Below are 57671 nucleotides of genomic sequence, written 5' to 3'. Positions count from 1 at the left end.
TAAGTAGAGAAAGAAATACAAGTACAGATGCAGCAGAAAATGCTCCTACTGAGTTGTACTCATTATATAACATTTCTATTTGTAGAGGGAGTGTGTTCGTCTTTCCTCGGATATGTCCGGACAATACTGAAACTGCTCCGAATTCTCCCATAGCTCTCGCGTTACAAAGTATAAGTCCGTATAAAAGTCCCCATTTAATATTAGGGATGATAATTTTGATAAATGTTTGGTAGAGAGAGGCTCCGAGTAAAATTCCAGCTTCCTCTTCTTCTTTCCCCTGGCTTTGCATGAGTGGAATTAATTCCCTCGCAACAAATGGAAGTGTGATAAATACAGTTGCGATCACAAGTCCAGGAGTATTGAATACGATCTTAATATTCCATTCTTCTAATATATTTCCCATCCAGCCTTGTTTCCCGAAAAGTAATAGAAAGATCAAACCGGAGATTACTGGAGAAACTGCAAATGGAGAATCTATGATCGTAAGTAGAATATTTTTTCCGGGAAATTCAAATCTGGTCAAAAGAAATGCGGCTGTTAATCCGAATGCTGTGTTCAAAGGAACTGCGATTCCCGCTACCTTCAATGTCATTAACATCGCAGCAATTGTATCACTGTCCTTTAAGCCTTGTAGATAAGGTTCCCAACCTTGGGCGAATGCTTCTAAAAAAACTACTGTGATCGGCAGGATTAGAATGATAAATGCAAGAACTAAGACAGAAGAGATCAAAGCCAAGCGGATCCAAACGGATTCTGTTTCTTTCATCCAAGTCTCCTAGAGGCTCTGTTTTGCAGATAATTTATCCCGAACATGATCGTGAATGAAAGAACCAACATCAATACTGCAATTCCTGTTGCCTTCGCATATTCATACTGTTCTAATTTGGTAACTATGAGTAATGGAAGAATTTCAGTTTTACCAGGAAGGTTTCCTGAGATAAAAACAACAGATCCGTATTCTCCAATCCCTCTCGCAAATGCCATACTGGTTCCTGCAAGTAGAGAAGGGATTAATTCAGGTAAGATCACCTTAGTAAATGTTTGGAACCTAGTCGCTCCTAAACAATAAGCACTTTCTTCCAATTCTTTTGGAAGATCTTCCAAGATAGGTTGGACCGTTCTGACTACGAAAGGAAATCCGATGAATACTAAAGCGATTACAATCCCGATCGGAGTGTATGCGATCTTGATCCCATAAGGTGTAAGATATTTTCCGATAAAACCGTTTGGAGCATAGATTGTAGTAAGAGCGATCCCCGCAACTGCTGTAGGAAGAGTGAATGGAAGATCCACGAGTGAATCTAAGATCTTTTTACCTGGGAAATTGTATCTTACCAAAACCCAGGCGAATAAAAATCCTACGAATAGATTGATGATAGCTGCGACTCCACCTGCGCCAAAGCTTAAATACAAAGCCTGCTTAATTCTCTCCTCTGAAAAAACTTCCCAGAGTCCTGAAACGCCTAAAGTCGCAGATTTAAAGAATAATGCGGATAATGGAATGATAACAAGAAGGCTAAGGTAGAAGACTGTAAGTCCTAAGGACAGACCAAAGCTTGTTTTAGAATAAGGACGAAAAATTAGCTTCAAACAGGAAACCCTTTGAGTCGATTCTTGAGAAACGCCCTATTTCGTCAAACCAAGAGCCGCGCCTTGAGCGGCTCCCTTTTTGTAAGTGGATGTAGAGATTCTACTTACTTCTTCGCTTCGCTGTAGATGGAGTCGAAAAGACCACCGTCAGCAAAATGTTTTTTATGAGCTGCCGCCCAGGAACCTTCAATAGTTCTTACATCGAATAATTGAAGTTTAGGGAATTTTGCAATATTTGCTTTCAGGATAGCTGCATCATTCGGACGGAAGAAATGTTTCGCGATGATTTCCTGGCCTTCTTTAGTGTATAAGAAATCCAAGTATGCTTTTGCTATATCAGTGGTTCCTTTTTTAGCAGCCACTTTTTCAACGATTGCTACAGGAGTTTCAGCAAGGATACTTGTGCTTGGATAAACCACTTCGAATTGAGCGACTCCACCGTTTGCTTTTCTGGACTCAGATAGAGCAAGTTCTGCTTCATTTTCCCAAGCAAGAAGAACATCACCGATTCCTCTTTGAACGAAAGTAGTAGTGGATCCTCTGGCACCTGTGTCCAGAACGGAAGTGTTCTTGTAGAGATTTCTAACGAACTCGATCGCTTTTTCTTCAGTTTTGTATTGTTTCTTAGCGAATCCCCAAGCTGCTAAATAATTCCAACGAGCTCCACCAGAAGTTTTAGGGTTTGGTGTGATTACTCCTATTCCTGGTTTTACAACATCATCCCAATCTTTGATTGCTTTAGGATTTCCTTTTCTAACTAAGAAAACGATAGTAGAGTAGTATGGAGTAGAATGGTTGGGGAATGCTTTCTCCCAATCTTTAGAAACAGATCCACCGTTAGTAACGATGCTATCGATATCATAAGCAAGTGCAAGAGTTACTACATCCGCTTCTAAACCGTCGATTACGGCTCTAGCTTGTTTTCCGGATCCACCATGGGATTGTTGGATGGTTAAGTCTTTGCCGGACTTCTTCTTCCAAGATTCTACGAACTTCTTGTTAATTTCTTCGTAAAGTTCCCGAGTTGGATCGAAGGAAACGTTTAACAGAGTATCATCCGCATATGCAGACAAGGAGAAGATAGCGGTTAAAGCCAGAGCGCCTATCCCTTTGGCAATTGACCGTAGTACAGAATTATTAGATTTTGCTTTCATAAGGTTCACTTTTACGTCCCTTCCGACGATAACTCGGAATTTTTATCCAATAAATTGGATATTTATCTGTTATAGTCGGAAGGCCTTTCTTTTTGTCAAGAAGGGTTTTATATTTTAGAACATTTTTTTCCTATTTTGAACGCTTTTTTGATTCGATCCCTCAGACTTCGGTTTAAAGCGGATTTTCTAAAGAAATGAAAAAGGCCTTCACACTCTTAACTCTGGTATTTCTCCCATTCTTCTTTTATGGCTGTTCTGACTCCTCGAAAAAAGTAGAACATCCCGTAATTGTTCAGGGAACACTCGAGTTAAAGAATTATGATCTGGAAGAACAAGGTCCCATTCTACTTTCCGGGCTTTGGAAATTCAGATGGTTGTATTGGAAAAGTTCCGGATTAGAGAGTCAGAACTCCTACGAGGTAGTTAGTGTACCTTCTTCCTGGAACGGAAAGAATGGATCTAGATTGGGGGAAGGTTACGGGACCTATGAACTCAATCTTAAACTAAATCGAAATTATGGAGAACTCGCATTTATCTTACAAGAGCAAAGCTCTTCTTACTTTTTATATGTGAATGGCAAACTTTTAGCTTCTTGTGGAGAAGTTGAATTTCCTTCTTATTCAGATATCACAGTCTTCGAGGTGAAACCTGCATGGTGTAATAAGTTAGTAAAGTTCACTCCGGACGGAGAGGAGCTGAAGATAGACATGCAAATCGCAAACAGGGACCATAGACTCGGAGGTTTTTGGGCACCCATTCGATTTGGAACTGCATCCCTCATGGAAAAAACCTGGAACGCCGAAAGATTTTTGGATCTATTCTTAGCGGGAGGACTTTTCTGCATCGGATTACTTCATCTTATCTATGCAGTTGTAAGAAGGGGAGAAGCCGCCTCCATGTATTTTGGCACCTATTGTGTGATCATGGCAGCAAGGGGTTTATTCTCAGGCACAAGGATTATTTCAGAATATCTTGATTTTCTAAAATACCATCATTATGTTAGGATAGAATATGTTACATTCTACCTTGCAATCCCTGTTTTTTTAAGTTATATACTTTCTGTTTTTCCAAGAGAATTAAAACGAATTCTTGTGGATCTGGTTTGGTGGATCGCTATTGGGGCATGTATAGTCGTTTTAGTATTCCCCGTCAGGATATTTACATTCACGATTACTATCTATTATCTGGTAGCGTTTCTTGCAGGAACACTCGGACTATTTTCACTCACTAAAGCTTCTTTAAGAAGAAGAAAAGGTGCACTTATTATCCTAGCCGGATTCGTATTTGTATATGCTGCAATGATCCACGATATCTTATACGCGACCTTCTATTTAGATACCGGATATTTTACAAATATTGGTGCATTCGTATTTATAGTAGCTCAGTCTGTATTCTTATCTATCAGAAGTTCTGAAAGTTTGGATAGACTTTTAGATCTTTCCAGAAATTTAGAAAGAAGGGTAGAAGAAAGGACCAAACAACTTAGAAATGCACTCCGTCTTATCCAAAATGATCTGAATGTTGCAAGAGAGATCCAAAAAGGACTCTTAAATTTGGAAGACGCCGTTGAAAAGAAGATAGGACAAATCAAATTTGGGATCCTTCATAAACCTTTAGCAGAAGTAGGCGGAGATCTTTACGATATAGCTGAACTTCCAAGCGGCAAGATCCGTATCTTCTTAGCAGATGCAACTGGTCATGGTATACAAGCGGCCCTCATCACAATCCTGATCCGAAGTGTTTATGAAGATCTAAGATTAAAGGAAGAAAGTCCCGGAAAATTACTCTCGGAGATTGGTTCCCAATTCCATGGCAAGTATGGAAATGTTTCCACATTCTTCTCCGCATCCATTTTAGAAATTTCTCCTGATGGAAAAAATCTCACTCTTTCTTTGGCAGGATCTCCTCCAGTTTTGGTCCAGACAAAAGACGAAGAACATATAATTGAATGTGAAAACCCGTTAGTAGGTCTTTTAGAAAATTTCAATTTTGAAGATAAGGAGATCCTACTCACTCCTGGTTTTAGGATACTTTGTTTTACGGACGGTCTTACTGAATCTTCCAGGTTACCTGGAGATTTTTATGGAATAGAAAGAGTATTGGCCTCTTTAAGAACTGGAGACACTCAAAGTTTAGAAGAATTATTAAGCGGCATCCAAGAGGATCTATTCAAGTTTTTAGGAAGTTCAGAACCCAAAGACGATATACTAGTCTTGGGGATAGAGGACCAACATTCCTAAACGAATAAAACATTTACTCTTTCGTGAATATTGGATCGTTTTCTAGTTTTATTGTATTGGACCCCGAAAATCATGGTTAGAGAGAAGGTGAACGGGTCCTTACTTTTAAGAATGGATCCCGAAATCGTTACCTTGTAGAGGACCGTATGGCATTCAAGCTTGACGGGGCAAAATTCCCCACCTTGGAAGAGTTAATTACAGCTCTGTATCCATTGTATGCGGACAAAATGAGCGAAGCTGAATTTAGAAAGTACGTTCAGGAAAATGTGAAAGAGGAATAGTCTTCCTCTTTTTGCCCCGAGCTCTCGGGGCGAATCCTTCCCACTTAAAATCCTCTTTTGCTTGTCAATTCCGGGGGTTTTCCTTACCCTCTCGGCATGCCTTTTTTTCAGAAAAAATGGAGACTTGCTCCGGCTTGGCGAAGGCCCTTACTACTTCTCGCCTCATTCTTAGTTCTTATAATCAAATTCAGATTCTTATTTAGCGAGGATACTCTTTCGGGTTGGAGCCTTCATGCCCAAACTCATTTAGCAGAGATCTACGATTCATTTTTGAATAACGGCCAATCTTTAGGTTATGATAGCCGTTGGTTTTCTGGGATGCCGGTCTTCTACTTTCAGCCTCCATTCTTTTATTTTATGGTGGCTGTACTTCATAAAACAGTCTTCTTCTGGTCTTCACTTTCTCTTTCTTTTAATATAGGAGTTCTTCTTTCTATATTACTTTTTACGTATGCATTTATCAAGTTCAGCCTTTTACTATTAAGTGAAACGAATCATAGAGCAAACACTGTGATGCTCGCAATGTCAGGGCTTTTATTCTTCTTCTTATGTGCTGGAGAAGAGCCGTTCGGACTTTCCTTAGTGGGATTGTTTAGTGGTTCTGTTACCGGATTTTTCGGACTCGGTTGGAGTTTATTAGGTTTTTATTATTTAGAAAAATATAGGACCACTGGGAAATTATCTTCTCTTTCCAAATATTTGGTAGTAAGCGCCTGCGTTTATTATTCTGACCTTCCTTCTTCTTTATTTTATTTGGTCTCTCTTTTGATCTATTTCCTATTCTTGGGAGAAGAGCTTGGAAAAAGAGCGTTCTCCATCGCATTCTTCATTCCGTTGATTGTGGCTACACCGGTTTGGTGGAATTTTTTGAAATATTCTTCTTATCGTGCGGAAACTTTCCCTATGGATACAACTCCAGGGCTAATCTCCATTTTAGGTTCAGGAGCATTAAAGCCGATTTGGGAAGGAAGTGGAGTAATCGCATTTTTATGGAATTTTATCATAGGACTTCATTGGATACAGGTAGTATTTCCGGCTCTATTTCTATTAGGAATTCGTTCTATTCTAAAACGTAAAATTTTTCCTCCTGCATCCAGATTTGTATTTTTCGCAAGTTTGATCTTTTATTGGATCGGAGTAGATACTTCTCTTTCTAAATTTTTCCCAGGTTTAGGATTTCCTTGGTATAGGGCATTAGATCTTTCTTTATTATTTTTAACTTTTTCTGGTTTAGAAACTGCAGTTCATTTGCTTAAGAATAAAACTTCTTCTTTGGTCGCGCAATATTCAGTCTCCGCACTTTTGTTTTTTGCATTAGTAAGATTTTTCTTATGGCATCCAGAGTTAGAATGGAAAGAGAATACTACATTCTTAAAAGATAGTTTCTCCGCAATGGAAATGAAAGATGTAGAAGTTGCACTTTCGGAACTTCCAAAAGATTCTAAAATTTTTCCAGAAATCGACTCCCATAGAAAATGGGGAGACAGTCCTTTTACTTTGGGACTATTGATCAGAAGGGCAGGGCATAGAAATTTGCTCGGAATGGAAGCTGATGCTTCTTTGACTTCTCTTGCACTTCAGCCATATTTGAGTCGTTATCTACCTTGGACTGCTTGGAAAAAAAATCCAGGCTATGAAGAGGAACTTTCACTGGAAGACGCGGGTATAGGATTGCACCGCTTTTTACAGGCAAACGGAACTTCTTATATTATAGGTTCTACAGAAAAACTTTATAAAATCCTAAAATTGAATCCGACTCGTTTTGAATTATTAAAAGGTTGGGTGAATAGAGAAGGACTACGCACAAATGATTCTCCTTCTGAAACGTACGAAAAAGAATTAGAGAATAAATCTTTTTTATTCCTATTTAAGTTGAAAAATCCAGGAGCAGATATTGCAATTCTGACTGAAAAACCTTGGGGAGTCGCTGATTATAAAGAACTCAGCGGAGGGAAATCACTTCGTCCTAAAAGATTTTTATATAATACGAATGAAGCGATCTTGCATGAAGGATTAGATGCTGGGATCGTATTTGCTCGTATTGGCAAAAAAGAGATCGAGGCAGCCGGTCCAAACTATAGTAAATGGTTCCAAGGTTTACTTGTATTAAATGTTCCAAAAGAAGATAATACTTGGAAAGATGAATTCAAATCTAAATACGGAGATCTTTCTTTCTCCGATAGAAATGAATTTTTAGGCAGATTTTTTCCTGTAAAAGAAAAACCTAAAGAACCTGTATTACTTCCTGAACTTCCGATCTTGCCTCGTATTTTTTCGGATGAAGAAGTTTTTGCAGGTCCTGAAACTTCTTCTCTGGAAAAACCGGAACAATCTGCATTAGAAAATCATAATTGTAAGCTTGTCCGAAGATCCTTTTTTCCTAGTTGGGAAGATGCCGAAGGTGGAATATTATTCCAAACGCAAAGAAATGAAATTTTGGTTTGTTCGGGAAAACAGGATTCTGATCTGAAATTTGTTAAAGGGAATTCGGTCTTCTTGACCATCATTCTTTTCCTTCTGCCGATTTTCTTTATATTCTCTTCCTTCGTGAAAGGAAGGTGGTTTTTCCGTTGATCTTGCCGTACGGTAATAAGCCGTACTCTAAACTCCAATTCGTTTCGAATTCACTTTTAGTGTTGTTCGGAAGTATTCTCCTTTTGGGGCTCTGGCAAAAATGGAGCCTTTATATTTGGGGAAATATTTTCATTCATGGCTTAGAAGGTGGACTTGTCGGAGCGATTTGTGATTGGTTTGCAGTATGGAAAACTTACAAAGCGGTTGAATCTGAAAGTGAAACAATCGCGGAAGAAATAGGCAGCTGGGTATCCTCCGATCTCATTAGCGAACATAAATTAAAATCTTATTTAGACGGGATCTTGGATGAACCTGAAAACATCAAAGCGATCAGAGAACTTTTAGACGAACATCTAAAAGGAGAAAAAGAAGTCAGAGAATTCCTGAATCTGATCTGGGATAAAATAGAAGAAGATATAGTATTATATGTTTCTAATTTTAAATTTTCAGGGGCTGATAAACAAATCTTACATGAATTGAATAGTCGCAAGGAGATACTCTCTACTGTTCGATTCTTGGTAGGAGAAACCTTGATGAAGGTTTCAGATCATCAGGATTTTGGGGAAAGGGTCCAAAGGATTACAAAAGGACTTTCATTTCTTGCAAAACCTTTGATTTGGCTTATCGATCCTCAAAAAAGGATAAAAGAATTCGGAGAAGGCCTGAAAGAAGGAAAGGATTTCGAAACGGAAGAGGAAGAAGTTCTATTCGAATTATATTCTATATTCTCTGAATGTGTGGAATTATACATAGGATCCTGGAACGAGTTCCCAGTTGAAAGAAGAGAGGAAGCGGTCCGTGCCTTAGCGGATTTCGGTAGAGAACAATTGAATCGATTGATCAGCGAAGTTGTTCTGACCCATAAGGAAGAAATTTCTAAATTAGAAAATCTGAGAGAATACGGACCAATCCGTTCTTTCCTGGAATTTTTAAGTTCTAAAACGAATGAATCCGTTTCGGAATATGTGGGCGAACAGATCTCTAAAGGGCTGAAATTATTGGAACCCAAACAATTCAGGGAAAATTTAGAACTAAAAACAAGAAGAGTCCTAGAGAAGATCAGGATCAATGGAAGTTTATTAGGTTTTTTAGTTGGATCTGCAATAGGATGTATCGTCCTATTATTCGAAGGAAAATTAGGATTATAATCTCTTGCATAATTTGCAGGTTATTGTTTAGTATTCAAGATCATGGAACTCAAGCGAATTTATATTCTGTTACTCTGTGTAGTATTTAGCGGATGTTATTCGAAAACTATCTTCTATTTTCAAAACATTCGAATGAGACCTCTTCCTCCTCAAGTAGAGCAAAGTTTATACAAACAAAATGAGAAGGGATGTAATGAGAATATTCGTAATATTATAAAAAGAATTCCTGAAAAAAATCCTAGTGCCACTCATATCAGAGATCTGGAGATCTTCCAGTATGACCAAGGAATGTTCGATACATGTTATCGACTCTATTATGGTTTGGAGATCTCTCAATGAAAGTTTTACAATTTTGGATCTTCTTCCTTTTCCTATTTTTATTCACTTACTGCAGCGGCGCCGAAACAATGATCTATCGCGTAGAAAGAGTCGTGCCTGCAAAAGAAAGACCAGTCTTCTCTCCTAAAAGAGTAGAAGGAGAAGATTGTGTGGTTCAAATTTTTCCTTTTATGTTTGCGAGATACGTTCCTGATCTGCAAAGCGCTTATAACCATGCAATGGATAAGTCTCCTCCAGGAACTCAATCAATTGCAAACGGAGAAGTTTATACAAAAGGTTTGTATCTTCCTCCAATCTTTTTATTCCGCTGTATCGTAGTATCCGGGACTCCAAGCTTCGATTAAGGTTCGAAAAGAATTTGTAACCATGATGGTTTTAAATTTAACCAAAATACTTTATATTTGAACTATCTAAGATAGGGTCTGTCTAAATGGTATTCGCCCCGAAAAGGGGAAAGGAGATAAAAATGGAAGCGGTAGTTCATAAGGCAGGCACGAGAGGGAAAGTGGATTTCGGTTGGTTGAAATCGAATCATACATTTTCTTTCGGGAGCTATATGAATCCGGAAAGGATCAGATTTGGTTCTTTGCGAGTATTGAACGACGATATCGTTGCCCCGGGCAGAGGTTTCGATCCGCATCCACACCAAGATATGGAAATCATCTCTATACCGATCAAAGGCGCATTGGAGCATAAGGATAGTATCGGAACTAAAGGAGTGATCACATCCGGAGAAGTTCAGGTAATGTCAGCAGGAACAGGGATCGTTCACTCGGAGTACAATCATTCCGAAACGGATCCTGTGAACTTTTTACAGATCTGGGTGATACCTGATAAAAGGGGAGCTCAGCCACGATATGATCAGAAAAAATTTCTTCCGGAAGATAGGAAGAATCGATTCCAACTTGTTGTTGCTCCTAAAGAATCTCCGGAAGGTCTTTGGATCAACCAAAATGCATGGTTCTCTTTAGGGAATGCAGAAGCAGGAAAAGAACTGCAGTATGAGTCCAAGAATAAGAACGGTGGAGTTTACGCTTTTCTAATATCAGGAAAAGTGAGTATTAACGGAACCGAACTTTCTTCTAGAGACGGCGCAGGTTTTCCTAGAACGGACCTTCTGAAAGTAAACGCTTTGGAAGATTCTGAACTTCTTCTAATGGATGTTCCTGAGATCCAGTAAGGAGTCACTGAGGGAAGGGTAGACACAGAGTTTTTCTCACACAGAGTCACAGAGACACGGAGTTTAAATTTTTTGATTACAAACCCTCTGCGTCTTAGTGCCTCTGTGTGTATTTATCTCTATGTCTCTCTCAACTTTACTTCTCTATTTTAGTTCCCCTGGTTCGATGAAAAAACTTCTGATCGACCCATCTCTCAATAATCGAATTCCCAATTTTTTACCTATAGAAGTCTCATCTAAGATCTTATGAAGATCGTCTACTGTATGGATCTCTTTATCATCCAAGTTTATGATCAGATCCCCATTTCGTATCCCTGCGCGATCTGCAGGAGAGCCTGGTTCCAGAGATAAAACGAGGATCCCGGATTCTGAGCCTAACTTGTTAAAGTTTTTGGTAAGTGTCGGGATCTTTTGGTTTTGGCCTGCGATTCCTAAATATCCTCTTTTGACTGAACCGTTTGTGATTAAACGAGTGATCACATATTCTGCAGTGTTGGACGCTACTGCAAAACAGATCCCTTGAGCAGGAAGAATGATCGCAGTATTGATACCTACAACTCTTCCTTGGAAGTCTACGAGTGGGCCTCCGGAATTTCCTGGATTTAAGGCAGCATCTGTTTGGATCACATTATCAATCAAACGTCCATTACGAGATCTTAATGTTCTTCCAAGTGCGCTAACTACCCCTGCAGTGACCGTGGATTCGAAGCCATAAGGGTTTCCGATTGCGACCACTAACTGTCCAACTTTCAGTTTTTTGGAGTCTGTAAAACTAGAATGAGAGAATAATCCCCCATGCACTTTTAGAACGGCAACATCTGTATGAGGATCATTTCCTACCAGATCCGCTTCTTTGCTGGAACCATCTGAAAGGTTAGCCTTAATTTTAACTGCACCATCTACCACATGACTATTGGTTGCTATGAACCCGTCTGGTGTGAGAAAAAATCCGGAACCGCTTCCTCCTTCTCCTTTTTTGTTCGTGACTTGTAGATGGACCACACTTGGACCAACAGAGTCCACTGCATTTATCACAGATTTGGAATAGGCGTCTAAAATTTCCGCCTCACTTGGCTCTTGATTAGAATTTGTGTCGTTCTTCTTTTCGTAAGAAGAGAGAAAGTCTGCACTCGTATTCGCAAATAATACCATAACCTTTTTGACTCCGGCTTCTATTAGAAAGTCCCTAAAAGAGAAATGTTGATTATTTCAAAATCAGAAAATACTAATTGTTATACGCTATGTCCAAATTTAACCTTATATCTTAATTACTTTTTCCAATCTTCAGGCTTGGGTGATACCGGTTTATAATAAACAGTGGTAGTTCCTTGGGAAAACATTTCAGGCACTGTTCTTCTCCAATTCACAAAATGAGGGGTGTCGAGGTGAGACTTACGTTTAGATTCGCTTTCATACGCTTCTATAATTACAAATCTGCCTTCGTCTCCATCGTTTTGAAGCAGGTCGAATCTAAGAACACCGTTCTCTTTAAGGGACTCTTTGGAAAGTTCACTGCTGATTTCCAGAAATTCTTGGATCCTTTCCGGAAGTATTTTGTAAGAAGAGACTGTAACGATCATAGTCCCCAGTTTCAATATCTGATTTTCTTCTGCCAGAAAAAAAAGATAGATGGAATCGGATCAGAATGAAAGCTTTCCTCTTATGAAAATAAAAACTCCCGTAACGGAGATGCTTGGAATCAATCTGCCCATCATCGGGGCTCCCATGTTTCTCGTTTCATATCCTGATCTAGTTGTAGCAGTTTCCGAAGCCGGAGGCCTTGGAACATTCCCCTCTCAAAACTACCGAACTATAGAAGAATTAAGAAGAGGTTTGGAAGATATCCGATCTAGGACCAAAAAACCGATCGGCGTTAACTTAATTTTACATAAAGCTCATAACCCTAACTGGGCAAAACACTTAGAAATACTTTTAGAATTCAAAGTAGAATTGATCATTACCAGTTTAGGAAGCCCTCGTTCTATTATCAATGAGGCAAAATCAGTAGGCACAAAAGTTTTCTGCGATGTAACTACATTAAGACATGCGAATTTAGTTGCTAAGTCGGGAGCGGACGCTCTGGTTGCGGTTGCTCAAGGCGCCGGTGGACATGCAGGAAATATCTCTCCTTTCAGTTTATTCCCTTATCTGAAAAAAGAGATTGGTCTTCCTGTTCTTGCAGCTGGTGCGATCAGTGGTGGTGCGCAAATGGCAGCTGCAATGTCCTTAGGAGCAGATGCAGTTTATATAGGAACAAGATTAATCGCTACCAAAGAAGCTGCCGCTTCTCAAGAATATAAAGAGATGATCGTTGAGTCTGCACCGGAAGAGATCGTTTATACCGAAAAAATTTCAGGGATTCCTGCAAACTGGTTAAAACGTTCCGTAGAAAAAGCGGGAGATAATTTCCATAACGAAGGTAGTACGGATATAGATCAGGAATTCAAACGTTGGAGAGATATTTGGTCTGCAGGTCACGGAGTGGCTCAGATCGATTCCATTATTCCTGCTGGAGATGTTATAAAAGGAATGGCTGCAGAATACGCCGATATCGTAAATAAGCTGCCTAAACTAGTTTAATATTTTAGAATATTCTAAACCCCCGGAATCGGGGGTTTTTTGTAACTTACTTTTTATCTGAAAAACTTACAGGGATTAGGTGGAATACCCCGAATACAAAAACTTGGGCTGCGTCTGCGATCTTAAATCCGCCTCTGTCTCCAGCGCGAAAGGAATAGATCCCAACTTCTAAAATATGGATCCCTAAAATCACCCAACCTAGGGTGAGAACGATACCATCCAGACTTGGATGTAAATTTACGAGTTGTACGATTCCGCTCAATACTCCCAGCCATAAAAGCCAAAATGCGGCAGTGGAAGCCTTGGATATATTATTTACTAAATTCATTCTTTTCCTCTCGAAAAATCGATTCCGAGTATAGCAATCGATACAGAGGATTTGGTCAAGTATAAGTTAGAATAGAAACTTTTAGGAACAATGTTCGGTATCGCCGGGGCGCCTTTTATCTTAAGAGCCGGATTCTACTTCTATCTTTTCGTCTTGTTCAGCTTCGTTTAAGACTGGACTTGCAATCTTATCCAAAAGAGACTTTAGGATATCGTAATATGGAAGCACCTTAGGACCGACAGATTTTCCGTATTTGTTCTCGTAACTTGTCCTAAGTGTTGCTTCTTCATCTCCTCCCATAAAGTAAGAAGAAGAAGCGGTGCCTTCCCAAAGAACGTCCTTTGAATCACATTTTTGGATTTGTGCTTGGATAGAAATTTTGATCCCGTCTAAAGACGGTCCGAATGTCGCAGGGCTTAACCAAACAAAGAAAGATGGCGTGGTTCCATTCAAGGTCTCATCCAATTTAAGTGTAAGAACACCTTGGGATTTTCCGACCGGAGATTTACAGTTCTGGTTTTTGCTAGAAGGATCCGGATAAACAATAAATTCCTTATGGTGGGCCAATTCCTGCTCAGCCATAGATTTTACTAAACTAGCTTCTACCTTGTTTACTTTGGAACTGGAATCGATTGCCACAGTTAGTCTTTTGAATTTGTCTAAAGAAGATTCAAAATTAGGAGCGATCCTAATTTGTTTTACCGCACAATTTACAAACGAGATCGAAATTAAAAATAAAAGTAAAAGTTTAGATCTCATTTTTTCTTTCCAGTTTTCTTTTTAGGAGCCGCCTTTTTTTTAACGGCTTTTTTGGCTTTCGGTTTTGGAGAAGTTTCCTCTATTACAAATTTAGAAACTGTTTCAGAATCTTCTTCATCTTCAGGGCCTAAGCCTAATGGAACTGCCTCGTCTTCTTCTTGTTTGCGACTTCTGTATGCTAATTCTAAAATTGCAGGAAGCAGGGTAAGTGCGATCAGTAAACAAGCTGCAATACCGATCGTTGCCACTTTTCCAATGGAATGTAATCCTCTTTGGTTTGCAAGAAGTAGAGCACTCCATCCTACTAAAGTAGTCAATGTGGATGCGATTACCGCAGGCCCAACCATCGCCATTGCTTTTACAATATCATGGTCTTCTCTGAATCTATAATAGATATAGATACCATTCTGTATTCCATATCCTATGATGACCGGGAAAACCAGAACATTCATAAAATTTAATTTAAGATCTATGATCGACATGAGCCCTACAGTTACCACTAATCCCAATAGAAGTGGGATCAATGAGAGTAGTGCAGGCAAGAATGCTCTATAGAATAGTATCAAAACTATGATCACAAGCACCAAGGTAATAAAGAATGCGGCAACTCCTTCTCTTTTTACGATCATGATGAGCTGTGCAAACAACATCAAACTTCCCGCTGTATCCGTTTGGAATGTGTAAGATCTAACTTGGGCTATATCCTTATAAGGTCTATGCTCTAAGATCGTATCTGCGGTTCCAGGTAGGATATTTATGGAGAGAAGTTTTTCCTTAGAATAAGTATTAAGTGCATTTAATAAAATTCTATTTTCTGCAGGTGAATAGTTCTCTTTGACTGGATCTATTTCGGATTCTTTTTGGGTTCCTGTGGAATATAGGATCGCATTTAAGGTCCTTCTGGAAACTTTAGGGACTTCTAATCTACCGATTGCAGCAAAAAATTCCAATAATTTTCCGCCATGCCATAAGGCTACCTTAGGATATAGGAATAATAGATGTCCTTTTTCTTTGGAACTTGCAACTTCCTTGAACTGAGAGGAAAAATAATCCGGAACTGCAGTGTAATTGTAGGGTTTAATAGATAAGAATAATTTTGCCTTAGGTAGATACTTTCTTTGCTCAGGTTTTAAGAAAGAAGCTTTTACAGGCTTCATATCTTTTGCGAGCTGATCCAAAACTTTACGATTTTCTAATTGTTGAGAATATGGCGGAACAAAATTCCAAAGGGAAACCACTTGGTCCACTGAACCTGCGATCGATTCCGGAACTGGGTTTAAATAATCAAATACTGCTTCTGATTCTTCTAAAGTTTTTACTACGATTGCTTGCGGATCGGAAGAAATATCAAAACGATCTGCGATCTCATCGTATAAGTTTACGGATTCTAAATTTTCAACTAAAAGGTTTCTTCCGTTCACGTCGAATTGGACTTTTGGAGCAAAAATCCCAAAGAATAAAACAAGAACTAAAACGCTTATTGATAGAATTCCAGGTCGAGAATAAAATTTTCTTAATAAACCGGAAGGTGTTTGTTGTTCTTCATTTAATAAGAAAGCCTTAGAAAGGGAAGGGAACCATTTTAAAAGTAAAGCGATCTGCAGTGCTGTAACACCATACATTGCGACCGCGATCAGGACGATCCCATAAGTTGCTATAATTCCGAACTCGCTGAATCCTCTGAATTCTGAGAAGGAAAGAACTACGAATGCAGAAGTAGTAGTTAATGCAGAACTGAAAGACGCAATCCCTGTATGATAAATTGTATCCTTGATCGCTCTTACGATATCTTGCTTTTTAGTGAACTCTTCTCTGAATCTGTATAAAAATTGGATCCCATAGTCTATCCCAAGGCCCATTAGAATGGAACCGATGATGCTTGTGATACTATTCAATTGACCAATTAGAAGTCCAGTTAACCCGAAGGTCATGAGTAATCCGCTGAGTAAAGAGAATAGAAGGATTATTATAAAAAGTGGATTACGGAAAAATAATAAAAGTAGAAGTCCTATTCCTAAAAAAGAAGCTATTCCGATAGGTTTTAACGCTTTAACCAAGGTTTCATAATCGTCTTGGTTGAGTTTATAAGCTCCAGTGTAACCTGCGTAAATTCCGTCTTCTTGTATTCCCAAAGTTTTTACTAAACCTTGGACTTTCGTATCTATTTTTTCTAAAAATTCAATATCCACGAAAGAGCCGGTAGGTTTGATCAATACGATCAGCATTCCTTTTTCGGGAGAAATATTATATTCGTCGAATATATCTCTTTTGGCTAATTTTTGGTATTTGGAAATAATATCTGTGAAATCCGGATTATATTCTTCGTTAGTAAGTTTGATGAAGAATGGATTTGCTTTTTCTATTTCATCGTCTATCTTACGTTTTACTCTTTTACGGATCTCTTTTAGATCTTCTGTTTTTAAGAATAAAGGAAGTCTATCTTGTAAAAAAGAAACATTATATCTATAAGAAACATAACGTACTAATTCTTTATCTTTTAAAACTTCCGCAGCAAGTTTGTCCGATGCTTTTTTAAGTGCGATCTCTTTGGCTTTGTAATAGGCAATGTTCTTACGTTTTGCCTCGTCAGCCAGTTCCAATTCTTTCTTTTGGGTTTCATGATCACCATTACGTTTGGCTTGGAATGCCTTGGTAAGATGTTCTGTCATTCCCTTGTCGTCTTTGAATTTGAGGGCGACAGTATAAAATCCACTTCCGCCGATCATTTCGATCACACGTTTTGTTTGTACAACAGAGGGGTTATCGGAAGGAAGAAGTTGTAGGTTATCGCTGTTAATAGAAAGTCTGGTTGCTAAAAAACCAGAGATGACCAGGAAAATAAATAGGATTGCGGAAGAAGCGGCCGGTTTGGTTAACACCAACTCGGTCGCCTTAGAAAGAAGTTTTCTCATCAGTTCTTAGCTGCTTTTTGTATTAGGGAAATAGTCCCCTTGATTCCGTTTTTCTTAATAGACGGCTCTATGTTTTTAGTGCGGTTGATCTCTGTGGCAAGTTTACCCTCTGTTTCGAAATCGCTGATGTACCAAGCTCCTTCGGATTCGGAAAGTATCCAAGCAAACTTGATCTGGTCAGAACCTTTATAAAGGATAGAAGATCCGATTCTTGCTTGTTTACCATTCACTGCAGGTTTATCGTAAGTGATATCAATCTTATCAAAATATTTTAATGCGATTGGAAATGCTTTGTTTACAATATACTCGGAGATCGCTTCTTCGAATTCTTTTCTTTCCGCTGCAGAAATTTTATGATCTCCAATTAGTTTTTCGGAGAATTTTCCTACATGGATCAGAGCTATAGCCTTGTCGTTTTTCTTATAACGAATAAAACCGATCAATTTTTTAACGGCGGATAACGTCTGCTCTTCTGCCGAAACTTCCGGAGAAGTGGTTTGGGTTTCGTTAGTAGTTTGGGAATCCTGGGCGAAAAGAAAACCCGAGGAAAGTAAACAAAACAATAAAATTTGATATAGTTTCACAGATATTACCTAAGGAAGGATCGATCCAAAAATTTTACAATCAGGTAAAAATAGACTGCATACTGTCTGGATAAATTTACAGTAATGTACGGGGAAGGCTTAAGTCAACGGAAATTAGACTTAATTCGGGCGGAGAAAATCATATGCCTGGCTTCCACAAGAAAATGATAAAACTTTCGGTGTTAGGCAACTCAATAGTAGAGGATGTTTCGCTTTATACTGTTCCACCAAAATTTGAGTAGTATGTTCTTTCGCAAGGTCTGCGGCCCAATCATGATAACTAATGGGTATCCCAGGAAGAACAGTTTTGAGACTTCTGTGACTATCAGAGGCGTCTTTATTCAGGCATGCATGGGTTGCAAATGTGTAATTGCCATGTAGACCTTCTTCCGCATCAAAACAATCTCCTGCTTCTTCTGTATGTTCTATGATTGGAAGTAGATTAAAATAACCTGTTTGGATCTCTTTCATACTTAAAAAAATCCAAGGATGTTCAATCGGGGCGAGAATGCTCACCATAGGATAATTTTCGGCCCAATTGGAATGAGAATAAAAATCCTGAGTGATATGTAGTGCCATTCCCAATTTTATCAGTCCAGTGATATGATTGGATTCTCTATAAGAATCATCCTTTAATGTCCTGAAACGATCTGCACATCCCAGAATATTATCATTATCGCAATGATATGCATCATTATTCATGAATGCAGAATCCGCTCTCAAATTTCCTTGGACAATTAACTCCATACAGTCCGCTCTCAGATCCCAGCCGGTCTTATCTGCAAATTCAAAAAATGCCTCTTGGGTAATACTCGTATGAGTATGTGGGCCCTTCTTCCCGAAAGCTCTTAAAGGAATAAGAGAAGATAGAAAATAAATGGAAAATCCAAACACCAAAAATTTTAGAAAAATAAAGTTAGTTTTACTGCTCATTTATGTAATCAATCAATTACATAAATGAGACCTGAGATCCTCTGCAAGTAGGCAAATAATTACATAATGAAGAAAAAATATGAATTCTTTCTCTGGACATGGGTCGAGACCGAAGTTTATAGACTATATTCTATTTTTTTAATGTTTAGGATATGTGAAGTTTCGTGTGATATATGGATCAGGAACCGTTCTTTTTCCAATCCCAGATACCATTTGATTCAAAATAATCCAAATCTTGGACATCATCTAGATCGGTTAATACAGGAAGAAGTCCTACTTGTTTCCTGGCCCATTGCAGTTTTTCCAGACTTCTGGCAAAAACAGTTTCAGTACTCCATTCTATTCCATGAAAAAGTTCAGGAGTATCAGACTTGAGTCCTACCAGATAATAACCACCGTCTTTGGCAGGACCTAGAACAACATCTTTATGATCTAAAATATGAAATGCTTCTTTGAGATGTAGGAGGTCCAACTCTGGACAATCACTTCCTATTAGTATCGCAGGACCTGAACCATTCTGAAAACAATACAAGAATGCATTTCTCATCTTCTCCCCTAGATCTTTTCCTTCTTGTTTGCGGATAAGTAAAGGAGAATGTCCCCAACTTCCCAAGTCAGATGGATTCGGGAGATAAGAATCAAACCAAAGAACTTTAGGAACATCTAAGTCTTTGCAAGCAGATCTGGTTTTTTCGACCAGTGCCTGATATACTTCCAGTGCGGCTTCTTCTCCTATGTCCTTAGCTAAACGTGTCTTAACTTTTCCCGGGACTGGGTTTTTCAGAAATATATTCAAGATTGGACCTTTCATTTTGTCTCCGAAATGTTATGATCTTAGGGCATCTATTCCTTGGGGGACGTTTTTTCCAAGGATTAAGCGAAATAAAGCTTTTCTTTGGTATATTGGTTTGTTAATTAGAACAAGCTCTTTAAATCTAAATCAATCTGAAAAAAATTAAATCTCAGATGTTCATTATTCTATAAGGAGATACTTATGATCTTAAATCTAAAAAGAGGGATTCTACTTATTAGCTTAGGGATCATCCTGACTGGGTTAGTCGGGACTGCCTGCGCGCCGGGAGGAAAAGACCCATTCATCCCTCTATTCAATCTCGGATACCAATTGGAAAAAAGCAAAACTGGATTTTTTATTATCGTTCCAAGAGGAATTGCACAGTGAAGTTACAAAATCGTCGCTCTATACTTCCTAAAATCGTTCTGGCTTTATTAGTCTTTTTCGGGATCACTGCTGGTTTTAAATTTAATCCAGGATTTAAGAAGGCAGAAAATCATATTCCGTTTTCATTAAATGTTTCTTTACTTAGACCATTGCACGCGACTGCGGACCAATGGGGTTTTGTAAGAGGATCAGCTTCTTGGGCTCGTGGAAATTCACTCTTTATGGATGATGTCATTGGTTCTATCCAGTCAAATCCAGGAATTGTTTTTCTTGCAAGCCAGCCTGGAGGACTTGTGCAGAATAATTTCTCCACTACCTCCGGAACCGACTTTACGATCTCTATTAAGTTAGGAGGAACCTTTACGGCTTCTTCTACCGCTTATACAGGAACTAAGGATTTTTCCAATTATTTGGAATTGAGAAACGAAGGTACTACAGGAACCGCAGACATTGCATTACAATTTTATTGGGATGATAATCCTAGGGATACAACCCAGGACGGCGCGCTTGTTAGATATCGTTTAAAAATGTTAAATCCTTCTCAGGACAGTGGATCTCTAGCAGATATCGAAAGTTATGTGTATTCTCCTGATCTTGCTGATGCAAAATACGTTCCTGCAACTCATAATAATGTAGTGCAAGGTTTGGTCCAAGTATATTCTTGGGATAATAAGTTAGCAGAAGATACTGAGATTGGAAATAATGCAACGAAGGGAAGAGTGATCCTGGAAGAAATGGACAATCGTACCGTTTTTTGTTTCAAGACAGTGGTTCGAATTTTGGGGGGTGCAAACTTAATGCCTACCCTTTATCCGAATGAAGGATTCTGTAATAACGCTGCTGCTAATGATGAATATTATAAATTAGCTTATAGCCAAAAGCTTACCGGTGATCTAGAAGTTACTGCAAAATCTGGTTGGGAAGAACCATCCGGAGCAACTTTATCTACTGGGGACGGAAGTCTTTGTGGCACACCTGTTTCCTTGAATTATGGATTGTTTAATATGAATGGATTTGTGAAGGATTTTGTAGATGCTTCTGATATCCCTGCTAATTACGTCCAAGCAACCCGTGTAGATGGTCTTTATGCAAGGATTGGAACTTCTGGTAAATCTGGAGATTCAGGAGACGACAAAAGCGTTCTTTGGGATGATTTAAGAAAATCTACCATTGATGCATTGGATATTGTATTCGAGGCTTCTCCAACTTTATAAGAATCTCTTAAATTTCTTTCTCACTAAAAACCCCCGCTCTTCGGGGGTTTTTTATTACCCAGAGGTTCTAAATTTCAATCTTCCGATTGTTCGAAAATTTCAGGATTTTCCAGTTTAGATAGAATAGACTCTTCCGGAAATTGGCGGAACATTTTTGAATTCGATCTTTTATCTGGAAAATTCGTATAAAGAATATCTAATGAATGTCTTTCTTCTCCATAAATTCCCCTATGGATCAAATGAGCGGAGAATACTAAAAGATCTCCGGGATTCTGAGGGACCAAAACACTACTGGGTAAGTTTTCGTAATTTTTACGGCCGTTTTTCTCCATGCGTATTTCGTATTCTTCTTCATTGTCCCATCTTGTATGGGAACCTGGAATAAATTCTAAACCTGGATCTGGAAAGAATGGGATCCTAAAATGGAATACCTTTGTGCGCTTTAAGATATTCTTTTGTTCTTCTTCTGAAACTCCTAAATATTGCAGATCCCTATGCCAATAATTCTTTTTGTTTGGAGAAATTGGATTAAAAAATAGCTGAGTGTTTAGGAAGTATGTCTTCTCTTGTATTATACTTTTTGCAAGTTTAACGATCTTGTTTGAGGAAATAAAACGAAATAGCGAAAGTCTATCCGATTCTGCCGCGCAAAAATCGGAACTGGTCAAATAGGCACTGTTGACTGAATTTTCATCCGGAAATCTGGTCTTCCATTTGGAATTTGCATCTAAGAATATTTTCTGGACCTTCTTTAGCTCTTCTGAGCTAAAAAAATTTGAATAAAGAAAATAGCCGTTTTTTAGGAGAGACTCGTTTCCGTCGGAAACGGTTTTGTTTGGATTCATTTAGTAGAACTTCTCCGCATGCAATGCTAAACATTCAAGCGGAGAAGTGCGCGATTACTAATTAAGCGGCTTTGCTACGGATTTCTTTTACTGGATCAATATCCTTCCATTCTGTAAATGAATTTCTCTGAGAGAAAAACCATGCAAGTGAAAGTGCACCAAATCCAGCTACGATAAACGCTGTTCCAGTAGAAACTCCTAAAAGGAAAGCAGCTCCTACCAAAAGTGCGATTCGGACCGGCTCTAAATATAGAGTCCAACGTTTCAGATCTAAAATTCCTCCAACAGTTGTTAAGGAGAATATACTGAAGAAGAAGATCGTATATAGTAATCCTACAGGAATAGAATTTACTTTTACGAGCATAGAGAATGTTCCTACCAATGTAAGAACAAACCAAGTAACTGCGTAAGCGGTCAAACTTTTGGAAAGGGAAACATCATATTTTTTGAATGTTTTCTCATCCACTTCAGGAATAGGGTATTGTCCGCCTAAATCCTGAGGTCTCCATCCTGGCATTGCTAAAAATGCTTTGATCTTATCCGACCAACGAGGGCTTTGTTTTGCTTGTTCCCACATTTCTACCCAGTAATGAACATTTGCCCATAATGGATTAAAGCTGCGGAGAGGTTTAACTGTTCCGTAAACAGGAGTTTCTTCTTCTACTTGGAAGGTTCCGAACCATCTATCAAAAACGATCAATGTTCCGCCATGGTTTTTATCAATATATTTAGGATTGATACCGTGGTGAACTCTATGGTGAGAAGGTGTATTAAAAATAGCCTCGAACCATTTAGGGAATTTATCGATCGCTTTTGTATGGATCCAGAATTGATAGATCAAATTTAATTGTCCGTTCAGAACCATCACGATAGGAGAAAATCCAAGGACAGCTATAGGAATATAGAAGATCCAAGTGAATAGTCCGTGAAAACTTGCCTGACGTAATGCAACAGTAAGATTATATTCTTCACTTTGGTGGTGAACCACATGTCCCGCCCAAAGAAAATTCACTTCGTGACTTAATCTATGAAGCCAATAATAAGCTAGATCATAAAGTACGAAGCAGGTGACCCAAACTGCTATAACAATTGTCCAAGCCCAGGTAGAAGCAGAAAGTCCTAATACTTCAGAAGAAGGCATCCAAGAAACTGGCTCACTTGGCCAAGAAGGAAGATTGAATATTCTCCAATTCTCATATACCCAAAGATATGCGAAAAATGTGATCGTCTTAAAAATGATCCCGAAAATCTGACTAGCGATCCCAGCACTGAGATCGTTGATAGAATCGTTCAGACGATAAAGTTTTCTTTTATGATACCAGGAGAATGCGAGCTCCAACCCGATCAGCAAAAAGAAGAATGGAATTGCGATTGTGATAAGATTTATTTTTTCCATAATACAAGCCGGTTAACCTCTATCATTCCTCGCTGAGTAACTGGGTCAATCCAAAACTAAAACAGACTCCAAATCGGAAATTCTTTACCTATCATTTGTGTGAAAAAAACTAACTCGTTCGTGGTATGCAGGTTGACTAAATTAAAAACGATGTCGTAGTTCCTACCTTATGGCAGTTTCAAAGTGGATGATTTATGGAGCGAACGGTTATACAGGAGAGCTCATCGCAAGAAGAGCAGTGTCTCGCGGTTTAAAACCTGTACTCGCAGGAAGAAGCAGAGGCAAAATAGAAGAGCTCGCAAACGAACTGCGTTTAGAATATAAAATTTTCGATTTAAATAATTCGAACGAGGTCGGTTTACATATACAAGGATTCCAACTCGTACTACATTGTGCGGGGCCTTTCATCCAAACTTCTGTCCCAATGGCAAAGGCATGTATTTCTAAAAAAGTACATTATCTGGATATCACTGGAGAAATTCCAGTATATGAATCTCTCCAAGCTTTAGGAGAAGACGCAGAAAAAGCAGGAGTTCTACTTTTACCTGGAGTAGGATTTGATATTGTTCCGACAGATTGCCTTGCTTCTTCTTTGAAAGAATCACTTTCTAAACCTAAGTTTTTGGAACTTGCGTTTGTGGGTTTAAGTGAGGTTTCTCCAGGCACGATGAAAAGTGCACTTGCTCAATTGCCTTACGGTTCTAAGATCAGAAGGGATGGACAGATGGTTGGAGTTCCTCATCTGAGTAGATCTAGAAAAGTTGCTGCTAATGGGAAAACCTACAAGGTGTATGGAATTCCTTGGGGAGATGTTTTCACAGCTTATATTTCTACAGGTATCCCAAATATAGATGTGTATACGGATATTCCTTCCGGACAAGTAAACGCGTTACGCTATTTTAAACCGATCATCTCTTTATTAAAAATTCCCTTTGTATTAAAAGGAGTCCAGGCATTGGTAGGAAAAACGATCAAGGGTCCTGGAGAAAGAACTAGAACCTTAGTCAAAACGACTGTATGGGGAGAAGTTCGATCCGAAGAAGGAAAAAAATTCGCCAAAGTTTTAGAATGTAAAGAAGGTTACGAATTCACAGTGGAATCATCACTTGCCGCAGTTTCCAAGGTGCTTTCCGGGAAAGGAGGAAAAGGATTTAAGACCCCAAGTCTTGCATTTGGTTCCGAATTCGTTTTAGAAATTCCTGGATCTAAATGGAAAGATATTTCAAATTGAATAGAAGTCATATTCTTTCGGTTTAGAATTTATTCTTTACATTCTTCTCCATACTATTAGATTACAAGGCTGTAAATCATGTCTTATTCTCTTTCGTTTGTATTATCGTTTTTTCTAATATTTCTTTCTGCTTGCACCTCCATTAAGGTGCATGTTCCTAAAACTCTTTCAGGTGCTCATGAAGTCCAAGAACATTGGATGGAGGTAAGATCCGGTGCTCCTGATTACGATTCCAAGGATCCTGATTTCGAGGTCGAATTCCCAGACGAAGTTCCTGAGCAATTTGTATATTTCGAAGATGGATTTACTTCTTGGACAGGATGGGGAAAAAATTATACCAATTTATACGGACCGATTTCTAAACTGATCCGAAAAGAATTGATCGATCATAAGGAAGAATATCCAGGAAAACATAAGATCATAATCCAAAAGTTTAAATTGGAATCCATAGATCATTGTAGTTACAACCAAGTAAATGTGGAGATGGAAGCGGATATTATTTCTTCCGGAAAAACCTGGCATTACCAATTCAAGGACGGGATCGAATCCAGAGTTACCGATTGTATGGCGACTCTTGCAACACTTCCGGTCTTACTCGGATGGATTATACATCTGCCTTATATGGGGCATAGAGGAAACAGAGAAGATCAAGTAAATCAGATGGGCAGGGTGGCTCTTTTGGATTTTATGGATGAGATAAAAAAACATTCCGCAACAACTAAACAAGCTCCGAATAAAAGGAAATAAGTAAGATGAAACAGAAAATCATAATATTCTTACTTACCTGTGCTGTTTTTCAGTCCTGTTATTATTCTACAGACAAAAGATATACCGTAGCACAACCATACCAGCCAAACGACGAAATGTATTTTGATGAGGAAAATCCTCAGTTCGAAGAAGGAAAACCTTATTCAGTTATAGACTTTATAGGAAGTTGGATCTGGATCGAAAGTTTACTCGCAAAAATTATGATCTGGGATAGAAGGATCCAAAACCACGAACTATCATTCGAAACAAAAAAATATCTGATGGATTATATCCGAGATAATAACCTAAAAGATGTTAAGGTGCGTTTTAACCAATATGCTCCTGGAAATGATTTCAAAAGACTTTGGCATTCTAAAACAGTAAATCCACTTCTAAAATGGACCATAGGTTTGTTCGCATATGTTGTGAATGATGTACTTTTAGTAGGTCGTATTTTTGGCGGGGACCATTATAATCCGTATTCTAATACGATCCATGTGTATTCAGATATTCCTGCTGTAGTGATCCATGAAGGCGGTCACTCCAAGGATTTTGCTCAAAGAGAATATCGTTCTTTGTATGCGTTAGGATATGCAGTTCCGATCCTTGGGGCCTTCTATCCGGAAGCAAGAGCCTCAGATGATGCGATCCGATACTTCAGATACCGTTGCGACAAAACAGAAGAGATGACTGCATATCGCACATTATATCCAGCTTACGGTTCTTATGTGGGAGGTGGGATCTCCGACTTACTTCCAGCTTCCCCTTATGCACTTTTGTATTCTTATTCTATTCTCGCGGTAGCTGCTAGCACTGGTCATGTGGTTGGTTATGTTCGCCAAAAACAAATGGAGAAGGAGTGGATCCCGAAAGAGTGTATGATTGCGGCGGAGTTGGAGAAGAAGAAGTAATCCCTCGCGATTGCATGGGATGGTTCGTAGATTACAGTGTGATTTCGAAAACTACTAATACGTAAGATTAAGTAATTTTACACTTTCTAATTTAAAATTTCCGAGAAGGTCTCGCCCAGTTTCCTCTAATTCAAAATATAAAACTCCATTATCACCTATTAACTTAAATTGAAGTGAGTGGGAATTATAAATTAAACTGAATAACTCTCTATCTCCTTTTAATGACATTCGTTCCGTAATTCTACCGTATCTTCCATTGCTATGATATTCTGTATTTCTATCCAAAACTAGTAATTCCTTTTCGACTCCATCTATAAGCATAATTAGTCTTTTACCAATTATTAATTTTTGACCTTCATAGCGAAAATTCAATTTAAACACATGGTCCTGGTCTTTTTTAAGAATCGCTAAATTTAATTCTCCTCCATCTGTTAAATTTATATCAACATCCAATTTCTGCGATTGAGGGAAATATTCAATTTTGTTGATATATTTGTTCTGGAGGGTTAGGCAGTTTGCTAATGGAAAGATTAGAAGGATTAGGATTTTTATTTTAGTGAGTTTCATGGTGGAATAAATTTTTAGTGTATGTCGGATAATGACAAAAAGAGATATAACACACAGACTTGAGAGGAAGATAGTTAGCCAATGTCGCGCGTTACTTAATGAGAGTATCAAAAGCTTTAAGCCAATCTAGAAATTCATCTTTTCCTTCCTCAAGACTAGAAACAATTTGTAACTGCTGAAATGACATTTTCCGCCACAATAACTCTAAAACGTCATTTGGGTTTTTACGAATTAGCTTACCAATTATTTTCTTGGCATCATCTATTTCAGTATAGGTTAACTCAATATCAAATTCTTTCTTTAGAATTTCTGGGTGTATATAATTTTCAGGCTCTCTCTTTTTAGTTAAAAATCCAGGATGTCCTTCTTTAACTATTTCTTGCATTTTCGAGATGTTTTGTTCATTTTGGAACTGATCTCCAAGATCTGAATCAAATAATGCCCCCCATTTTAGACCCATTTTTTCAATGATTCTTTTATTGACCCAGTGTTTTAGATTGCCGCAACCACCCACAGGCAATATATGTATGCCAGATTCAGATAACGTTTTTTCAATCAATCCATGTTGTTTATATTGTTCGCTAATGTGATTTAAAAATGTAATATCGCTATGCCCTTCAACCAAAACCACAGCTTTTGCATTTGCTAAGGTTGGATCAGATAGAACTCCAAGGGACTTCGAAACTATTTCGAGAACATCATCATCACCTTTAAGGATCTTTACTTTGTCTTTCTCGACTCTTTCCATATATCTAATTGAAGATACTGGAAGTAACGATACTAAACCTGGCACGTGAGATGTTATTAAGATTTGTGTATTTGGAATATAGGATAGGTTAATTAATGCCTTGATTAAAAGTGCCTGATAATCAGGATGTTGTGATGTTTCTGGTTCTTCAATTGCAAAGAATACGTTCGGAGAGTTTCTTTCCTGCTTGAGGCGTTCAGCTTCTGCACGAAAAAAATTTAGTAATATCAGACGTCGGACACCACTACCTCTTTTGTTAATAGGTACTCCGTTATCACCATTTAGCGCAAAATTGAATGTCCATTTCGGCGTCTCTTTAAGAAGAGGATCTAGGGAATTTGCTAATTCCGGATCCATTTCTTGGATTTTTTCTAATGTGTTTTCTGCTACTTTAATTACAGAATCTATAATTTTCTGCTCTAAGATTCTGATTTCTGCCTCATAAATTTTTTGAGCAGTTTTTACTGCAACTTGAATTGGATTTTTTGCCTCTGGATCGGAATCGTTACTTTCTCTATCCGATTTAAATAAGGCAAACAATGGTAAACTTAATGTTATTTTTTCATATATCTCTTTAGTTTCAGGAGAGAGCTTTGAAATATCTATTTCTTGCCTTTCAATTCCGGTCTTTGCGCTCCAGATTGCTTTTCTCCACTGAGAGGCGACTCGCTTATCTTGAACATCTGAATCAATTCTAAGTTTCTCTCCTATCTTTTTTAGATCTGCTATTTTAGCTAAATGCAAAGGTTTTTCAGAATCTACTATTGGATGATTGGCAATAATCTTTATAGATGGGTTTTGGACTCTTGCACCTATCTTATACTCTTTTAAAATTTCAAGATTTCCATGTTCATTCAATAGAAATTCGTCTCTGAAGGTAGTAGAGACAGTTTCATCAATTATTATTGATTCCGGTAAATCATAAAACTCACAAGAAATTCTAATTACATCATCAGTGGAAAATACGCATCTATCAGCGGGCTCTATTTTAACTGTTTCGTTATTAAAGAAGATTTCTAAAGCATCCGTAATAGTAGACTTACCTACATCATTCCTACCTATGAGACCTGTTAAATCAGGGTTAAAATCAATAGTATGCTTTTCTTTATAACCACGAAAATTTTCGATAGTAAGTGATTTTATTTTCACAAATCTTCCTTGTTTGAGTACTTGCGTTTAACGATTAAATTTTGGCGACGTTCGCAATGGACGGACTTGCGCAATTTAGTAGCGCTGCGAAAGTAATGCAACGTTTATAGCTTTTCTAACAATTTTCTCTCTTCTTCTAATGATTCTTTCAATTTAATTTCTACCGTCGATTTTAAAGTTCTCAAATTATTAATTTCAGTTTCTAATAGAGAAGCAAATTTTGGCGCCGTTTGCTGAATTGCATCTTCTAAATAAGGCAAGCTCTTTTTGTTGAGGAGATAAACGTATTTCATTCTTAATCCTATACCATTCAATTTTGCCTTAGATCTTATCATTTTCATAAATGGTTTATGATGGATTAATTGGCCTAAAAAGTAGTTTTCAATTTTGCGAAATTCCTTGATTGACCGTAGCGGATTTTCAGCAATGTTTAATGAATATTGAGTGCTACTTTCGTCTTCAAAATAAATTTTCGAAAAGAAACATGCAATTGTTGAAGCTATGGGAAATTTCTCGTCATACTGACTAAAAAATTCAGAAAGAAGTCTAACTAGAAAGAATTTATTGAAGTAATATTCATCAATTTCAGAAACAAATTCAATAAAATTGCCGATCTCAAACCCTGCCGACTTTTTAGCTATAGAATAAATTTTGTCATATATGAGCTTTTTATTATCTGAATTTATTCTTTTTACTTTTTGTGCTGCCAAATAATCTTGTAAACTACGATGGATAAATTGATAGACCCCCGCATCCTCTAATAAGATTCCATAAGATACAGTAAAATCTTCCTTTAACTTTTCTATTTGTGTGACAACTTTTAGATTTGCGAGAACAGATTCGAAGTCTGAATTTAAGCTAACAATATCAAATGCATATTTAGTATGAAAGGTATTTCTAAATGAAAATTCATATAATATATGTTTAAGCACGTCGATGCTTAGATCTGAATGTGCTTTTCTGACATACCCATTTTTATGCCAACTATCATGTTCAGAAAAAAGTGCATTAATAACTCGTTCATAGAATTCGCTGTTTTTCTCAGGCACGGTTGAATTATTTTTGTATGTCAAGACATATGTTGACAAAAGAAGAGGATTGGATAGAAAATTCTGAGCTTCGTTCCATTTTCTGTCTTTAATTTCCCTTTGCAAATTTTCTAACAGCTCGTCATTAAGGTCTTGTTTTTCTAAAAAAAGTAAAGCCTCCTCTAACGTAAAATTTTCGATCCTTACATTCGAAAAACCTTGAATTAATTCAGCAACTGGGCTAGGTCGACTCGTTAAATGAATTATATTATTCGGATACTTTTCTATTAATTCGTTTAATTTTATTATGAATTTTTCGCGTAAGCCGAAAGGCAATTCATCGAATCCGTCTAATAAAATGATAAATTTTTGTTCTTCAAGTAATCGTTTGATTAAACGATCGCTTTCAATATTAAAATCATTTTGAATAATTTTATAGATAATTTCGACTATCGATTGATTATTGAAATCAATACGCCGAAGCTCAATATATAAAGGAATTCTTTCCATTGAGCAGAGACTACTCATAAATAAGTGTCTAAGTAGAGTAGTCTTTCCAGATCCAGGCCCCCCAATGATAGTAACGTAAGGCCCATACTTACTAAGCGTTTTATAATCATTCACTGCAATTCGCTCTGCATTACATGTAATCGCTTGAGGTTGATAAATATCGTAAAAGAATCTAGGGGCCTGCCTATGCAATATTGTTTTAATATGCGAAAACGAATTATATTTTGTCGATATGTAAGAATGAATACCCTGGCAAAAAGAAAATTTAATTTCTTCTTTAATTTCCTTTGTCGCAGTTAGGAGAAGATGAATTGCCTTCGGGATCTCCTTTAAGCTTGTTTTTAATATTTCTTCTCTTATCATCTTAATCGTTAGGTTATTTTAGTTTCGCCTAACGTATATTGTGAACCCAATCTCGTCAAGCCACACTTAACGTGCCACATAACCGCAATCACGCATAACCGCCCCCAGCTCCGTGCATGGCCGCAATCGCGCCCATCCGCCTTCCCACACCGCAACCTCCCGCCCAATCTACCACTCCACATCTGCTACGGCCGATTCATCTCAGTTCTCCGCCAAAATCAGATTCCTTTTCCAACACTTAGATTAATATTTTATTAAAATGTTTAATATTTGAACATTGATAAATAATCGGTATAAAAAATAAGCGTTAAATTTAATTTCTGCTTGTTTCTTGGGGGCAAAATTAGTCTCCTTCAGATAGATGGGGGGAGAATTCTATGCTCCTGACAAATTACCAAACGGATTCCTTTTACGACGAAATGTTCTCTGAAGAGGGGGGGATTCGCCAGAGTTATCATACCTTAAAATCCAGGATCGAAGGCATGGATGATAAGGAACTTTTGAAGCGGAAGGCTTCTGCTGAGAAGGCGCTTCTTTCCTTGGGCATCACCTTTAATGTGTATGGAGATGAGGAAGAGGAAGAAAGGATCATGCCTTTCGATATCATTCCTCGGATCGTAACTTCTTTCGAATGGAAAAAAATGGAAGAAGGTCTTAAACAAAGGATACGCGCCCTAAATCTTTTCATCCAAGACATTTATGGTGATGAGAATATCATCAAAGATGGTGTGATCCCTGCTGAGATCGTTTATAGCAGTTCCGGTTATTTAAAAGAATGTAAAGGGATCAAACCTCCTAAGGGAATTTGGATCCATATTACTGGAACGGATCTTGTGCGTGACGGTGACGGACGGATGTTGGTCCTCGAGGATAATTTACGTTGTCCTTCCGGTGTTTCTTATGTATTAGAAAATCGTGAAGTAATGAAAAAGACCTTCCCGGAACTTTTTGCGAGTCTTTCTGTAAGGCCGATCTATGATTATCCGATCAGACTTCGTGGAATGCTCGAACATCTTTCTGATAAACCGAATCCGAATATTGGAGTTTTAACCCCAGGTATCTATAACTCTGCTTATTACGAGCATAGTTTTCTTGCATCTCGTATGGGAGTTCCTTTGGTAGAAGGCACAGATCTTACTGTAAGAGATGACAAACTTTATATGAGAACCACCAAAGGTTTGAAACAGGTGGATGTTCTATATAGAAGGATCGATGATACATTCATGGATCCAAAAGCTTTCCGTAAGGATTCTCTTTTGGGTGTTCCTGGTATATTCGAAGTATTCAAAAAAGGTAATGTTGCACTTGCGAATGCTCCTGGCACAGGAGTTGCAGATGATAAAGTGATCTATTCTTATGTTCCTGATTTTATTAAGTATTATCTGGGAGAAGAGCCGATCATTCCTAATGTTCCTACGTATCTATGTTCCAGGGAGAAGGACCTGAAATATGTATGTGAGAATATTGGAAATCTAGTCGTAAAAGCGGCTAACGGAGCAGGTGGTTATGGAATGATCATTGGACCTGTTGCGAGCGAAAAAGAAAAAGAGGAATTTGTAGGAAAAGTTAAAGCAGACCCTCGTAATTATATCGCTCAGCCTGTTTTAAGTTTATCCAGGATCCCAACATTGATAGAGGATAAGTTAGAAGGAAGACATGTGGATCTAAGACCTTTTATCTTATACGGAGAAGAGATCTATGTAATGCCCGGTGGTTTAACTCGAGTTGCCTTAAGAAGAGGTTCCTTGGTTGTGAATTCTTCCCAAGGTGGTGGATCCAAAGATACTTGGGTGATGGGTTAATATCAAAAAAAAGAGCAAGAACTGGCAATCAGGGGAATATCCCAAGCGGAACCGAAAAACATCATAAAACTAGAGAGGTTTCCTAATGCTAAGCCGAGTCGCTGAATCCGTATACTGGATGAATCGTTATATGGAAAGGGCCGAAAATTATTCACGTTTTTTGGATGTGAATTTTCAACTTTCCTTAGATCTGAACGAGGACTCCAACAGACAATGGATGCCTTTGGTGTATACCACCGGAGACAATGAATTATTTTCCAAAAAGTATAATATTCCAAGCAAAGAGAATGTGATCCATTTTATGAGTTTGGATATTGAAAATCCGAACTCTATCATGAATTGTTTGATTCGCGCCAGAGAGAATGCGAGGACCATCCGAGAAAATATTTCCACTCCTATGTGGGAAGTGATCAACGAATTCTATCTTACTATCAAATCCAAAAGAAAATTTGAAGAATCTGATATGCCAGGAATTGCTGAATTTTTCAAAGCAATCCGAAACCAATGTTTATTATTCTACGGTTGCCAAGAAGCCACGATCTCTCACGACGAGGTTTGGCATTTTGCATTACTCGGAAGGTTATTGGAAAGAGCAGATAAGACCACTCGTATCTTGGATATGAAATATTTTATACTTCTTCCTGCCAGAGAAGAAACTGGGTCCACTTTGGATCTGATCCAATGGCTTTCTCTTTTAAAATCAGCAAGTGCTCATGAGATGTTTAACCGTTTTTATACAAGGATCACTCCTAAAAATATAGCTGAGTTTTTGATCTTGGATAAAATTTTTCCAAGAGCGATACGTTCCTGTTTGTCCAAAGCATTTGATAGTCTTAAAATTTTAAGTGGATCTGAAAAAGACAGCTATGGGGACGAAACGGAGAAGAGGGTGGGTGTCCTTCTTTCCGAAATGAATTACGCCTCGATAGACGAAATTTTTTCTTCAGGTATGCATGAATATTTGGATCAACTACAAGTGAGATTGAACGGGATCGCCGCTCAATTGGACGAAACCTATTTTAGGAATTAATCATGTCCTTACTCGTCTCTCTCACTCACGAAACTTCTTACGAATACGATAGGCCTGTTGCATTATCTCCTCATATCATTCGATTGAGGCCGGCTCCTCATTCTAGGACCAGGATTGTTTCTTATTCACTTTTAGTAGAACCTTCTGAGCAATTTTTAAATTGGCAGCAAGATCCTTTTGGGAATTACCAAGCAAGATTAGTATTTCCTAAGAAGACCGAAAAATTAAAAATACTCGTGGATCTTGTAGCAGAGATACAAGTCATCAATCCATTTGATTTTTTCTTAGAGCCAGACGCAGAAGAGACTCCTTTTGTTTATTCGGATGCTTTAAGAAAGGAACTTCTTCCTTATTTGAGCGCGACTGACGGAAGTAACGCACTTGCTAATTATATTTCAGGTTTAAGAAAAGACGGAATTTTAAAATCGAAACGTACTGTGGATTTTTTGGTAGGACTCAATCAAAGAGTTTACCAGGATATTTCTTATGTGATCCGAATGGAGCCCGGTGTCCAAACTTGTACTGAAACCTTGGAAAGAAAATCAGGCTCATGCAGAGATTCCGCATTTTTACTTGTTCAGATCTTAAGACATATTGGCCTCGCATCCAGATTTGTTTCAGGTTACCTGATCCAGCTGAAACCTGATGAGGTTTCTATTCACGGTCCTTCTGGTGCTAAAGAAGATTTTACCGACCTTCATGCTTGGGCGGAGGTGTTCCTACCAGGTGCAGGTTGGGTGGGCCTTGATCCAACATCCGGTTTATTTGCAGGAGAAGGTCATATTCCTTTAGCTGCAGTCCCAGAACCTGGGAGCGCTTCTCCTGTATTCGGATATTCTGATCCTGCCGAGTCCAAGTTTGGATTCAGGATGGAAGTTAAACGTTTCCAAGAATCTCCTCGAGTCACTAAACCTTATACAGATCCTACCTGGGATAGAGTTCTTAAATTAGGAAAAGATCTGGATGCTAAATGCAAAAAAAATGATATTCGTGTTTCCATTGGTGGAGAGCCAACTTTTATTTCAGATACTTCCAGGCAGGATCCTCAATGGAATACTCTTGCACTCGGAAAAGAAAAGTTAGAGTTAGGAGAAACATTACTTACAAATCTTCGTAAAAAATTTTCACCTGGTTCTTTGGTCCAAGTTACTCAAGGAAAATGGTATCCTGGAGAACCTTTACCTCGTTGGTCTTTAAATGTTTTCTGGCGAAAGGATGGAGATTCTTTATGGAAGAACGAAGGATTATTCTCTTCTTCCTCTGAAAAGGAAAAACAGGATTTAGATAAGGAATTAATATCATCCGATAAATTTGGGGAAGAAGTTTGTAAAACTTTAGGAATTTCTCCCAAACATATGGTTCCTCTGTATGAGGACGGTTTTTATTATTTATGGAAAGAAGGTCAACTTCCTGAATGGAAAGACCCTAAGAGTGAGGATTTTAACTCAGAAGATTTTTCTTTCGAAGCTTTAGAAAGGAAGAAGGTTCTCTCACTTGTGGACAGAGACTTCAAACTTAAAAAAGCGATCGCTATTCCATTACAATTTAATTATGCAAAGTCTGAATGGGAAAGTTCAGAATGGAAATACAAAAGAGAAAGATTATATTTAATCCCAGGAGATAGCCCTGCCGGTTTTAGATTACCTTTCTCTTCTATTTCCGAAAATTTTAGACCAAATGCTGTTCTTACGGATCTATCTAAGAGTAAAAAATTAAGTTCCAGAAAAGATCTGGATTCACGTTTAGTTAAAAGATCCTCTAAAGAATCTAAGTTTTTTTCAGCCGGGAAAGAACTTCCTATCCGTACTACTTTAGTTATAGAACCAAGATTTGGCTCTATTCATGTATTTTTACCTCCTGTAGAAGGTGCGGAACCTTGGTTGGATCTAATCTCTTCTTTGGAATTTGCGGCCGAAAAATCTGGAGTCCAAATCGTATTAGAAGGTTATGAACCTCCGACTGATGCAAGACTCGGCCTATTTCGGATAACGCCAGATCCAGGTGTTTTAGAAGTAAATTTACATCCTTCTTCTAATTTTAAAGAGCTGGAAGAAAAGACTCGTATCTTATATGAAGAAGCAAAGGAACTAGGTTTAAGTGCGGAAAAATTCCTTATAGATGGAAGGCATACTGGAACAGGGGGAGGGAATCATATCACTATAGGTGCAATGTCCCCGGAAGATAGTCCATTTCTCCGAAGACCGGACCTTCTGCGAAGCATAGTAAGTTATTGGCAGCATCATCCTTCTCTTTCTTATCTTTTTTCTGGTCTGTTTATTGGTCCTACTTCTCAGGCTCCTCGTTTGGATGAGGGTAGGGATGAAATATTATATGAATATGAATTAGCTTCTTCTCAATTAGATAAAATTAAAGAACCAAATCCTTGGTTAGTCGATCGTCTATTTCGAAATCTACTTGTGGATCTAACTGGGAATACCCATAGAGCTGAAATTTCTATAGATAAACTATATCCTCCTTCAGGTTCTCGTTTGGGGCTTGTAGAGTTAAGAGGATTTGAAATGCCTCCTCATTATAAAATGAGTGTTGTACAACAACTTTTGGTTTTATCTTTGGTTTGTCGATTCTGGGAAAAACCTTATGTACAATCTCCTATCCATTGGGGAACTGAATTGCACGATCGTTTTCTTCTCCCTCATTTTGTTTGGAGTGATTTTAAAGATGTTCTGAGAGATCTAAAAGAACATGGATTTGCATTTGGGGAAGAAGAGTTCCTTCCATTTTTTGAATTTCGTTTTCCTGTATATGGCAAAACCCAAAGAGAGGAAGTATTCTTAGAACTTAGAATGGCCTTGGAACCTTGGAATGTTTTAGGAGAAGAGTCTTCTTCTTTCGGAACTTCTAGATCTGTTGACTCTGCATTAGAAAGATTGCAAGTAAAGGTAGAAGGTTGGAGTGATCGTTATCTTCTCAGCTGCAATGGATACGAAGTTCCTCTTCGTGGCACAGGTAAAAAGGGAGAAGCAGTTTCAGGAATTAGATTCAAGGCTTGGAATCCTGTATTCACTTTGCATCCGAATCTTCCGGTTCATACTCCTTTGGTGTTTGATGTTTGGGATACCTGGTCTTCTCGTCCTTTAGGTGGTTGTCGTTATTATGTTTCCCATCCAGGTGGAAGAGCTTACGATACATTCCCTGTAAATTCTTATGAAGCTGAGTCTAGAAGGATCTCCAGATTTTTAGCGGATGGTCATTCTGCTTTAGATGGTTCAGAACCTAAACGATTGAAGCATACGAATGATCATACAATGGACCTTCGCTGGATTGAATAATTAGTATTTATCAAACTCAGTTTGTGAGAACAGATCTCAAAAACAGTTGCAACCAGTTCTAGAAAAATAATTCTGATTCTCAAGATAAAGAGCCCAGTTTCGAGGGAACTATGCGACAAAACAATTCTGTCAGAAGCGGACGATTCGGCAGGTTTTTCCGGATTAAAAAGCTGATCCTTACCGTTTGGATCATTCTAACTATCTTCTCACTTTCTATTCTGATTTCTTGCTCTCATAAAAACTCCGCATCAGGTGCGGCGAATACGAATGGATATCTTTATCAGATGTTCAATTCATTCGATCCCAGATCTCTTTTGCAGAATCTAGGAAATAATGTAATCCCACCTCTGTTTGTGAATTTAGAAACAAGTAGAGTAAATCTTGTAAATGCAACGAACGATCTTTGTGTTTCTGATTCTTTGGCTACTGCGCAAGCAGCATGGATTGCTCATAAATCTGATCTCAAAAAAGTAGAACCTTTTCGTTTTGGATCTACTCTTGCTTACTTTACTCGGATGGATCCGTTCTTAATCAATTATCTAACAGAGTCTTCACCTAATACAACTGAGTTGGATGATTTGGATACATTTACTGTCGGAGATCTTTCGGATGCACAACAAGCCATTGGCCAAATGAAAAATAAGGCTAAGGGTATTAGTGCAATAGAATATATTCTTTTTAGTAGAGCTGGAGTGAATCGAGGAACTGCACCGAGTTGTTCTGATTTTCCTTCTGCTCCTGATGGAAGAGCTGCACTCTTAAGAGCATTAGTTTTAGAATACAGTGGACACGCTTCTAATGTGACTACTGCCTGGGATGCGGGTGGAACAAATCCTTTGGGAACACAACTTGCGACTGCGGGCAACGGGACTTCCGCTACGTTCCCAAGTTCTGGAGCTGCGTTAGATGCTGTTTTATCAGGAGCCATCCAACTTGTAAGCATTATGAAAGATGGAAAACTGGAAATTCCGGAAGGACTTTCGGCAGGAGGGAATGGCTCTTCTCCAAAGTCGGATCGTGCAGAGTCCAGATTTTCAGGAGAATCTTTCCAGAATTTAATAGATAATTTCAGTACTTTTAAAGCGATCTATACTGGAAATGGTACGGGTGCAGGACTTTCAGATTATGTAAAGTTCTATAGTCCTGACCTGGATGAAGAGATCAAAGGAGAGATCGCAGAATTAGATGAACATTTAGGAGATATTACTCCTTCAACATCTAATCCTCCTGCAGCATGGGGAAGTTCTAATACTGCAAATTTTGCCGCAATTAAAGCAAGTATCGCAGACCTAAGTGAATTATTAAAAATTATGAATACTGAACTCGCCGCTCTTACCGGGGCGAATCCTGTTTCAGGTGGACCAGGAGGGGACGGAGATTGATGTTCCAGAAACGATTCCGTTCTTCTCTTATTTTAAGTATTTTAATTTTTTCTAATTCTTTCCTCTTCTCCCAGCCAAACGGAAATGCTGGGACAAACGGCACTAACCAGTCAGAAGCAGAACAAGAAGATCCTGTTAAAAAGGAAGCTGCTAAACAAGAAGAGACTATTGCGGAAAAGAGAAGAAGATTTTTAGAAAGCGGACAGATCAATGTGATCGGAGCCAAGGATGATGATATTAAAAAAATCCCTGGTTCTGCGAGTGTGATCGGTAAAAAAATCTTAAAAGAAACAAATCCAATCGATTCTATGGAAGCTCTGCGCAGGGTTCCAGGCGCTACAATCCGTTACCAAGACGCTGTTGGTCTTACTCCGAATATTGCATTCAGAGGTGTGAGTAACGAAGAATCTAGGAAAACTTTGATCTTAGAAGATGGTGTTTTCACTTCTTTGAGTCCTTATGGACAACCTGAAAGTTATTTTGTGCCTCATATAGATAGAATGGAAAGAGTGGAAGTTGTGAAAGGTTCAGGCTCCATTCTTTTTGGGCCAACCACTTTAGGTGGTATAGTGAACTATGTGACTCGTAAACCTCCTGAAAAGCCTACGTTTAGTGCAAAGGTGATCGGAGGAACAAATGGTTACGCTTCCAGTCTTCTACAATATGGTGGGACTAACCAAACTACAAATACTGGTTATGATATTTCTTATATGCGTAACCAAGGAAATGGTTTTCGAGACTACCAAGGATTTAGAGTAAACGATCTAAATCTAAAGTTAATCCAGAAATTAGGTGAGAAGGATTCAGTTTTTCTAAAATACCAATCCTACCAACAAGAGGCCCAATCCACTTATTTGGGACTCACCCAAGGTCTGTATTGGAGAAATCCAAGGATCAATCCTGCTAGATATGACCAAAAGTCGATTGATAGACAGGCTGCAGTGATTGGTCATGATCATACTTTTAATGAAAATTGGAAGATGATCACAAGAGCTTATTGGACAAATGTAGGCTTCTTATTTCGCCAAGAATCTTATTCTCATAATAATCTGACTGAATTTGGTTTTCCTGCAAGACCTCCTGAAAATGCTTTTGGTGTTTATGCTCCAGATGTGATTGGAAATCAGCCTGGAGATGTGATTTACATGTTAAATTCCACTCCAAACAGACACTCTTTCTTTAAAACTGGAGGTCTGGAGACTAAGGTAGAAGGTAAATTTAATACATTCGGTTTTGATCATGAGATCGCGTTTGGTGCAAGAATGCATTATGAATCTGTAAATGCTGCGAATAATGTATTTCCTTATCCAACTCTTACAAAAGGTATTACTACCCAACAACAGAATCGTAATGCAAGAGCTTATGCTTTATATGTGCAAGATTCTATCAAAGTGACTGATAAGTTCAAGGTGATCCCTGGAGTTCGTTACGAACATATCTTCCAAGGTGTTTATACCCACAGAAGGCTTGCTACTTCGGATGATGTTACTAAAGGATACGCAAATACTGTTGGACAATCCATCTTAGTAAATGATGCAAATGAAACTTATACAAAGGTAGTTCTGCCTGGAATTGGACTTACGTTTGATATTACCGAAAAGTTTATTTGGTTTGCAGGTGCACACACCGCGTTCTCTCCTCCTACATTTTCCACCGTTCAAAACCCTGCATTAGGTTTAGGTTATAAGCTCAGCGCAGAAAGATCCAATAATTATGAAACAGGTTTTAGAGGAAATATTACCCGCTACTTCTACACTCAAGTTAGTACCTACGCATTATATTTTTCGAATCAAATCGTAAATACAAATGAAGCCGGATCAGGACTAGGTGCCGTTCCTATCAATGCGGGAAGATCGGTGAATAGAGGGGTGGAGAGTAATTTTGTTTTCGACTTTGGAAAATTTGCCGAGTCCAAATGGGAAATTCCTCTGGAGTTTACATATTCTTATACAAAAGCAATCTCTACTACTTACGTTCCTGTAGGCACAGTACAGAATGCAGATGGTACCGTGAGTATCACAAACCAACCTTTGTTTGCAGTTAACTCCGCTGGAAATTTGATCAAAGTAAACACAAATGGAAATTATCTGCCCTATGTTCCTATGAATGTTTTTATAGGTGCAATCGGAGTCAAAAGTCCCCAGGGATTTTATGCCAGAGTAGAATATCAGTATTTTGATAAACAATATTCTGATTTGCAGAATACCAAAAATCAAAGCACGGATGGAAGCCAAGGTATCGTTCCGGCATATGGAATTTGGAATGCTGATTTTGGGTATGAGGCTCCAGGCGGAAGATGGTCGATTTTCGTGAACGGAAAAAATTTAGAAGATAGAGTCTATATTTCCGGAAGACTTCCTGTGGGGATCCAACAAGGACCATACAGACAAATCAATATCGGGGCTACTTTAAAGCTGGATTAAATTCGGACGGGAGATGAAAATGTCTCTCGGAAGATGAATCAGAGAACTTCCCAAGCCGCAAATCTTCTCTCCGGATATAAGCCTGCTCCAGGAGTCTATGACGAGCTATGCCTCCCTGACGGAAAGTCTAGGGACAAATACGAATTTTTACTTCGTTCTTTAAATAATCTAGGTGGCGCAGAATTAAGAAGGCGCAAAGAGGATAGCCTCCGCATCTTAAAAGAAAGCGGAGTAACGTATAATGTTTACGGAGACGAAAGAGAAAGAGCCTGGGGACTGGATCTTTTTCCTCTTCTCATGGACAGTAAAGAATGGGATGGGATCGAAAGAGGTCTTGCCCAAAGATCCGAACTACTTAACGAAATCTTAAAAGACGTTTACGGTCCTAAAAGGGCTTTATACGAAAAAAAGATCCCTCACGAGATCCTATTCCAATCCGGTGGATTTTTAAGAGCATGTGCTCCAGTTTATGATTTTACAAATTTCCGTTTGGCATTTCTTGCCACAGATATCAGCCGTGATAGCCAAGGTAATTTTTATGTAATTGGAGATCGAGTCCAGGCTCCTTCCGGTTCGGGATACGCTTTAGAAAATCGTATTGTTCTTTCTCGTATTTTTCCTTCTCTTTATAGAGACTCTCAAGTTCATAGGGTTGCATTATATTTCAGGGCATTAAGAAGAACTTTAAATTCATTTTCTTCTAATAAAGATAGAGAACCACTAACTATTCTTCTTACTCCAGGCCCTGGAAACGAAACTTATTTTGAGCATGCGTATCTCGCAGGATATCTGGGATATACTTTAGCCCAGGCAGAAGATCTAACTGTTAGAGATAATAAGGTATTTCTGAAAACGATAGAAGGTTTACAACAAGTGGATGTGATCTTCCGTCGTGTGGACGATTGGTATATGGATCCTCTTGAGTTAAAGGGAGATTCTCTATTGGGAGTTCCTGGTATTTTAGGAGCAGTGAGAGCAGGGACTATCACTGTTGCAAATCCAATCGGTTCCGGATTTTTAGAGAATCGCGCAATTCATGCATATCTTCCTAGTCTATGTAAATTTTATTTGGGAGAGGATCTTATCCTTCCAAATGTTCCAACTCTTTGGATGGGAGATGAAAATTCTCGCAAAGAAGTATTCTCCAATCCACATAAATATACGATTAAGCCGGCAATTCGTTCTCCTTTGGATCCTTCTGTCTTTCTTTCTACTTTGAAAGAAAGTGAAATGCTGGACCTAAGAACCAAGGTAGAAGCAAGACCAGAACGTTACGTGGCACAAGAAATTCTCACAGGCTCTACATCTCCAATTTTTTCAGGCGATTCAGAAGAATTACTGATCGGTAAATCAGTCTTAAGAACTTTTACCTGTCTTTCCGAGAATGGATATACAAGCATGCCTGGTGGACTCGTGAGGGTTTCTACTAAGGCGGATGAACTTATTATCACAAACCAAAGAGGAGCCATTTCCAAGGATCTTTGGATCTTAGCTTCGGAAGAGAAGAAGGAGTTCAGTCTTCTCCCTGGCCAGATAGGAAGAATGCCTATCAAAAGAAAAGGTTCCGGTATTCCGAGTAGAGTTGCAGACAATATGTTCTGGATGGGACGTTATGCGGAACGTGCAGAGAATATGTCTAGGCTTCTTAGAGAGACAGTTCATAAGATCTTGGAAGCAGAAGAGTCTTACGAGAAAGAACAATTCTCTATTTTACTTGGTATCTTGGACCAACTTTCAGGATTTAGTCTCGGGTTTTTCGAAACAAATGGATTGGATTCTTTGGATTCTATCCGAGAGAAAATTTTCCAATTAGCGACTTCTCCTTATTCTTCCGGAAGCATCCGCCATGACTTGAATTTTTTTGTAGGAAGTACGAAAGCGGTTCGAGACAGGATTTCCGACGATACACGTTATTTGATCTCCAGATTAGAATCAGAAACTCCTAGAAATTCAAGTTACGACGAAGTGTTGGAATACCTACAAAAGCTTGTGAATCTATTTGCCTCTCTCTCCGGACTTGCGAATGAAAGTATGAGCCGCGAGACTGGATACTTCTTCCTGGATATGGGAAAAAGATTAGAAAGAGCGCAGTTCATAGCAAGGCTCTTACTTTCCACAATCGAAAGATCTTCTGTATATAATAAAAGTATATTCGAAAGTCTTTTGAATGTGAACGATATTCGGATCACTTACAGAAGACGTTATAAATATAGGGTAGAAGCAGAATCAGTAGTGGATATTCTGATCTTCGACGAAAGTAATCCTCGCTCACTCGCATTTCAGTTGGAAAGATTAAGAGAGAATACATTATTCTCTTCTTCCGGAAAAGACGAAGAAATTTCAGAAGAGATCCAAAGACTCACAGATGTTTTAGTTCGTTTCAGCGAAGAAGATGCAAAACGACTTTTCGAATATGCGGATCCAGCCGGAGGACTTCGCAGATGGCTCGAAGATATTCTTTCCCAATTGAAATCAGTCTCTGACGCAGTTGCTACGAAATACTTCCGCTATGTGGAAAACCAAGTTAGATTGGGAGGACCTTATGGCTGAGTATTCAGTTCGTCACCTGACACATTATACTTACGAGAAGGAAGTTTCTCATTGTTTGAATCTGGCTCATCTTTGTCCTACATCTAATGAGAGACAGATTTGCAGAGAGTTTAGAATAGAAATTCTTCCTAAACCTAAATATACTGAATTCAGAACCGACTATTTTGGAAATACTGTATATTCATTTGCAGTGGAAACACCTCATAATATTCTGTCAGTCACTGCAGAAGCAAAAGTTTTTACTTCTGAACCTGAGAATAAAAAAGACCAAGCTATAATCTCTGCCTCTGAAATATTACAAAAACTGAAAACAGTTACTGAAAAAGAAGATATAGAAGCAATGGAATTTGTAGGAGACTCTCCTTTCGTAAGTCGTTCCGTTTCTTATAAGAACTTTTTAGAAAAATATCTGCCAATGGATCGTCCGTATCAAGAAGCTGTTTTGGAATATGTAAAAAGATTTCGAGAAGACTTTAAGTTTAAGGCAGGAAGTACTAATATTTATACACCCTTGGACGAGGTACTTGAAAAAAAAGAGGGAGTCTGTCAGGACTTTACTCATCTTTCTGTGGCTGCTTTTCGTTCTATGGGTTTGCCTTGCAAATATGTTTCAGGTTATATAGAAACGTATCCGCCTCCTGGAAAACCTAAATTAAGAGGAAGTGATGCAACTCATGCTTGGATTTCTGTTTATTGTCCCGGTCAAGGTTGGTTCGACTTCGATCCTACAAATGGAAAAGCGATCACCGATGAGTATATTCATACTTCTTTAGGCAGAGATTTTTCGGATGTTTCTCCGTTGAAAGGGATCTTATTCGGAGGAGGGAAACATAAATTGAAAGTAGAAGTGGATGTTTCTCAGTTAGGAGACCCTAACGCTATCGGAAACCATATTTGAATGAAAAAAGCCCTCCCGAAGGAGGGCAATGGATCAGGTACTGGGAATAATATCAGACCGGCGCAAGATCTCCAGAAACGAATCTTTTCCAAGTGTTCAATGCCACTTTATAATCAGACTCAGCTTCTTTAACGGCCTTTTTGCCCGCTTCTTCTTTCGCAGATTTTAAAGTAATCATTCTGGCTTGGCTTTCCTGAACGGAATTACGCAAAGCCTCTAATCTTTCTTCAAATCCTTGATTTAAGGTTTGAGATTTAGCTTCTAATTTTTCACGTAGAGCCTTCTCTTCCATTATCATTTTTTTGCGCAAGATCTGTTCTTCAGAGATAGTCTTTCTATCACTTGCTAAACCAAAGAATGCGAAAGTATTGATCAACCATTTGGTCGGATCATAATCAAACCAACGGATACCGTTTCTGTAATCGGCTTGGAACTCATGGTGGAAATTATGATATCCTTCTCCAAAAGTAAACAATGCGATGAGCCAATTGTCTTTAGCAGTATGTTTATCAGAGAAAGGTTGATCTCCTTTATAATGAGCCAAAGAGTTAATGAAGAATGTCATGTGGTGGTTCACAGCAATTCTTAAAGAACCTGCTAGTAACAATCCACCCAATGCATCTCCCCAAAGGGCGCAAAGAAGAGTAGGGAACAAAAATCCCATGAAGATAGCGATCGGATAATAATGATCGTCTTGGAATTTCACCCATTTGTCTTCGTAAAGATCGTTCACATTAACTGGGGTTCTATGATCTCTATTCTCGAATAACCAAAGAATATGAGCATACCAGAATCCTTTTGTGATCGCATAAGGATCTTCTTCCTTATCTACAAATCTGTGGTGAATTCTATGATCAGAACTCCATTCGATCACTGATTGTTGGAACGCAGCCGCTCCAAAAAGAATATAAAACAGTTTTACTGGCAAAGAAGCTTTATAAGCTCTATGCGAAAATAGACGGTGGTATCCCCCGGTGATCGCAAGCCCGGTTGCTGCGGTCATAAATAGATACACAAGCCATGTGTTTAATGGAATACCTCTAGTAAATAATAAGGCACCCGTCCCAATGACCCCGATGATCGGAGTCGCTATTAAGAAGATTGTGGTCTTCAACGCTAATTTCTTTTTCGTTTGTTCCATGTCGGCTTTCCCGTCTTGGTTTTTCTGATAAGAGCAGAATCGAGGGTCTAGGTTGCGAAAAAATTCAGAAATTTAGAATTTTTCCCCGTGGCTCCGATCCGGCTCAAAAATCTGTTTTTTCCTGAGGAGTTCCTACTATCATGGAATTCCGGGCGATGCCCGAGGGAGATCCGCTTTGAGGGAAGAATTATTTCAACTCATTCAAACCCACGCCTATCGTTTCCGAGAGGAACCGTTCACCCTGGCCAGTGGTAGAAAATCCAGGCATTATTTTAATTGTAAGGAAATCACTCTCCATCCTCAAAGATTAGAATTACTTTGTAAGTATATTGTGGAAAAACATCTCCCAGAATCCGGTCTGGACTCAGAAGAGGCGTTCGGTGGTCTCACAATGGGAGCAGATCCTATCTGTTTCGGGATCTCTTTAGAATATCGTAAACAATCCAAGAACGTATTCCCTTTGATCGTCAGAAAACAAGCCAAGGACCATGGCACCAAAAATTTGGTAGAAGGTGGAGTAAACGCGGTCAAATCCTGTGTGGTGGTGGATGACGTGATCACTACTGGAGGTTCTACCTTGCAAGCGATCAAAAGTTTGAGAGACGCCGGATTAGAAGTAACTGCATGTATCTGCATTTTGGACAGAGAAGAAGGCGGCAAAAAGGCAATCGAAGACGAAGGGATCAAAGTTTTCCCTTTGTTCAAAAAATCTGAATTCGGAAGTTTAGACTAATGTCCGTATTTAATTACGATTCTCCCGTTTTTAAGAAAAAACTACTGATCCGCACTGGACTTGTTGTTTCAGTTTTTGTAATATTCATTGGAGTGAGTTTTGTTCAGGTAGAATTGGACAAAAGATCCGCATTTCTTTCCATGTATCTTCTCTTGAGCGGAGTGCTTATACTTCTTCTTTTAAAAAATTACAGAAGGCAGTTAAAAGTATTAGAAGGTGCCAAGGTAGAATTGGACTCTTCTTCTTTAAAACAATGGAACGCGAAAGGCCAATGTATGGAGTTCGAATTCCGAGACCTTGAAAGTATCGAAAAAGATAGATTTAGGGGTTACGAAAGAATTATACTCATCTCTAAACAAGGAACTTATATCCCGATTCTAAATTTGGAAAATATGGATCAGTTTTTAAGTGAATTAGAGAAGAAGTCCGGCAAAAAGGCAAAAATTTTTGAAGAAGATACAAAAGTACTAAGTTGGAAAACTTTAATCGCATTCTTACCTTCACTTGGTGCTGCAATCGCTTTCGGAAGCGGATATTGGAAAGAAAAACAAGACGCACTCTTTATCGTATTCGTAGCGAATGCACTTTTGTTTTTAATCTATTTTCCTAAAGATAGAATGGACACTGGATATTCGGCAAGAAGGCGTTATATCTTTATCTTAGTAGTATTATTGATCGTTTTAGTTGCTCGATATTTCGAGTGGGTTAATTTTGGATAGAACCTGAATTGGTAATACCTTTCAGGATATTCATTTTTTTCTGAGCAAGTCTTCTTAGTTCAGTCATCTCTTCCGTAAAATTTTGTAAGATAGGATCCAGATGTATATGGTTCTCCATAGTCTGGACACTATCTCTCACATATTTTAGATCATCAAAACTTACTAATTTTCCGCCTAAGATAAGTTTTCTCACAGTATCAAATTCATATTTTCTCAAATGAATACGGACTAAAAACTCCACTGAAAATTTAGAAGTAAGCCTGGACCAAGGACTTTTAGGGTTAAATGCTACATCGTTAGATGCAACTGCATCAGCTGCTCTTTTAAAACCTAAAGGAGAACCTCCACCTCCGCCTAAAGAAGTGATCTCGTAATCTGGAATGTCTCTTGCAACTGCAACAGGAGTCCCACTTCTTTCCAATAATTCTGATAATAAATTTCTGCGTCTATTATCATCATAATCATTCGGGGCAGAAGTGAGAACCCTTTGGTATTCTTCCAACATCACTGCGATATTGATAAACCTTCCCAAAGGAGTATTATTATGTTCTTTGATCTTAGGGAATAATTCGCGCGTGATCTGGAAGGGAGATTTTCTTTTATAATAAGTGGCCTCATAGGCCTTCTCCAATTTTTTCTCCGCAAAACCTTTCAGTTCATTTACGATCTTTAGGTCAGCGTAGATATACGCATCCACTCCCTGATCTTGGTCCCTGGCACTTTTGGATTGTTCCGGAAGAACGATCTTTATAATAAAAATATACTTAGCTTCCCGGAGCATTTCCAGGGTTTGTCGGATCTCATGCACATCCCTGGAAAAGAATGCGATCATATCTTTCAAAAAAGAATCGGAAGAAGGGATACGATTGTCTTCTTGCAGGTTGATCTTTTTGATCTCTTCCGCAAGTTCCAGGGCGATTTCCAGCTGAGTAGCCATTGAAGGAATAACTTACTTCCGGGCTAGTTTTGAATCAAGATAGTTTTCCTCATTCCGGACTGAGCTGGAAGCTCATTTTTCTCAATAAACGCAGAGGGTAAACCGCTGAAATCCAACCCAGGATAGGTGCAAAAATTAGGATGAGGATCGGGGTTTCTGGCAAAAAGGAGAAGGTGAGTGTCCAACCGAACGCATTCTTATTCACCACATAAAGAATGATAGGAGACATGATTAGAGAAGAAATGATCCCGAAGAATGCACCGAATCCAGTCAGATAAACCGACTCAGTTTTCAGGATAATCCCAAGTTGATCCTGAGAGGCTCCCAAATATTTGAGAAGGCCCAAAATCCTACGTTTATCATATAAGGTATGGACCAGAGAAGAAAGTAGGGAAATGACAGAGATCAGAATTGCAGTCGCTTTAAGTGAATCCAAAACTCTGAACACTTTATTGATCTCGTATAGATAAATTTCCCTAAGTTGTGTAGAATCGAGTAAGATCAGATCTTTGTATTCTGGATCAGACTTCATAAAATCCATAATTTTCTTTTTGGAATATTCTACACCGGACGTATCAGAATATTCTTTCTTTAAGAAAAGTTTAATAGAGTTTAAGGTCTTAAATTCGAAATTTTTTTCATAGGAACGGACGTCCATCATCACTGTTCCTTTTTCAGAAAAGAAATGTTCTTTGATCCCTTTGATATGAAAATTTTTCTTACCGAAAGGAGTTTGGGCGACTAAAACATCTCCCACTTTTAGTTTTTTCAAATGAGCCATATTGGAAGAAATTAAAACATCGGTTTCTTCTTTTACTTCATTTTCAATTCTTTCTGCTTTGTCTTGGTAGACTGAAAAATCATAAGCGTGAATGATAAAATTTCCCTTATCTGTATCGAATGAAGTATTTACCAAAAATCCATCCAGATAAGAACTTACTCCTAAATCTCTGATTTTTTCTGGAAGATCTTTTGGAACTCCACCGTGGATACCTGAATGGAAAAAGCGATCATTGATGATCGTAAAATCGGAAGGATATTCTGAATCTACCCAATCATTCAGGGATTTTTTATAACTGTCCGTAAGAATGGTTAAGCATAAAACCAAAGAAACTGCAAGCATCACAGTTGCCGCAGTCAAAGTGTTTCTTCCTGGATTTTCTTTTAATTCTTCCAGGCCTATTCTGAAAAAAGGAAAACTTTTATCACTTCTATCTAGAATTTTAGAAACACCCGAACTGAATAAGGATAGTAAATAAGGAAAAGAGAATGTGATTCCAATTGTCACACCTCCCACGCCAAGTAAACCTGGGAGAGGAAGTTTCCAGGGAGAAGGAATGTTGGAAATTCCTAAAGAAGCAAAAAACAGGATCCCACCATAAATTGCTAATCTTGAATTCGGGATCTGTCTTTTTTCTTTTTGGGAATCTCGTAAGATGGAAAGGGGAGGAACCTTTCCTGCTCGTATCGCAGGATAAACCGAAGAAATAACTGAACCTAAGATCCCGAGTCCCGCAGCGAGACCTAAATCAAAAAGAGAAATAGAACTATAAGTTGCTAATAAATTTTTATCTACAAGCCCAGACTCGGGACGAAAAAAATCTAAACCAGAGAAGAATATTCCAAATATAATCCCTAAAATTGTACCGATACTTCCGAGCAAAACTGACTGGCTTAAAAAAAGAAAAATAGAAGATTTTACATCCAATCCCAATGTTCTTAAGATCCCCAATTCTCTTTCTCTACTCAAATACAAGCCGGTCATAGTATTGGAAACCATGAAGAATGCGATCAAAAGTGAGATAAAAGAAATGATTAGAAGATTTAATTGGAAAGAACGAAGTGCATTCGCTGATTTTTCTTGGATCTCTTCAGAGGTTTCTATTTTGATATTTGCACCTAAGATCTTTTGTAAGTTTTCTTTCGTTTGAAAAAGATTTGGATCAGACGATCTTAAAAGAAGATAATCCGGTCCATTTAACTCGATGAGTTTTTCTTGGATCAAAGAAATATCTTCGATGATCAAAAATCCGCCTTCCATATCTACCGAGATATAATCTTTAAATTCCCAGTTTTTTCCATTTAATAGAAGAGAAAAAGGGCGCCCCTTATATTTATCTGCTAAGGATCTAGACACATACGTTTTTTCTAATGGACCAGAAGATTCGGATCCTGTGCCATCTTTTAAGGGAATGCCTAAATGTTCTTTGGTTAAGTCCATTCCCATATACAGAACTCTTAGATTATCTGAAGAAATTCCTTCTTGTTGTATTCTGGGTCTGACTGCGGAAATATTTCTAAGATCTGGATGAGAATGTATTTCGGAAAGGATTTGCCAATCAAGGCTTTGGCCGGGTCTACTTGGAGAAATTTTTAGATTAAAATCTCCTTTCAAATACCCCATGGAAAAATCGACGAGGGACTTTTCTGCTTTGTTTGCATTACTTGTTGTGGATAAGAATAGGCCTACACCTAGTGAAATTCCTAAAAGTGCGAATATAAATCTGGGAAGATGAGTTTTAAAATATTCGTATAAGAATAAGAAATACAGATTCATACAAGATCCAAGGCCGGATTTTGTTCATGTAGGATGAGCCCGTCTTTCATCTTAAGTCGGATCTTTCCTTTTTCTCCGATCTCTCTATCATGAGTTACTATGAATAAGGAAAACTTCTCCTTCTCTTGTAACTCCAGCAGAAGTTCTAAAATTTTATGAGCGTGGTACGTATCTAAATTTCCGGTAGGTTCGTCTGCCAAAACAATGCTTGGTCGTTTTGCGAGCGCTCTTGCAATTGCTACTCTTTGTTGTTCTCCACCGGAAAGTTCATCCGGTTTATGTTTGAATCTATGGGTAAGATCAACCTTCTCCAATGCTTCTTTAGCAATTTCTCTTGCCTTTGATTTTCCTAAACCTGAAATATAAAGAGGTAAGGCCACATTTTCCAAAGCGCTTAAATAAGGAAGAAGGTGAAAAAATTGGAAGATGATCCCTGTTTCGTTCCTACGATATTCTGTAAGTTCTTGTTCTGTAAAATTGCTTAGGTTTTTGCCACCGATCCAAACTTCTCCTGAATCTGCTTGGTCAATCCCAGAAAGAATATTCAAAAATGTAGATTTGCCCGAACCTGATGGACCCATCAAAGTTAAAAAAGTATCTGCAACGTCTAGATTGATCCCTTTCAGGACCGGAACGTTTTGTTTTCCATTTATATAGGACTTGGTTAGATTTCGGATTAAGATCTTGTTTGTCGGATTCGACATGATCCTATTTTGCATTCTCTAGGAGAGGACGCAAGGAAAAGAAGGGTAGAAGAGGCGCAGAGTTGAATGGGAACCCGAGAAATTCTCACGCAGAAAGGCAAAGTTGTAGAGAGGAAAGTCAGGGATTGTTAGAGAATATAATAGTTATATAGATTTAAAATAAGTTTGGGGACAAAGCAGTCTCCGGAGAACAACTCTCTGTTCTCCGTGTTCTCTGTGTGAAAAAATTACCTAGTGATCCTAGCGAATTCAATTCCTTGGTAATAATGACGAATGATCTCGGCGTAGGTAAAATTTTGTTTCGCCATACCGAAACTTCCCCATTGGCTTAAGCCTACACCGTGACCCGCGCCCATACCCTTGATCAAAAATCCTTCACTTTCTCTCTTGATACCGAAACGAAGAGACTTCACAGAAGTTCCTAGTAAACTGCGGAATTCTTTTCCTTTAATCTTAGAAGTCCCTTGTTTACCAATCACTTCTAAAAGATCCACTCTACCGGAAGGAGTTCTGGAAAGAACTTGGACAGATTGAATAGAACCAACACCTAAGGAAGAAAGAGTTTGGTCCATTTTATCTTGGTTTAAAATTTCTTTCCAAACGAAATTATCACCTGCTTCATCAAATCTGGAAGGAACAGATTCTAAGTAAGGAAGTCTTTTTCCACCCCAAACCTGGTCTGGAGTTTCGGTCCTTCCTCCACTATTAGAATGAAAGAACATATGAATAGGATCATCTTCATAAACTGCAAGAACACCTTCTGTATCACGAACAGCTTGAGTGGTTCTTGGATTTTCTTTAACCATACCAGAGTAGGCTTGTGAATTCACAGTGGATTCCACATCATAAGCAGTATCCTTTTTGTTCAGGATCTCTCTGATTGCATAAGTTCTGGAACAGATTGCTTGTGCTTTTAAAGCCTCAGTTGGCCAGCCAGCAGGAACTTCTGAAGGAACAACAGAATATAAATATTCTTCTAATGGAACTCTATTGATGAGTAGAACGTTGCCATTCTTATCAGGTTGGAGTAAAATTTCTCCTCTGAACTTTCTTCCCTTATATTCCAAACCAGGATTGTCCGCTACGAAACGGATTGGAGCTTTCAATTTTTTAGCATCCAAAGAAATCATATCATATGCACGTTTGATCAGAAGATCATTCACATCATATACGAAAATTACTCCATCCGCTTTGATCATCAGATCAGATTCTGCTTTTCCTAAGAAGACTCTGATCTTTTCGGAAGTTTTGATAGCGTTCGGAGCATTCCAAGGGCGGATGATGACGGTATTACAGCCCCAAGCCGCCAAAATTAAGAATGATAGAATGATAGTAGAAAGTCGTTTCATAGGCACCTGTCGGTTTCGTATACCTTTGGTACTTACTATCGAAGGAAAATCGGATTCCCTTCAGCGATTTTTAGGGGAGAAGATGGATACTGCTTCCAAATGAGGAGTTTGAGGGAAGGGATCGCAGAGTAGGAACTCCTCCATTTTGTAGGATTCTTCCAAAATGCGGGCATCTCTCAGCAAGTTTTCAGGATTACAGGAAATATAAATCAGTTGGGAAACAGGGTTAGAATTTAAGAAGGCGCATAATTCGGGAGAAAGACCGCTTCTGGGGGGATCTGCGATCACTACTGAATCTTTCCAAGGAAGATTCGCAGAGTTCATTTTCTCCAAACCTTTTTTGTGAAATAGATCAAACGCAAGAAATTCTATCTTTTTGTCCGGGAAAATATCCTGTAGGAACTCCTCACCTGCAGACACGGAAGAAGATATAATATCGATCCCCAAGATCCGTGAAAAATTTTCCCCAAATAGAATGGAAAAAAATCCACTTCCACAGAAAAGATCTGCAAGATTCTCCGCTGGTTTAATCTTAGATTTAATAAATTCTAAAATTTTAATGAACTCTTTAGGATTTGGTTGGAAGAATCCATCAAAAGGGATTTTGAACTTTTTACCCCAGATCTCTTCTATCAAATAAATATTTCCTCTGATAGCAATCGCTTCTCCTGAGGCAGAAATTTCTCCTTTTTTGCGATTAAAACAGAATACTATGTTTTTAGCACCAAGGATCTCTTTTGCTTTTTCAGCCACTTGATTCATCAGATCTTCATTTTTGAAATCTTCTGTGAATGTAAGGATACTCATCGAGTCATCGTTAAACACTGATTTTCGAAGAGTAAAATACTTAAGGTAACCGGTTTCTTTTTTGCGATCATATTCTAATTCAGGAAAACATTCCAAAAGTTTTTGGAAAAGAGGCATTTCAGAATTTGCCCAGTCAGTTTGGATGGAACAGTTCGCTATTGGAACAATCCTTCTGAAATTTCCTGACATTCTTAAACCAACAACCCGTCCAGGAAAGACTGCAAAGTCCATACGATTTCTGTAAGAGTAAGAAGATTCGGCAGGAGATATACCTTTGTTGATAGGACTGAAATTTTCTAATCCTTTAAGGATTGGTTCAGATGTTAATTTGAATTGTTCAAGATAGGGTAGGTGTTGACCGGAACATCCACCACATTCTCCAAAACTTGGGCATTGAGGAGAAGATACTCTTGGCTCTAAATGAGTAGGATTCCATTTATAGAATACCTTTCTTTTTCCGAATTTGTATACTTCGTATACATCTCCGGGAAGAGAATAAGGGATTTCTATTTTTCTTTTTCCTAATGTACCTTCTCCTCTTAAGTTGGGTAGAAGGTTTTCAATTTCTAAAACTCCGAAAGGTTCCTGGTCAAACATGTATTAAGGACGGATGTCTATATTCTCCAGGCCTTGGTTGGTAAATACCTCTTCATATTTACTGATATAAGGAGCTTCTTTTTCGATCCTTTCTTCGATAGCCATAGAAGCCACACCAGTTTCTCCATACTCTTGCAGGAAATCTCTTCTGGCCATTCTATGGATTAGTTCATCCCAGAATAATTCATTATCGTAATCAGAAATGATATCGAATATATCCGTTTGATCTTCGAATTTGCGAGTAGGGAAATATACATTGTCAGCAGCATCGTAGTCTACGAATTCCTGCTTCCCAAAATCTTTTGCAAAGGAAAGTATGTATTGCTCGAGTTCGGCGTAGGAATTTAGTTCCTCGTCACCTTCATTAAATGCATTGATCATCCAGCTGGAGATCGCGGTGGATTTTAGTAAGGTTTCGTACTGCTCGGGTGTGAACTCAATTTTCATGAAAAATCCTCGAATTAAGGTCAATTTTAACCGTAGAGCCCAAGGAGCTACCAGATTTTTTCATAACATTCTCTACTTTAGAACCTTCTTATTTTGTATTTGTCTGGCCTCAGGGTTTGGATCTTGCGCAAGTACCAAAAGATTCGACCAACTTAAAAAAGCAAAGGATGATAGTGCATTGATTTACGTGCTTAGGCCGCAACTAGTGGCTCAGTCCTTTTTCTCCTTTTCAGTAGAATTATATAAATATCCAGGATCTTTTAAAGAAGGGAATCGCAGTTTATTCCAAAACTTTGGATTGGATTCTGGAGAATATAAAACTTTGGAGCTTACTCCTGGTGTTTATGCACTGAAATGTAGAGATTTCGAAAAAGTATTTATAGCAAAAGAAGGTAAGATCATATTCTTATCAATAGCTCTATATAATACTGGGAACTTCTCCTTACCTGAACTATTCATACAAGAGTCAAAACCGGAAGACGCGCTAAGATCTTTATTGGAAGGTAAAAGAATGTATCGGATCTCCGCCGAGAATTAAGGATTCCAATGAGAGATTATCTCATCTAAAAATTTTACGAAATTTTTGGCTCCTTTAGATCTTCCCATTTCCAGCCAATCTAAATGTCCTCCACCTTTGATTTCCCAGAAAATCTTAGGATCCTTTGCTTTTTGAAAAAGTTCCATCCCATTCGGATAGGAAACGATTTGATCCTCAGTTCCATGCACTATTAAAAGTTTCACTGGAGAAATTTGATCTATCACCTCTCCAGGACTTAAATAATCAGAGAAGAAAAATCCAACCAACTGTCCTATCGGAAAGAAAAACACTCTCTCTGCCACCGTTTTTGCCACATGAGAATAATACGCGAAAGTTCCATCACCAACTACGAGTAATAATCCTTCTTTATTTTGCATTTCACCCACGGCTCTGATTGCAAGTGCTCCACCCAGACTTTGTCCGTATACAATCCAGGGAATCCCAAGTTCTTTGGCTCTATTCTGTTGGAATTTTAAAACTTCTTTAGAATCTTCTAATATAGATTCTTTCTCCGCTTCTCCTTCAGAATCTCCGTAACCTCTGTAGTCCCATATCACTAATTCATAACCTTTTTCTACCAGCCAAGCAAGGCTGATATAATGGCTGGACATATTTTCTCCATTTCCATGGAACTGAAGGATGCTTGCCTTGATTTTTACTTTAGAAGGTTTGAAAATCCAAACTTTTATGTTTGTTCCATCTTTCATTTTAAGAGAAATTTTCTCAGGCTGAAATCCCATTTTTTCAGGCGGAATGTACATATCCCGATTCGGATAGAATAACATGGAGGAACAGTTATTCAAAAATAGAAAAAGAAGAATTGAATATAGAATATATTTAAAATTGATACACATAAGAGAAGCTGGCTTCATTATAATTCCTTTGGGCTTTCGCCTCTAATCTCAATTCATGATTGGCATGGATTGCATAACGAAATCCTAATTGTGCCTTATAATCATCCGGGACCCCGTAAATCGAAAAAGTATAATAATGTAAAGATAATACAGCTTTAAAAGAATCAAAATTTGCGATCCAATAAGCAGCGATTTGAGGAGCTACAACTGCGTTGGTATCATATTTGCCGTTATACCTTACTTTCGCTCCTGCTTGAGCTGAGAATAAAAAACGTTTTGGACCTTCTGAAAATTGATCCTGGAAACTATAACCAAACGTAGTTTCTAAATTTGCATTTGTGACCCTTTCATATTTTTCAGATTTAGAAACATCATCCAATCTATAAAGTGTGTAAGATAGATCTTCTGGCCGGAGTAATGCCTGCCATTCCAAAAGTTTTCTATCTTCTTCATTTCCTTTCTTTTTATAAACAGATGAATCTGCTCCTGAGTCCACGAAATAAGAAATGGAACGCCCTAACGAATTATAAGGAGTTAAGGAAAGCATTCGAATTATATGAAATTCTTCCAGATGTAATTTTTTAGAGTCTTGGTAATACCTTGCCTTTAAGGAAAAATAATCCACGGAAGAATTCGGAATATAACCTTGATCTGTATTCAAAAGGTCGTGAACGGCAGCTCTGTAACCGAAACCTACAAAATTTCCTAAGCTGGACGTTCCAACTTCGTTATATAACGCAGAACTACCGTGACCCACATGAGGACTTTGGGTGATAGGCGAATATCCTGAATCCTCATAGTGGTCGGTGAGTTTACTTCTAAATAAAAGTAATTGTTTATAAGTTTGATCCCATTCTTTGGGAGAATCTCCTTCTGCTTTTTTATAACGAAATGAATCCAAGATGGTGTCCGAGAGAAAAGAAGTCCTGATCTTAGGATCGGGTTCTTTATTTGTCAAAAGAGAGATGTTTCCGTTATTCATTACGTTTTCATAAAGTTCTCTTTCGTCCTCGTTCATTTTTCTTAGTTTTTGTATAATTTTGCTATGTAGAGAAGGTCTGTATTTGATATCTTTTACAAGACCTGCCTGTTCAATATACTTTTTAACTGTATCTCCTGGGATCACGAAAGGAGCCTTGTCTCTTAGATGAAGGCTTGGCCTTGCTACTTCTATCAAAGAAAATAGATGATAAGAACAATTCTCGTCTAAAAAATAATAATCGAATGATGCAGCTCCCAATTCCCAGAGATGTCTTGTCATTCTTCTAACTTCTTCCTCTTTCAGGTCCAGCTCGTATTCCCAAAGATCTCTACTTTCAATATCATTATATTCTGAAATTTTAACATAATATGGAAATAAGGAGAATGTTCCTGGATATCCGCCGAATAAACCTAAAATAGAATATACGATTGCATTAGTAGTTGCAGGGTCTGCGTTTGCTGCATAGTTTACAGAATATTCTAAAATTTCCTTTCTATTCGGATCTCCTGAATCTAATTTTAAGAGGGTATGCCCGAAAATGGAAGCAGGGGCATTCATATAATAAGAAGCGAATATGATTTTTGCGCCCTTTGGATTCAAAGTTGCAAACCATTTTTCAAATCTCGAACAATCAACCTTTGCAAAGTCTGAATCCGGGATGGAAAGTTTCTCTTGGATCCATCTTTTTCTTTCTGGGAATTTGCATGCTGGATGCATCCAGTTTTCTTCTCCCGGAGGAGGGGACTCGGGAGTCATAAATGCCTGGATTGCAGAATATAGTTCTTCTTCTGGATTTTTTTGTCCTTCTCCGGAAAGGAAAAAAGTAGAAGAGTCTGCCTCGCTCACCCAATTCCCGAATGTGGTTTTAGTATAATGTAATAGAAGGATCCAATACCTATCTTCCCAAAGTTTTTTGGTTTCTGCCAATTTTTGGTATTCTATGATCTTTTCCGTGCTTGTTGCGTAAGAAGAGCTGAAAGTTCCGAAGGTAGAATATAGAAAGAATATTATAAAAAGAGAATAGGACTTTGCTGGCACTTAAAGTTTTAGATTGAACGAATGTTCCCTTCTCCTTTCGGAGAAGGGAATTAGACCTTAGTTAAAAGGTGTTATTAGATTTTGCAACTTCCGACTAAATCGGAGTTGTTTGCTACTTCGAATCTCATTTTTTCCAAAAAGGAATCCGGAGTGTTTTGGTCGAAAAGTGCGGAGAATTTTTCTTTTCCTACTTTTCCGAAAGTTCCCGCATCAGAACAACCCATCAAAGAAGCGAAGGCTTCCATTTTTTCACCAGAACCTTTTGCAAATTCTTGCTCCAAAGATTGGAAGTTCATGTGAACAAAGATTTGTTGCTCAGCTTGTTTTTGAGTAAAGCCGCTTGTCTCACATCCTAAAGTTCCGGTAGAAATCCCAAAACTTTGGTTCAACACAGTTCCGTTT

49 protein-coding genes (2 of these 49 cut by a window edge) are annotated in these 57671 nt (G+C 38.3%); 23 read left to right on the top strand and 26 right to left on the bottom strand.

The window, feature by feature from the left end:
• From cysW to CH362_RS16900, 3 genes are all read right to left on the bottom strand, one after another.
• On the bottom strand, positions 1–766 hold the 5' portion of the coding sequence (gene cysW / locus CH362_RS16910) for a sulfate ABC transporter permease subunit CysW (RefSeq protein WP_100711491.1). The gene continues 119 nt to the left of window position 1, outside the view; only the first 766 of its 885 coding nucleotides appear in the window; its start codon is at positions 764–766; the stop codon falls past the left edge of the window.
• A complete protein-coding gene (gene cysT, locus CH362_RS16905) occupies positions 763–1590 on the bottom strand; it encodes a sulfate ABC transporter permease subunit CysT (RefSeq protein WP_100711490.1) in 828 nt (275 codons plus the stop codon). The genes cysW and cysT overlap by 4 nt, the downstream gene beginning before the upstream one ends.
• Before the next feature lie 104 nt (positions 1591–1694).
• Positions 1695–2744 carry a sulfate ABC transporter substrate-binding protein gene (locus CH362_RS16900; protein WP_100711489.1) on the bottom strand — a complete coding sequence of 350 codons (1050 nt, stop codon included), beginning with the start codon at positions 2742–2744 and terminating at the stop codon, positions 1695–1697.
• A gap of 194 nt (positions 2745–2938) precedes the next feature.
• On the opposite strand from CH362_RS16900, the gene CH362_RS16895 reads away from it, so the two are divergent.
• The 7 genes from CH362_RS16895 (at position 2939) to CH362_RS16865 (ending at position 10506) form a co-directional block, all read left to right on the top strand.
• A complete protein-coding gene (locus CH362_RS16895) occupies positions 2939–4984 on the top strand; it encodes a PP2C family protein-serine/threonine phosphatase (RefSeq protein ID WP_244280626.1) in 2046 nt (681 codons plus the stop codon).
• A 146-nt stretch (positions 4985–5130) separates the two neighbouring features.
• Positions 5131–5265: a hypothetical protein gene (locus CH362_RS19490; RefSeq protein ID WP_008589440.1), complete on the top strand. Its 135-nt coding sequence runs from the start codon at positions 5131–5133 to the stop codon at positions 5263–5265.
• 96 nt (positions 5266–5361) lie between these two features.
• Positions 5362–7839, top strand: a complete 2478-nt coding sequence (locus CH362_RS16885) for a hypothetical protein (protein WP_100711511.1) — start codon at positions 5362–5364, stop codon at positions 7837–7839.
• Entirely contained in the window at positions 7839–8987 is a 1149-nt protein-coding gene (locus CH362_RS16880; protein WP_100711510.1) for a DUF445 family protein, read from the top strand. Before CH362_RS16885 ends, CH362_RS16880 begins: the two co-directional genes overlap by 1 nt.
• A 42-nt stretch (positions 8988–9029) precedes the next feature.
• Positions 9030–9326 (top strand): hypothetical protein, encoded by a 297-nt coding sequence (locus tag CH362_RS16875; protein WP_100711488.1) that lies wholly within the window; start codon positions 9030–9032, stop codon positions 9324–9326.
• Positions 9323–9670: a hypothetical protein gene (locus CH362_RS16870; RefSeq protein ID WP_100711487.1), complete on the top strand. Its 348-nt coding sequence runs from the start codon at positions 9323–9325 to the stop codon at positions 9668–9670. The genes CH362_RS16875 and CH362_RS16870 overlap by 4 nt, the downstream gene beginning before the upstream one ends.
• A gap of 122 nt (positions 9671–9792) precedes the next feature.
• A complete protein-coding gene (locus CH362_RS16865) occupies positions 9793–10506 on the top strand; it encodes a pirin family protein (protein WP_100711509.1) in 714 nt (237 codons plus the stop codon).
• Positions 10507–10650: 144 nt separating this feature from the next.
• Here CH362_RS16865 and CH362_RS16860 read toward each other — a convergent pair whose 3' ends face one another.
• Positions 10651–11658, bottom strand: a complete 1008-nt coding sequence (locus tag CH362_RS16860; protein ID WP_100711486.1) for a S1C family serine protease — start codon at positions 11656–11658, stop codon at positions 10651–10653.
• 116 nt (positions 11659–11774) lie between these two features.
• Positions 11775–12086, bottom strand: coding sequence for a putative quinol monooxygenase (locus CH362_RS16855; RefSeq protein WP_100711485.1), 312 nt, complete (start codon positions 12084–12086; stop codon positions 11775–11777).
• Between the two features lie 82 nt (positions 12087–12168).
• On the opposite strand from CH362_RS16855, the gene CH362_RS16850 reads away from it, so the two are divergent.
• Positions 12169–13086: an NAD(P)H-dependent flavin oxidoreductase gene (locus CH362_RS16850; protein WP_208859605.1), complete on the top strand. Its 918-nt coding sequence runs from the start codon at positions 12169–12171 to the stop codon at positions 13084–13086.
• A 46-nt stretch (positions 13087–13132) separates the two neighbouring features.
• Here CH362_RS16850 and CH362_RS16845 read toward each other — a convergent pair whose 3' ends face one another.
• From CH362_RS16845 to CH362_RS16820, 6 genes are all read right to left on the bottom strand, one after another.
• Positions 13133–13414, bottom strand: a complete 282-nt coding sequence (locus CH362_RS16845) for a hypothetical protein (RefSeq protein ID WP_100711483.1) — start codon at positions 13412–13414, stop codon at positions 13133–13135.
• A 120-nt stretch (positions 13415–13534) separates the two neighbouring features.
• The gene (locus CH362_RS16840; RefSeq protein WP_100711482.1) at positions 13535–14173 is read right to left on the bottom strand and encodes an MXAN_6521/LA_1396 family lipoprotein; all 639 of its coding nucleotides are present in this window, start codon (positions 14171–14173) and stop codon (positions 13535–13537) included.
• Positions 14170–17085: an MMPL family transporter gene (locus CH362_RS16835; RefSeq protein WP_100711481.1), complete on the bottom strand. Its 2916-nt coding sequence runs from the start codon at positions 17083–17085 to the stop codon at positions 14170–14172. The genes CH362_RS16840 and CH362_RS16835 overlap by 4 nt, the downstream gene beginning before the upstream one ends.
• On the bottom strand, positions 17085–17669 hold the full coding sequence (locus tag CH362_RS16830; RefSeq protein WP_100711480.1) for an ABC transporter substrate-binding protein: 585 nt from the start codon (positions 17667–17669) through the stop codon (positions 17085–17087). Before CH362_RS16830 ends, CH362_RS16835 begins: the two co-directional genes overlap by 1 nt.
• Positions 17670–17789: 120 nt before the next feature.
• Complete coding sequence (locus tag CH362_RS16825) at positions 17790–18602, bottom strand: hypothetical protein (RefSeq protein WP_100711479.1); 813 nt, start codon at positions 18600–18602, stop codon at positions 17790–17792.
• Between the two features lie 178 nt (positions 18603–18780).
• Positions 18781–19413 (bottom strand): TIGR04282 family arsenosugar biosynthesis glycosyltransferase, encoded by a 633-nt coding sequence (locus CH362_RS16820; RefSeq protein WP_100711478.1) that lies wholly within the window; start codon positions 19411–19413, stop codon positions 18781–18783.
• A gap of 183 nt (positions 19414–19596) precedes the next feature.
• Here CH362_RS16820 and CH362_RS16815 point away from each other — a divergent pair, with 183 nt between their 5' ends.
• Both CH362_RS16815 and CH362_RS16810 read left to right on the top strand, forming a co-directional pair.
• On the top strand, positions 19597–19782 hold the full coding sequence (locus CH362_RS16815; RefSeq protein ID WP_100711477.1) for a hypothetical protein: 186 nt from the start codon (positions 19597–19599) through the stop codon (positions 19780–19782).
• Positions 19779–20996 carry an LIC_12337 family protein gene (locus CH362_RS16810; RefSeq protein ID WP_100711476.1) on the top strand — a complete coding sequence of 406 codons (1218 nt, stop codon included), beginning with the start codon at positions 19779–19781 and terminating at the stop codon, positions 20994–20996. The genes CH362_RS16815 and CH362_RS16810 overlap by 4 nt, the downstream gene beginning before the upstream one ends.
• 74 nt (positions 20997–21070) lie before the next feature.
• On the opposite strand, the gene CH362_RS16805 is transcribed toward CH362_RS16810, so the two are convergent.
• Entirely contained in the window at positions 21071–21841 is a 771-nt protein-coding gene (locus CH362_RS16805; protein WP_100711475.1) for a phytanoyl-CoA dioxygenase family protein, read from the bottom strand.
• A 61-nt stretch (positions 21842–21902) separates the two neighbouring features.
• Entirely contained in the window at positions 21903–23237 is a 1335-nt protein-coding gene (locus CH362_RS16800) for a sterol desaturase family protein (RefSeq protein ID WP_100711474.1), read from the bottom strand.
• 169 nt (positions 23238–23406) lie between these two features.
• Between CH362_RS16800 and CH362_RS16795 the strand changes: the two genes are divergently transcribed.
• The 3 genes from CH362_RS16795 to CH362_RS16785 all read left to right on the top strand — a co-directional run bounded on the left by CH362_RS16795 (position 23407) and on the right by CH362_RS16785 (position 26126).
• Positions 23407–24468: a saccharopine dehydrogenase family protein gene (locus tag CH362_RS16795; RefSeq protein WP_100711473.1), complete on the top strand. Its 1062-nt coding sequence runs from the start codon at positions 23407–23409 to the stop codon at positions 24466–24468.
• 78 nt (positions 24469–24546) lie between these two features.
• Positions 24547–25215 (top strand): hypothetical protein, encoded by a 669-nt coding sequence (locus CH362_RS16790; RefSeq protein WP_244280624.1) that lies wholly within the window; start codon positions 24547–24549, stop codon positions 25213–25215.
• A gap of 5 nt (positions 25216–25220) precedes the next feature.
• Complete coding sequence (locus CH362_RS16785) at positions 25221–26126, top strand: hypothetical protein (RefSeq protein ID WP_208859604.1); 906 nt, start codon at positions 25221–25223, stop codon at positions 26124–26126.
• Positions 26127–26180: 54 nt separating this feature from the next.
• On the opposite strand, the gene CH362_RS16780 is transcribed toward CH362_RS16785, so the two are convergent.
• The 3 genes from CH362_RS16780 to CH362_RS16770 all read right to left on the bottom strand — a co-directional run bounded on the left by CH362_RS16780 (position 26181) and on the right by CH362_RS16770 (position 30491).
• The gene (locus CH362_RS16780) at positions 26181–26693 is read right to left on the bottom strand and encodes a hypothetical protein (RefSeq protein ID WP_100711472.1); all 513 of its coding nucleotides are present in this window, start codon (positions 26691–26693) and stop codon (positions 26181–26183) included.
• A 91-nt stretch (positions 26694–26784) separates the two neighbouring features.
• Positions 26785–28590, bottom strand: coding sequence for an AAA family ATPase (locus tag CH362_RS16775; protein WP_100711471.1), 1806 nt, complete (start codon positions 28588–28590; stop codon positions 26785–26787).
• A gap of 104 nt (positions 28591–28694) precedes the next feature.
• Entirely contained in the window at positions 28695–30491 is a 1797-nt protein-coding gene (locus tag CH362_RS16770) for an NACHT domain-containing protein (protein WP_100711470.1), read from the bottom strand.
• Positions 30492–30868: 377 nt separating this feature from the next.
• Between CH362_RS16770 and CH362_RS16765 the strand changes: the two genes are divergently transcribed.
• The 7 genes from CH362_RS16765 to CH362_RS16735 all read left to right on the top strand — a co-directional run bounded on the left by CH362_RS16765 (position 30869) and on the right by CH362_RS16735 (position 43866).
• Positions 30869–32293 (top strand): circularly permuted type 2 ATP-grasp protein, encoded by a 1425-nt coding sequence (locus tag CH362_RS16765; RefSeq protein ID WP_100711469.1) that lies wholly within the window; start codon positions 30869–30871, stop codon positions 32291–32293.
• Positions 32294–32378: 85 nt separating this feature from the next.
• A complete protein-coding gene (locus CH362_RS16760) occupies positions 32379–33323 on the top strand; it encodes an alpha-E domain-containing protein (RefSeq protein WP_100711468.1) in 945 nt (314 codons plus the stop codon).
• A 2-nt stretch (positions 33324–33325) separates the two neighbouring features.
• The gene (locus CH362_RS16755; RefSeq protein ID WP_100711467.1) at positions 33326–36613 is read left to right on the top strand and encodes a transglutaminase family protein; all 3288 of its coding nucleotides are present in this window, start codon (positions 33326–33328) and stop codon (positions 36611–36613) included.
• 110 nt (positions 36614–36723) lie between these two features.
• A complete protein-coding gene (locus tag CH362_RS16750) occupies positions 36724–37995 on the top strand; it encodes an imelysin family protein (RefSeq protein ID WP_100711466.1) in 1272 nt (423 codons plus the stop codon).
• Positions 37995–40418: a TonB-dependent receptor family protein gene (locus CH362_RS16745; RefSeq protein WP_100711465.1), complete on the top strand. Its 2424-nt coding sequence runs from the start codon at positions 37995–37997 to the stop codon at positions 40416–40418. The genes CH362_RS16750 and CH362_RS16745 overlap by 1 nt, the downstream gene beginning before the upstream one ends.
• A 33-nt stretch (positions 40419–40451) precedes the next feature.
• A complete protein-coding gene (locus tag CH362_RS16740; RefSeq protein ID WP_100711464.1) occupies positions 40452–42968 on the top strand; it encodes a circularly permuted type 2 ATP-grasp protein in 2517 nt (838 codons plus the stop codon).
• Positions 42961–43866, top strand: coding sequence for a transglutaminase family protein (locus CH362_RS16735; RefSeq protein WP_100711506.1), 906 nt, complete (start codon positions 42961–42963; stop codon positions 43864–43866). Before CH362_RS16740 ends, CH362_RS16735 begins: the two co-directional genes overlap by 8 nt.
• A gap of 52 nt (positions 43867–43918) precedes the next feature.
• On the opposite strand, the gene CH362_RS16730 is transcribed toward CH362_RS16735, so the two are convergent.
• A complete protein-coding gene (locus CH362_RS16730; protein ID WP_100711463.1) occupies positions 43919–45007 on the bottom strand; it encodes a fatty acid desaturase in 1089 nt (362 codons plus the stop codon).
• A 175-nt stretch (positions 45008–45182) separates the two neighbouring features.
• On the opposite strand from CH362_RS16730, the gene pyrE reads away from it, so the two are divergent.
• Positions 45183–45740, top strand: coding sequence for an orotate phosphoribosyltransferase (pyrE, locus tag CH362_RS16725; protein WP_100711462.1), 558 nt, complete (start codon positions 45183–45185; stop codon positions 45738–45740).
• Positions 45740–46459, top strand: a complete 720-nt coding sequence (locus CH362_RS16720) for a hypothetical protein (RefSeq protein ID WP_100711461.1) — start codon at positions 45740–45742, stop codon at positions 46457–46459. The genes pyrE and CH362_RS16720 overlap by 1 nt, the downstream gene beginning before the upstream one ends.
• Here the strand turns inward: CH362_RS16720 and CH362_RS16715 are convergent.
• From CH362_RS16715 to CH362_RS16690, 6 genes are all read right to left on the bottom strand, one after another.
• Positions 46446–47396, bottom strand: coding sequence for a hypothetical protein (locus CH362_RS16715; protein WP_100711460.1), 951 nt, complete (start codon positions 47394–47396; stop codon positions 46446–46448). The two genes, CH362_RS16720 and CH362_RS16715, sit on opposite strands and share 14 nt — an antisense overlap.
• A 49-nt stretch (positions 47397–47445) precedes the next feature.
• On the bottom strand, positions 47446–49953 hold the full coding sequence (locus tag CH362_RS16710) for an ABC transporter permease (protein ID WP_100711459.1): 2508 nt from the start codon (positions 49951–49953) through the stop codon (positions 47446–47448).
• Complete coding sequence (locus CH362_RS16705) at positions 49950–50657, bottom strand: ABC transporter ATP-binding protein (protein ID WP_100711458.1); 708 nt, start codon at positions 50655–50657, stop codon at positions 49950–49952. Before CH362_RS16705 ends, CH362_RS16710 begins: the two co-directional genes overlap by 4 nt.
• A gap of 227 nt (positions 50658–50884) precedes the next feature.
• The gene (locus CH362_RS16700) at positions 50885–52006 is read right to left on the bottom strand and encodes a SpoIID/LytB domain-containing protein (RefSeq protein ID WP_100711457.1); all 1122 of its coding nucleotides are present in this window, start codon (positions 52004–52006) and stop codon (positions 50885–50887) included.
• Positions 52007–52066: 60 nt separating this feature from the next.
• The gene (locus CH362_RS16695; protein ID WP_100711456.1) at positions 52067–53410 is read right to left on the bottom strand and encodes a class I SAM-dependent RNA methyltransferase; all 1344 of its coding nucleotides are present in this window, start codon (positions 53408–53410) and stop codon (positions 52067–52069) included.
• 3 nt (positions 53411–53413) lie between these two features.
• On the bottom strand, positions 53414–53857 hold the full coding sequence (locus CH362_RS16690; RefSeq protein WP_100711455.1) for a hypothetical protein: 444 nt from the start codon (positions 53855–53857) through the stop codon (positions 53414–53416).
• Between CH362_RS16690 and CH362_RS16685 the strand changes: the two genes are divergently transcribed.
• Positions 53856–54395, top strand: coding sequence for a hypothetical protein (locus CH362_RS16685; RefSeq protein ID WP_100711454.1), 540 nt, complete (start codon positions 53856–53858; stop codon positions 54393–54395). The genes CH362_RS16690 and CH362_RS16685 overlap by 2 nt on opposite strands.
• Here the strand turns inward: CH362_RS16685 and CH362_RS16680 are convergent.
• The 3 genes from CH362_RS16680 to CH362_RS16670 all read right to left on the bottom strand — a co-directional run.
• On the bottom strand, positions 54392–55267 hold the full coding sequence (locus CH362_RS16680; protein WP_100711453.1) for an alpha/beta hydrolase: 876 nt from the start codon (positions 55265–55267) through the stop codon (positions 54392–54394). The two genes, CH362_RS16685 and CH362_RS16680, sit on opposite strands and share 4 nt — an antisense overlap.
• Positions 55233–57269: an Lnb N-terminal periplasmic domain-containing protein gene (locus tag CH362_RS16675; RefSeq protein ID WP_100711452.1), complete on the bottom strand. Its 2037-nt coding sequence runs from the start codon at positions 57267–57269 to the stop codon at positions 55233–55235. Before CH362_RS16675 ends, CH362_RS16680 begins: the two co-directional genes overlap by 35 nt.
• 74 nt (positions 57270–57343) lie before the next feature.
• Positions 57344–57671: the 3' portion of a DUF3015 family protein gene (locus tag CH362_RS16670; protein WP_100711451.1), read on the bottom strand. The gene runs 152 nt beyond the window's last position; 328 of the gene's 480 nt are visible here — the last part of the coding sequence; the start codon falls outside the window, past its right edge; it ends in the stop codon at positions 57344–57346.

This window comes from Leptospira saintgironsiae (assembly GCF_002811765.1).
In the GTDB taxonomy this organism is placed as follows: domain Bacteria; phylum Spirochaetota; class Leptospiria; order Leptospirales; family Leptospiraceae; genus Leptospira_B; species Leptospira_B saintgironsiae.
Note: the sequence above shows the minus strand (reverse complement) of the source record. Positions and strands in the feature narration are given on the sequence as shown.

Coding starts and splice junctions, on each gene's coding strand:
- CH362_RS16680 (WP_100711453.1), bottom strand. CDS start 55,267: ATGAAGCCAGCTTCTCTTATGTGTATCAATTTTAAATATATTCTATAT.
- CH362_RS16870 (WP_100711487.1), top strand. CDS start 9,323: ATGAAAGTTTTACAATTTTGGATCTTCTTCCTTTTCCTATTTTTATTC.
- CH362_RS16740 (WP_100711464.1), top strand. CDS start 40,452: ATGAATCAGAGAACTTCCCAAGCCGCAAATCTTCTCTCCGGATATAAG.
- CH362_RS16745 (WP_100711465.1), top strand. CDS start 37,995: ATGTTCCAGAAACGATTCCGTTCTTCTCTTATTTTAAGTATTTTAATT.
- CH362_RS16720 (WP_100711461.1), top strand. CDS start 45,740: ATGTCCGTATTTAATTACGATTCTCCCGTTTTTAAGAAAAAACTACTG.
- CH362_RS16835 (WP_100711481.1), bottom strand. CDS start 17,085: ATGAGAAAACTTCTTTCTAAGGCGACCGAGTTGGTGTTAACCAAACCG.
- CH362_RS16715 (WP_100711460.1), bottom strand. CDS start 47,396: ATGGCTACTCAGCTGGAAATCGCCCTGGAACTTGCGGAAGAGATCAAA.
- CH362_RS16850 (WP_208859605.1), top strand. CDS start 12,169: ATGAAAATAAAAACTCCCGTAACGGAGATGCTTGGAATCAATCTGCCC.
- CH362_RS16690 (WP_100711455.1), bottom strand. CDS start 53,857: ATGAAAATTGAGTTCACACCCGAGCAGTACGAAACCTTACTAAAATCC.
- CH362_RS16785 (WP_208859604.1), top strand. CDS start 25,221: ATGAAACAGAAAATCATAATATTCTTACTTACCTGTGCTGTTTTTCAG.
- CH362_RS16700 (WP_100711457.1), bottom strand. CDS start 52,006: ATGAAACGACTTTCTACTATCATTCTATCATTCTTAATTTTGGCGGCT.
- CH362_RS16805 (WP_100711475.1), bottom strand. CDS start 21,841: ATGAATCCAAACAAAACCGTTTCCGACGGAAACGAGTCTCTCCTAAAA.
- CH362_RS16710 (WP_100711459.1), bottom strand. CDS start 49,953: ATGAATCTGTATTTCTTATTCTTATACGAATATTTTAAAACTCATCTT.
- CH362_RS16795 (WP_100711473.1), top strand. CDS start 23,407: ATGGCAGTTTCAAAGTGGATGATTTATGGAGCGAACGGTTATACAGGA.
- CH362_RS16885 (WP_100711511.1), top strand. CDS start 5,362: ATGCCTTTTTTTCAGAAAAAATGGAGACTTGCTCCGGCTTGGCGAAGG.
- CH362_RS16815 (WP_100711477.1), top strand. CDS start 19,597: ATGATCTTAAATCTAAAAAGAGGGATTCTACTTATTAGCTTAGGGATC.
- CH362_RS16825 (WP_100711479.1), bottom strand. CDS start 18,602: ATGAGCAGTAAAACTAACTTTATTTTTCTAAAATTTTTGGTGTTTGGA.
- CH362_RS16790 (WP_244280624.1), top strand. CDS start 24,547: ATGTCTTATTCTCTTTCGTTTGTATTATCGTTTTTTCTAATATTTCTT.
- CH362_RS16900 (WP_100711489.1), bottom strand. CDS start 2,744: ATGAAAGCAAAATCTAATAATTCTGTACTACGGTCAATTGCCAAAGGG.
- CH362_RS16730 (WP_100711463.1), bottom strand. CDS start 45,007: ATGGAACAAACGAAAAAGAAATTAGCGTTGAAGACCACAATCTTCTTA.
- CH362_RS16845 (WP_100711483.1), bottom strand. CDS start 13,414: ATGAATTTAGTAAATAATATATCCAAGGCTTCCACTGCCGCATTTTGG.
- CH362_RS16685 (WP_100711454.1), top strand. CDS start 53,856: ATGAAAAATCCTCGAATTAAGGTCAATTTTAACCGTAGAGCCCAAGGA.
- CH362_RS16750 (WP_100711466.1), top strand. CDS start 36,724: ATGCGACAAAACAATTCTGTCAGAAGCGGACGATTCGGCAGGTTTTTC.
- CH362_RS16770 (WP_100711470.1), bottom strand. CDS start 30,491: ATGATAAGAGAAGAAATATTAAAAACAAGCTTAAAGGAGATCCCGAAG.
- CH362_RS16695 (WP_100711456.1), bottom strand. CDS start 53,410: ATGTTTGACCAGGAACCTTTCGGAGTTTTAGAAATTGAAAACCTTCTA.
- CH362_RS16705 (WP_100711458.1), bottom strand. CDS start 50,657: ATGTCGAATCCGACAAACAAGATCTTAATCCGAAATCTAACCAAGTCC.
- CH362_RS16855 (WP_100711485.1), bottom strand. CDS start 12,086: ATGATCGTTACAGTCTCTTCTTACAAAATACTTCCGGAAAGGATCCAA.
- CH362_RS16875 (WP_100711488.1), top strand. CDS start 9,030: ATGGAACTCAAGCGAATTTATATTCTGTTACTCTGTGTAGTATTTAGC.
- CH362_RS16780 (WP_100711472.1), bottom strand. CDS start 26,693: ATGAAACTCACTAAAATAAAAATCCTAATCCTTCTAATCTTTCCATTA.
- CH362_RS16865 (WP_100711509.1), top strand. CDS start 9,793: ATGGAAGCGGTAGTTCATAAGGCAGGCACGAGAGGGAAAGTGGATTTC.
- CH362_RS16755 (WP_100711467.1), top strand. CDS start 33,326: ATGTCCTTACTCGTCTCTCTCACTCACGAAACTTCTTACGAATACGAT.
- CH362_RS16895 (WP_244280626.1), top strand. CDS start 2,939: ATGAAAAAGGCCTTCACACTCTTAACTCTGGTATTTCTCCCATTCTTC.
- CH362_RS19490 (WP_008589440.1), top strand. CDS start 5,131: ATGGCATTCAAGCTTGACGGGGCAAAATTCCCCACCTTGGAAGAGTTA.
- CH362_RS16840 (WP_100711482.1), bottom strand. CDS start 14,173: ATGAGATCTAAACTTTTACTTTTATTTTTAATTTCGATCTCGTTTGTA.
- CH362_RS16860 (WP_100711486.1), bottom strand. CDS start 11,658: ATGGTATTATTTGCGAATACGAGTGCAGACTTTCTCTCTTCTTACGAA.
- CH362_RS16760 (WP_100711468.1), top strand. CDS start 32,379: ATGCTAAGCCGAGTCGCTGAATCCGTATACTGGATGAATCGTTATATG.
- CH362_RS16820 (WP_100711478.1), bottom strand. CDS start 19,413: ATGAAAGGTCCAATCTTGAATATATTTCTGAAAAACCCAGTCCCGGGA.
- CH362_RS16735 (WP_100711506.1), top strand. CDS start 42,961: ATGGCTGAGTATTCAGTTCGTCACCTGACACATTATACTTACGAGAAG.
- CH362_RS16800 (WP_100711474.1), bottom strand. CDS start 23,237: ATGGAAAAAATAAATCTTATCACAATCGCAATTCCATTCTTCTTTTTG.
- CH362_RS16765 (WP_100711469.1), top strand. CDS start 30,869: ATGCTCCTGACAAATTACCAAACGGATTCCTTTTACGACGAAATGTTC.